Origin of the sequence: Escherichia sp. KTE52, from assembly GCF_000408325.1 — a bacterium.
GTDB lineage: Bacteria > Pseudomonadota > Gammaproteobacteria > Enterobacterales > Enterobacteriaceae > Escherichia > Escherichia marmotae.
This window is the reverse complement of sequence record NZ_KE138677.1, coordinates 670,749-728,419: the sequence shown is the minus strand read 5'-3', so window position 1 is coordinate 728,419 and position 57,671 is coordinate 670,749. Positions and strand designations below refer to the sequence as shown.

At 51.2% G+C, this 57,671-nt stretch carries 55 protein-coding genes (2 of these 55 cut by a window edge); 38 read left to right on the top strand and 17 right to left on the bottom strand.

Features of this window, described 5'->3' with window-relative positions; genetic code table 11:
- Both yfcE and yfcD read left to right on the top strand, forming a co-directional pair.
- Positions 1–8, top strand: partial view of a phosphodiesterase gene (yfcE, locus tag A1SC_RS13720; RefSeq protein ID WP_001516787.1) — the final stretch only. It extends 544 nt beyond the left edge of the window; the window shows 8 of its 552 coding nt (coding positions 545–552); its start codon lies beyond the left edge, outside the window; its stop codon occupies positions 6–8.
- A gap of 58 nt (positions 9–66) precedes the next feature.
- Entirely contained in the window at positions 67–615 is a 549-nt protein-coding gene (yfcD, locus tag A1SC_RS13725; RefSeq protein ID WP_000437936.1) for an NUDIX hydrolase YfcD, read from the top strand.
- Positions 616–621: 6 nt separating this feature from the next.
- Here the strand turns inward: yfcD and A1SC_RS13730 are convergent, their stop codons facing one another.
- Entirely contained in the window at positions 622–1,641 is a 1,020-nt protein-coding gene (locus A1SC_RS13730; RefSeq protein ID WP_001516786.1) for a LacI family DNA-binding transcriptional regulator, read from the bottom strand.
- A gap of 251 nt (positions 1,642–1,892) precedes the next feature.
- On the opposite strand from A1SC_RS13730, the gene A1SC_RS13735 reads away from it, so the two are divergent.
- From A1SC_RS13735 to A1SC_RS13755, 5 genes are all read left to right on the top strand, one after another.
- Entirely contained in the window at positions 1,893–2,336 is a 444-nt protein-coding gene (locus tag A1SC_RS13735) for a PTS sugar transporter subunit IIA (RefSeq protein ID WP_000935564.1), read from the top strand.
- A gap of 79 nt (positions 2,337–2,415) precedes the next feature.
- On the top strand, positions 2,416–2,688 hold the full coding sequence (locus A1SC_RS13740; RefSeq protein ID WP_000699821.1) for a PTS sugar transporter subunit IIB: 273 nt from the start codon (positions 2,416–2,418) through the stop codon (positions 2,686–2,688).
- 22 nt (positions 2,689–2,710) lie between these two features.
- On the top strand, positions 2,711–4,099 hold the full coding sequence (locus A1SC_RS13745; RefSeq protein ID WP_016262185.1) for a PTS ascorbate transporter subunit IIC: 1,389 nt from the start codon (positions 2,711–2,713) through the stop codon (positions 4,097–4,099).
- The gene (locus A1SC_RS13750) at positions 4,096–4,926 is read left to right on the top strand and encodes a transketolase (RefSeq protein ID WP_001101102.1); all 831 of its coding nucleotides are present in this window, start codon (positions 4,096–4,098) and stop codon (positions 4,924–4,926) included. Before A1SC_RS13745 ends, A1SC_RS13750 begins: the two co-directional genes overlap by 4 nt.
- Positions 4,919–5,872 carry a transketolase family protein gene (locus tag A1SC_RS13755; protein WP_000593041.1) on the top strand — a complete coding sequence of 318 codons (954 nt, stop codon included), beginning with the start codon at positions 4,919–4,921 and terminating at the stop codon, positions 5,870–5,872. The genes A1SC_RS13750 and A1SC_RS13755 overlap by 8 nt, the downstream gene beginning before the upstream one ends.
- Positions 5,873–5,912: 40 nt before the next feature.
- Here the strand turns inward: A1SC_RS13755 and yfcC are convergent, their stop codons facing one another.
- The 3 genes from yfcC to ackA form a co-directional block, all read right to left on the bottom strand.
- Positions 5,913–7,433: a putative basic amino acid antiporter YfcC gene (gene yfcC / locus A1SC_RS13760; RefSeq protein WP_032141354.1), complete on the bottom strand. Its 1,521-nt coding sequence runs from the start codon at positions 7,431–7,433 to the stop codon at positions 5,913–5,915.
- A 189-nt stretch (positions 7,434–7,622) separates the two neighbouring features.
- Positions 7,623–9,767, bottom strand: a complete 2,145-nt coding sequence (gene pta, locus A1SC_RS13765) for a phosphate acetyltransferase (protein ID WP_000086737.1) — start codon at positions 9,765–9,767, stop codon at positions 7,623–7,625.
- Between the two features lie 74 nt (positions 9,768–9,841).
- Positions 9,842–11,044 carry an acetate kinase gene (ackA, locus tag A1SC_RS13770; RefSeq protein ID WP_000095712.1) on the bottom strand — a complete coding sequence of 401 codons (1,203 nt, stop codon included), beginning with the start codon at positions 11,042–11,044 and terminating at the stop codon, positions 9,842–9,844.
- A gap of 337 nt (positions 11,045–11,381) precedes the next feature.
- Here ackA and yfbV point away from each other — a divergent pair, with 337 nt between their 5' ends.
- The 4 genes from yfbV to A1SC_RS13790 all read left to right on the top strand — a co-directional run bounded on the left by yfbV (position 11,382) and on the right by A1SC_RS13790 (position 14,995).
- Entirely contained in the window at positions 11,382–11,837 is a 456-nt protein-coding gene (gene yfbV, locus A1SC_RS13775; protein WP_000106629.1) for a terminus macrodomain insulation protein YfbV, read from the top strand.
- Positions 11,838–11,920: 83 nt separating this feature from the next.
- Complete coding sequence (locus tag A1SC_RS13780; protein ID WP_000426118.1) at positions 11,921–12,415, top strand: YfbU family protein; 495 nt, start codon at positions 11,921–11,923, stop codon at positions 12,413–12,415.
- Between the two features lie 10 nt (positions 12,416–12,425).
- A complete protein-coding gene (gene hxpA, locus A1SC_RS13785) occupies positions 12,426–13,076 on the top strand; it encodes a hexitol phosphatase HxpA (protein ID WP_001203379.1) in 651 nt (216 codons plus the stop codon).
- A gap of 86 nt (positions 13,077–13,162) precedes the next feature.
- Positions 13,163–14,995: an SLC13 family permease gene (locus tag A1SC_RS13790; protein ID WP_001012850.1), complete on the top strand. Its 1,833-nt coding sequence runs from the start codon at positions 13,163–13,165 to the stop codon at positions 14,993–14,995.
- A 70-nt stretch (positions 14,996–15,065) separates the two neighbouring features.
- Here A1SC_RS13790 and yfbR read toward each other — a convergent pair whose 3' ends face one another.
- Positions 15,066–15,665, bottom strand: a complete 600-nt coding sequence (gene yfbR, locus A1SC_RS13795; protein WP_000813873.1) for a 5'-deoxynucleotidase — start codon at positions 15,663–15,665, stop codon at positions 15,066–15,068.
- Positions 15,666–15,748: 83 nt separating this feature from the next.
- Positions 15,749–16,966: an alanine transaminase AlaA gene (gene alaA, locus A1SC_RS13800; protein WP_000074519.1), complete on the bottom strand. Its 1,218-nt coding sequence runs from the start codon at positions 16,964–16,966 to the stop codon at positions 15,749–15,751.
- Positions 16,967–17,888: 922 nt separating this feature from the next.
- Between alaA and lrhA the strand changes: the two genes are divergently transcribed.
- From lrhA to nuoN, 14 genes are all read left to right on the top strand, one after another.
- Positions 17,889–18,827 (top strand): transcriptional regulator LrhA, encoded by a 939-nt coding sequence (lrhA, locus tag A1SC_RS13805; RefSeq protein WP_001516780.1) that lies wholly within the window; start codon positions 17,889–17,891, stop codon positions 18,825–18,827.
- Positions 18,828–19,441: 614 nt separating this feature from the next.
- Entirely contained in the window at positions 19,442–19,885 is a 444-nt protein-coding gene (gene nuoA, locus A1SC_RS13810) for an NADH-quinone oxidoreductase subunit NuoA (RefSeq protein ID WP_000062991.1), read from the top strand.
- A gap of 15 nt (positions 19,886–19,900) precedes the next feature.
- Positions 19,901–20,563, top strand: a complete 663-nt coding sequence (nuoB, locus tag A1SC_RS13815) for an NADH-quinone oxidoreductase subunit NuoB (RefSeq protein WP_000386733.1) — start codon at positions 19,901–19,903, stop codon at positions 20,561–20,563.
- Between the two features lie 93 nt (positions 20,564–20,656).
- Complete coding sequence (gene nuoC / locus A1SC_RS13820) at positions 20,657–22,459, top strand: NADH-quinone oxidoreductase subunit C/D (protein WP_016249005.1); 1,803 nt, start codon at positions 20,657–20,659, stop codon at positions 22,457–22,459.
- Between the two features lie 2 nt (positions 22,460–22,461).
- A complete protein-coding gene (gene nuoE, locus A1SC_RS13825; protein ID WP_000545042.1) occupies positions 22,462–22,962 on the top strand; it encodes an NADH-quinone oxidoreductase subunit NuoE in 501 nt (166 codons plus the stop codon).
- Entirely contained in the window at positions 22,959–24,296 is a 1,338-nt protein-coding gene (gene nuoF, locus A1SC_RS13830) for an NADH-quinone oxidoreductase subunit NuoF (protein WP_000789507.1), read from the top strand. The genes nuoE and nuoF overlap by 4 nt, the downstream gene beginning before the upstream one ends.
- 52 nt (positions 24,297–24,348) lie before the next feature.
- Positions 24,349–27,075 carry an NADH-quinone oxidoreductase subunit NuoG gene (gene nuoG / locus A1SC_RS13835; protein ID WP_010376987.1) on the top strand — a complete coding sequence of 909 codons (2,727 nt, stop codon included), beginning with the start codon at positions 24,349–24,351 and terminating at the stop codon, positions 27,073–27,075.
- The gene (nuoH, locus tag A1SC_RS13840; RefSeq protein ID WP_000220077.1) at positions 27,072–28,049 is read left to right on the top strand and encodes an NADH-quinone oxidoreductase subunit NuoH; all 978 of its coding nucleotides are present in this window, start codon (positions 27,072–27,074) and stop codon (positions 28,047–28,049) included. Before nuoG ends, nuoH begins: the two co-directional genes overlap by 4 nt.
- Positions 28,050–28,063: 14 nt before the next feature.
- Entirely contained in the window at positions 28,064–28,606 is a 543-nt protein-coding gene (nuoI, locus tag A1SC_RS13845) for an NADH-quinone oxidoreductase subunit NuoI (RefSeq protein ID WP_000172749.1), read from the top strand.
- 11 nt (positions 28,607–28,617) lie between these two features.
- Positions 28,618–29,172 carry an NADH-quinone oxidoreductase subunit J gene (gene nuoJ / locus A1SC_RS13850; protein WP_000393511.1) on the top strand — a complete coding sequence of 185 codons (555 nt, stop codon included), beginning with the start codon at positions 28,618–28,620 and terminating at the stop codon, positions 29,170–29,172.
- A complete protein-coding gene (gene nuoK / locus A1SC_RS13855) occupies positions 29,169–29,471 on the top strand; it encodes an NADH-quinone oxidoreductase subunit NuoK (protein ID WP_000612644.1) in 303 nt (100 codons plus the stop codon). Before nuoJ ends, nuoK begins: the two co-directional genes overlap by 4 nt.
- Positions 29,468–31,309: an NADH-quinone oxidoreductase subunit L gene (gene nuoL / locus A1SC_RS13860; RefSeq protein WP_001056648.1), complete on the top strand. Its 1,842-nt coding sequence runs from the start codon at positions 29,468–29,470 to the stop codon at positions 31,307–31,309. Before nuoK ends, nuoL begins: the two co-directional genes overlap by 4 nt.
- 164 nt (positions 31,310–31,473) lie before the next feature.
- Positions 31,474–33,003, top strand: a complete 1,530-nt coding sequence (nuoM, locus tag A1SC_RS13865; RefSeq protein WP_001516777.1) for an NADH-quinone oxidoreductase subunit M — start codon at positions 31,474–31,476, stop codon at positions 33,001–33,003.
- A gap of 6 nt (positions 33,004–33,009) precedes the next feature.
- Positions 33,010–34,467 (top strand): NADH-quinone oxidoreductase subunit NuoN, encoded by a 1,458-nt coding sequence (gene nuoN / locus A1SC_RS13870; RefSeq protein WP_016262184.1) that lies wholly within the window; start codon positions 33,010–33,012, stop codon positions 34,465–34,467.
- Positions 34,468–34,534: 67 nt separating this feature from the next.
- Here nuoN and A1SC_RS13875 read toward each other — a convergent pair whose 3' ends face one another.
- The gene (locus tag A1SC_RS13875) at positions 34,535–35,038 is read right to left on the bottom strand and encodes a YfbM family protein (protein WP_000525379.1); all 504 of its coding nucleotides are present in this window, start codon (positions 35,036–35,038) and stop codon (positions 34,535–34,537) included.
- A gap of 101 nt (positions 35,039–35,139) precedes the next feature.
- Positions 35,140–36,111 (bottom strand): M28 family metallopeptidase, encoded by a 972-nt coding sequence (locus A1SC_RS13880; protein ID WP_001516775.1) that lies wholly within the window; start codon positions 36,109–36,111, stop codon positions 35,140–35,142.
- 137 nt (positions 36,112–36,248) lie between these two features.
- Between A1SC_RS13880 and A1SC_RS13885 the strand changes: the two genes are divergently transcribed.
- Positions 36,249–38,012: a vWA domain-containing protein gene (locus tag A1SC_RS13885; protein WP_016262183.1), complete on the top strand. Its 1,764-nt coding sequence runs from the start codon at positions 36,249–36,251 to the stop codon at positions 38,010–38,012.
- Between the two features lie 121 nt (positions 38,013–38,133).
- On the opposite strand, the gene rbn is transcribed toward A1SC_RS13885, so the two are convergent.
- Positions 38,134–39,051, bottom strand: a complete 918-nt coding sequence (gene rbn / locus A1SC_RS13890; protein ID WP_016262182.1) for a ribonuclease BN — start codon at positions 39,049–39,051, stop codon at positions 38,134–38,136.
- A 64-nt stretch (positions 39,052–39,115) separates the two neighbouring features.
- Here rbn and A1SC_RS13895 point away from each other — a divergent pair, with 64 nt between their 5' ends.
- From A1SC_RS13895 to pmrD, 9 genes are all read left to right on the top strand, one after another.
- Positions 39,116–39,577: a GNAT family N-acetyltransferase gene (locus A1SC_RS13895; RefSeq protein ID WP_000568147.1), complete on the top strand. Its 462-nt coding sequence runs from the start codon at positions 39,116–39,118 to the stop codon at positions 39,575–39,577.
- 54 nt (positions 39,578–39,631) lie between these two features.
- Positions 39,632–39,937, top strand: a complete 306-nt coding sequence (gene elaB / locus A1SC_RS13900) for a stress response protein ElaB (RefSeq protein ID WP_000070671.1) — start codon at positions 39,632–39,634, stop codon at positions 39,935–39,937.
- Positions 39,938–40,015: 78 nt separating this feature from the next.
- The gene (gene menF / locus A1SC_RS13905; RefSeq protein ID WP_001516773.1) at positions 40,016–41,311 is read left to right on the top strand and encodes an isochorismate synthase MenF; all 1,296 of its coding nucleotides are present in this window, start codon (positions 40,016–40,018) and stop codon (positions 41,309–41,311) included.
- Positions 41,312–41,399: 88 nt separating this feature from the next.
- Positions 41,400–43,070, top strand: a complete 1,671-nt coding sequence (gene menD / locus A1SC_RS13910) for a 2-succinyl-5-enolpyruvyl-6-hydroxy-3-cyclohexene-1-carboxylic-acid synthase (RefSeq protein ID WP_016262181.1) — start codon at positions 41,400–41,402, stop codon at positions 43,068–43,070.
- The gene (gene menH / locus A1SC_RS13915) at positions 43,067–43,825 is read left to right on the top strand and encodes a 2-succinyl-6-hydroxy-2,4-cyclohexadiene-1-carboxylate synthase (protein ID WP_016249000.1); all 759 of its coding nucleotides are present in this window, start codon (positions 43,067–43,069) and stop codon (positions 43,823–43,825) included. Before menD ends, menH begins: the two co-directional genes overlap by 4 nt.
- A 14-nt stretch (positions 43,826–43,839) precedes the next feature.
- Positions 43,840–44,697 (top strand): 1,4-dihydroxy-2-naphthoyl-CoA synthase, encoded by an 858-nt coding sequence (menB, locus tag A1SC_RS13920; protein ID WP_000640000.1) that lies wholly within the window; start codon positions 43,840–43,842, stop codon positions 44,695–44,697.
- The gene (menC, locus tag A1SC_RS13925; protein WP_001255642.1) at positions 44,697–45,659 is read left to right on the top strand and encodes an o-succinylbenzoate synthase; all 963 of its coding nucleotides are present in this window, start codon (positions 44,697–44,699) and stop codon (positions 45,657–45,659) included. The genes menB and menC overlap by 1 nt, the downstream gene beginning before the upstream one ends.
- Complete coding sequence (gene menE, locus A1SC_RS13930; protein ID WP_016248999.1) at positions 45,656–47,011, top strand: o-succinylbenzoate--CoA ligase; 1,356 nt, start codon at positions 45,656–45,658, stop codon at positions 47,009–47,011. Before menC ends, menE begins: the two co-directional genes overlap by 4 nt.
- A gap of 109 nt (positions 47,012–47,120) precedes the next feature.
- Positions 47,121–47,387, top strand: coding sequence for a signal transduction protein PmrD (pmrD, locus tag A1SC_RS13935; protein WP_010376827.1), 267 nt, complete (start codon positions 47,121–47,123; stop codon positions 47,385–47,387).
- On the opposite strand, the gene arnF is transcribed toward pmrD, so the two are convergent.
- From arnF to arnB, 7 genes are read right to left on the bottom strand one after another with little or no spacing between them, the layout of a single operon-like run.
- Complete coding sequence (gene arnF / locus A1SC_RS13940) at positions 47,381–47,767, bottom strand: 4-amino-4-deoxy-L-arabinose-phosphoundecaprenol flippase subunit ArnF (protein WP_016262180.1); 387 nt, start codon at positions 47,765–47,767, stop codon at positions 47,381–47,383. The genes pmrD and arnF overlap by 7 nt on opposite strands.
- Positions 47,767–48,102 (bottom strand): 4-amino-4-deoxy-L-arabinose-phosphoundecaprenol flippase subunit ArnE, encoded by a 336-nt coding sequence (gene arnE, locus A1SC_RS13945; protein WP_000638004.1) that lies wholly within the window; start codon positions 48,100–48,102, stop codon positions 47,767–47,769. The genes arnF and arnE overlap by 1 nt, the downstream gene beginning before the upstream one ends.
- On the bottom strand, positions 48,099–49,751 hold the full coding sequence (gene arnT, locus A1SC_RS13950) for a lipid IV(A) 4-amino-4-deoxy-L-arabinosyltransferase (RefSeq protein ID WP_001516768.1): 1,653 nt from the start codon (positions 49,749–49,751) through the stop codon (positions 48,099–48,101). Before arnT ends, arnE begins: the two co-directional genes overlap by 4 nt.
- Positions 49,748–50,641, bottom strand: a complete 894-nt coding sequence (gene arnD / locus A1SC_RS13955; protein WP_000598503.1) for a 4-deoxy-4-formamido-L-arabinose-phosphoundecaprenol deformylase — start codon at positions 50,639–50,641, stop codon at positions 49,748–49,750. Before arnD ends, arnT begins: the two co-directional genes overlap by 4 nt.
- Before the next feature lie 2 nt (positions 50,642–50,643).
- Positions 50,644–52,620 (bottom strand): bifunctional UDP-4-amino-4-deoxy-L-arabinose formyltransferase/UDP-glucuronic acid oxidase ArnA, encoded by a 1,977-nt coding sequence (gene arnA / locus A1SC_RS13960; protein WP_016262179.1) that lies wholly within the window; start codon positions 52,618–52,620, stop codon positions 50,644–50,646.
- Positions 52,620–53,588, bottom strand: coding sequence for an undecaprenyl-phosphate 4-deoxy-4-formamido-L-arabinose transferase (gene arnC / locus A1SC_RS13965; RefSeq protein ID WP_000459655.1), 969 nt, complete (start codon positions 53,586–53,588; stop codon positions 52,620–52,622). The genes arnA and arnC overlap by 1 nt, the downstream gene beginning before the upstream one ends.
- A gap of 3 nt (positions 53,589–53,591) precedes the next feature.
- A complete protein-coding gene (gene arnB, locus A1SC_RS13970) occupies positions 53,592–54,731 on the bottom strand; it encodes a UDP-4-amino-4-deoxy-L-arabinose aminotransferase (RefSeq protein WP_001516764.1) in 1,140 nt (379 codons plus the stop codon).
- 313 nt (positions 54,732–55,044) lie between these two features.
- Between arnB and ais the strand changes: the two genes are divergently transcribed.
- Positions 55,045–55,647 (top strand): lipopolysaccharide core heptose(II)-phosphate phosphatase Ais, encoded by a 603-nt coding sequence (gene ais / locus A1SC_RS13975; protein WP_016262178.1) that lies wholly within the window; start codon positions 55,045–55,047, stop codon positions 55,645–55,647.
- Positions 55,648–55,686: 39 nt separating this feature from the next.
- Here ais and nudI read toward each other — a convergent pair whose 3' ends face one another.
- Positions 55,687–56,112: a nucleoside triphosphatase NudI gene (gene nudI / locus A1SC_RS13980; protein WP_001249881.1), complete on the bottom strand. Its 426-nt coding sequence runs from the start codon at positions 56,110–56,112 to the stop codon at positions 55,687–55,689.
- A 277-nt stretch (positions 56,113–56,389) separates the two neighbouring features.
- Here nudI and A1SC_RS13985 point away from each other — a divergent pair, with 277 nt between their 5' ends.
- Positions 56,390–56,932, top strand: a complete 543-nt coding sequence (locus A1SC_RS13985) for a YfaZ family outer membrane protein (RefSeq protein ID WP_001516761.1) — start codon at positions 56,390–56,392, stop codon at positions 56,930–56,932.
- Positions 56,933–57,031: 99 nt separating this feature from the next.
- Positions 57,032–57,671 carry the 5' portion of a nicotinamide mononucleotide deamidase-related protein YfaY gene (locus tag A1SC_RS13990; RefSeq protein ID WP_016262177.1) on the top strand. Its footprint extends 563 nt past the window's final position, so the window shows 640 of its 1,203 coding nt (coding positions 1–640); its start codon is at positions 57,032–57,034; the stop codon falls past the right edge of the window.

The window sequence follows — 57,671 nt, the reverse complement described above, 5'->3', positions numbered from 1 at the left end:
ATCCGTAATTTACCCCACAACTCAAAATGCGCCGTAAGAGCGCCAGAAAAAGAAGGTTTCCTGATAATGGAACAGCGTCGTTTGGCAAGTACTGAATGGGTGGATATTGTCAATGAAGAGAACGAAGTCATTGCACAAGCCAGCCGGGAACAAATGCGGGCACAGTGTCTGCGCCATCGTGCAACTTACATCGTTGTACATGATGGTATGGGCAAAATTCTTGTGCAGCGTCGTACCGAGACAAAAGACTTTTTACCCGGCATGTTAGATGCGACCGCAGGTGGCGTGGTCCAGGCCGATGAACAACTGCTGGAATCCGCACGTCGCGAGGCGGAAGAAGAGTTGGGCATTGCCGGAGTCCCCTTTGCCGAGCACGGGCAGTTCTATTTCGAAGATAAAAATTGCCGTGTCTGGGGCGCGTTATTCAGTTGTGTCTCCCACGGTCCTTTCGCTCTCCAGGAAGATGAAGTCAGTGAGGTTTGCTGGCTGACGCCGGAAGAAATTACCGCACGTTGCGATGAGTTCACACCAGACTCGCTGAAAGCCCTGGCATTGTGGATGAAGCGCAATGCCAGGAATGAAGTAGAAACGAAAGAAGATCCAGAAGAGGCTTAATAAGTTTCAGCAGCTTTCACGTAAACACAAACTGGGAGCGATGAGTACCTGATCGCTCCAGTTACCTTCTCTAATTCGTTCCAGCAAAGCCTTTCCTGCCTCCAGACCAATTTTCCTGTGAGGAACGGCCATTGTTGTTAATGGTGGTTGGCAAACTTTACTAACGTCACTGTCACCAAATCCCACTACGGCGAGATCGTCTGGTACTTTGATGCGTCTTCGTTGACATTCATACAGAACACCGCAGGCCAACTCATCTGACACACATACCAGGGCATCCAGTTCCGGCCATGCGAGTAAAAATTCCGGTAATTGTGATGCTCCGGTGGAAAAAACCGGTGGCAGAGCAGCGTTAATAACACGGTTGGGAGACATATGATGGCGTAACATAGCTTTATACCATCCCTGTAAATGCTGCTGAAAGATCCACTGTTCCTGGTTGGCGCATAGCAAACCGATATTCTGATAACCACGTTGTACCAGCATATCCGTCAGTTCGAACATTGCTGCGACATTATCAATGCCAATGTTCATATCAATCGGATCGGTACGAATGGCACCGATTTCCATAACGGGAATCGAGGCATTTTTGAGCCAGTTACGCACGGTATTATTATGCTCAACACTGAGCAAAATCGCTGCGGCGATATTAGAAGCCAGCAGAGTTTCCAGCAGTTTTTCTTCTTGCTCCAGACGATGGCGTGACTCAGCCAGGATTATCTGATACCCCGCTGGTTGTAGTACATGTTGCAGCCCGGCAAACATTTCCGTGCATCCTGCTTCAGCCAGGTTTGGTACGACCATTGCAATCGTGTGCGAAGATGCCGATGCCAGCGCGCTTGCAGTGAGGTTGGGCATGTACCCTAATTCATTAACTGCGGCTTCAATCTTCTCCCGCAGTTTATCGGAAACTTGTTCGGGAGTGCGTAACGCTCTGGATACAGTCATTGTGCCAACTCCTGCGAGTTGCGCGACATCGGCGATAGTGACTTTACCAGTACTACGACGTTTTCGGGTTATTGCCATACAAAATCCTGCTCAGCGACTACATATGGAGATCTTTTTTTACTTATCATCAACGGCTTCCTGTTGGTAGCAGAGTATACCCCTTAATTTCTGGTAGAAGTTTGGATTTCATCAGTGAAATCCGTTTTGATAGCGCTATCACAAATATGAATGATACATACTGATAGCGCTATCTTTGTGAGATTGATCTCAGATATGCCGCCGTTGCTTGCTTAAAGTCTGCTCATTGACACGGAAAATGAGGAGGACAAGTGCTTAATACCTGGCTTTCTGATTCAACAATCGCATTACGAAAGAATGTCACAACCTGGCAGCAAGCATTAGATATTTGTGCCAGACCGTTACTGGAGGCGGAGATAATTACGACGGATTATCTCAGTGCGATAAAAACACAACATGAAAAACTGGGGCCTTATTATGTCCTGGCGCCTGGGCTGGCAATGCCCCATGCCCGACCAGAAGAAGGTGCAAAAGGATTGGGGTTATCATTATTAAAACTCGAAGAAGGTGTCAGTTTTAATGCAGAGGAATTTGATCCTGTAGATGTCATCATTTTACTTGCCGCACCAGATAAACACAGCCATATCGAAATGATATCTGCACTGGCTGAGTTATTCTCCAGTGAGAAGGATTTACAGGAATTGCATCAGGCTCGCAACCTGGAGGAAATAAAAACGATAATTTCACGATTCTAATTACATTCAAAATTCAGTCTTGTCACAACATTACGCCGTTGCGTGATGAGAACTTCTACAACTTAACATGGTGAATATAATGAAAATTATGGCTATTTGTGGCTCAGGGCTTGGTAGTAGTTTTATGGTCGAAATGAATATTAAAAAAGTTCTGAAAAAAATGGAGATAGAAGCGGAAGTGGAACATTCCGATCTCTCATCAGCAACGCCAGGGGCTGCCGATTTATTTGTGATGGCTAAAGATATTGCCGCCAGTGCCAGCGTACCGGAAAGTCAGTTGGTGGTTATCAACAACATCATTGATATTAATGAACTTGAAACGCAACTGCGTAACTGGTTCGCAAAACAATAACCTTAATTGAAGCGAGGTGGATATGTTTATCCTTGAAACGCTGAATTTTGTTGTTGATATACTCAAAGTACCCTCGGTACTGGTCGGCTTGATTGCCTTAATCGGTCTGGTTGCTCAGAAAAAAGCATTTTCAGATGTTGTTAAAGGCACAATTAAAACCATTCTCGGATTTATTGTTCTGGGCGGTGGTGCCACTGTTCTGGTTGGTTCTTTAAATCCGCTGGGTAGTATGTTTGAACATGCCTTTAATATTCAGGGTATCATTCCGAATAATGAGGCTATTGTTTCTATTGCGTTGGAAAAATATGGCGCGTCGACGGCGCTTATTATGGCATTTGGTATGGTAGCGAATATTATTGTTGCCCGCTTTACCCGCCTGAAATATATTTTTCTTACCGGACACCACACATTTTATATGGCCTGCATGATTGGTGTGATTCTGACAGTGGCTGGTTTTGAAGGTATATCACTGGTATTTACCGGTTCTCTTATTCTGGGATTAGTGATGGCGTTTTTCCCTGCGTTAGCACAACGTTACATGAGGCGTATTACCGGGAATGATGAAATCGCTTTTGGTCACTTTGGTACTTTGGGGTATGTACTCTCTGGCTGGATTGGCAGCATGTGCGGTAAAGGTTCGCGTTCCACCGAAGAGATGAATTTGCCCAAAAATCTGAGCTTCCTGCGCGATAGCTCCATCTCTATTTCCCTTACGATGATGGTGATTTATCTGATCATGGCGATCAGTGCGGGGCGCGAGTACGTTGAAAGCCAGTTTAGTGGCGGTCAAAACTACCTTGTCTACGCCATTATTATGGCCATCACCTTCGCCGCAGGCGTATTTATCATTCTGCAAGGTGTGCGTTTAATTCTTGCTGAAATTGTTCCGGCATTTACCGGATTTTCAGAAAAGCTGGTGCCGAATGCGCGTCCCGCCCTCGATTGTCCGGTTGTGTATCCGTATGCGCCAAATGCAGTGTTAGTTGGCTTCTTATTTAGCTTTCTTGGTGGTTTGGTGGGGCTATTTTTGTTGGGACAGATGAAACTGGTGCTGATTCTTCCTGGTGTCGTTCCTCACTTCTTCACCGGAGCAACTGCGGGTGTATTTGGTAATGCTACGGGTGGGCGTCGCGGCGCGATGATTGGTGCTTTTGCGAATGGTTTATTGATTACCTTCCTGCCAGTGCTGTTATTGCCAGTTCTGGGGGCGATAGGCTTTGCAAATACGACCTTTTCCGATGCGGATTTTGGTGCTGTCGGCATCGTTCTCGGAAACCTGGCACGTTATCTCTCGCCTTTTGCCATAACCGGACTTGTAGTAGCGCTATTTGTGCTGCTGGTTGCCTGGAACATTTTCTCCAATAACAAACTCGCTGCCAAAGTGCAGGAGAAGAGCGGAGCCAAATCATGAATGTTAAAGAAGTGACACAACTTGCACGGGATATTCGTATCCAGACGCTTAAATCATTAACTCATCTTGGCTTTGGTCATTATGGTGGCAGCATGTCTGTTGTGGAAACGCTGGCAGTTCTTTATGGTGCGGTGATGAAAATTGATCCTGCTGATCCCGACTGGCCTGATCGTGACTATTTTGTATTGTCAAAAGGGCATGCCGGACCTGCGCTCTACAGTACTCTGGCGCTGAAAGGTTATTTTCCACTGGAAGAATTAAGCACCTTAAATCAGAACGGAACTCGCTTACCAAGTCATCCGGATCGGCTAAAAACGCGTGGTGTTGATGCTACTACAGGATCGCTGGGGCAGGGGATATCCATTGCAGGAGGGATGGCGCTGTCGCATAAACTGGCGGGGCGCAAGAATCGGGTTTTTTGTATTGTTGGCGATGGTGAACTTAACGAAGGCCAATGTTGGGAAGCCTTCCAGTTTATTGCTCATCATCGTTTGAATAATCTCACTGTGTTTGTGGACTGGAACAAACAGCAGCTTGATGGCGAACTGGATGAAATTATTAATCCATTTGATTTAGAAGGAAAATTTCGCGCTTTCGGTTTTGATGTCGTGACAGTGAAGGGCGATGATATTGAGGGGTTGTTGAATGTAGTTAAACCTGTTCTACCAGCCGAGGCCAGACCGAGAGTAGTCATTCTCGATAGTATCAAAGGGCAGGGGGTAGCGTGTCTTGAGCAACTCAGTAATTCTCATCATTTACGCCTCACGGAAGAAATGAAGGAGATGCTAAACGAAACAATTCGCCAACTGGAGGCCATGCATGATTAAGCTCGCACCGGCAGGACAAAAAGACAGCATCGAGATGCGCAAAATTTATGCAGGCTTTATTGCGCAACAGATTGAAAACGGTAATTCTGTCATTGCCCTTGAGGCTGATTTAATGAGTTCCATGGCAATGGACAGCGTGGCGCGGGATTATCCACAGTACGTCATTAATTGCGGCATTATGGAAGCTAATGTTATCGGCACCGCTGCAGGGCTGGCCTTAACCGGGCGCAAGCCATTCGTGCATACCTTTACCGCATTTGCCAGTCGTCGCTGTTTTGATCAGCTCTTTATGTCGCTTGATTACCAGCGTGCTAATGTCAAAGTGATTGCTTCTGATGCGGGTGTTACCGCTTGCCACAATGGCGGAACACATATGTCATTTGAAGATATGGGAATTGTGCGTGGGCTGGCGCATTCGGTGGTGATGGAGATGACCGATGCGGTGATGTTTAGTGATATTTTACGCCAGCTTGTAGAGCTTGATGGGTTTTACTGGGTTCGTACGATCCGTAAGCAAGCGACAAGTATTTATTCTCCTGGGACAACCTTCTCTATTGGTAAAGGCAATGTACTGCGTGAAGGTACTGACATCACGCTGATTGCTAATGGCATTATGGTGGCTGAAGCCCTGGAGGCCGCACGTCAACTGGAACAGAGCGGTGTAAGTGCGGCAGTAATTGATATGTTTACTCTTAAACCTGTTGACCGAATGTTGATTAAAAATTATGCCGAGAAAACGGGGCGTATTGTGACCTGTGAAAACCATAGTATTCACAATGGGCTAGGGTCAGCCGTTGCGGAGGTATTAGTCGAAAGTTGCCCAATACCAATGCGTCGCGTGGGCGTGAAGGAGCGTTATGGTCAGGTTGGAACTCAGGACTTTTTACAGAGAGAGTACGGGTTAACCGCGCATGATATTGTGGCGGCAGCCAGAGAGCTATTGTAATCAGTTCCCCTTGCCAGAGACTGGCAAGGGGATTATTGACTTAATGGTAACCCATTAACTGAGCGCCTATCACCACGACGCTGGACATAATAAACAGCAGTCCAAGCAGTGTTGCACCCACTTTCAGCCAGTTACGGAAATCTACCCGGCAAACACCGAGCGTCGCCATTAACGAAGCCGAGGTCGGGTAAATGATATGGCTGAAGCCATCGCCAAACTGGAACGCCAGCACGGTAACCTGACGGTTAACGCCAACCAGATCGCCAAGCGGTGCCAGTAACGGCATGGTTAACGCTGCCTGACCAGAACCGGATGTCACAAAGAAATTGAATACCGCCTGGAAGAGCAGCATAAACCAGGCCGCGACCGCGTTATCCAGGCCGCTAATGGCATTGGCAATGCTATTGAGAATAGTATTCAGCACGCTGGCATCACCCGCTTCGCCATTGCCAACCAGCAGTAAAATCCCTTTGGCAAAACCGACCAGCAGTGCAGGAGCAATCATCATTCTCGCCCCTTCGGTAAATGACGAGGCCATGGTGTTAACGGTCATACCGTTAAGGCGGAAGGCAACGCCGATGATGCCAATCACCAGACCCATAGTGAAGAACTGGCTGGCAATCTCTGGAATAAACCAGGCGTTAACGATCACGCCCCAAATCACCCAGATCATGACGGCGGTCAGGACAATCAATACCAGCCAGTCACCGAAAGTGAACGGCCGCTGTTCAACATCAGCTTGTTTTTCGCGGAAGAAGCGATCGGAATCATGCACGCGTGACAACAAAGGATTCTTTTTCACCCGTGAGGCGTACACCATGGTAAAGATGAGGCCAATCAGAGTGGCGATAACCCACACCACAATGCGCAACCCGGAGCCGGAAAGGACAGGAACGCCAGCAATCCCCTGGGCGACAACCACGCAGAACGGGTTCATCCACGAGCTGGCAAAACCGATTTGCGTTGCGATGTAGGTTACCAGGACGGTGGTAATACTGTCGTAACCCAGGCGTACCATTAGTGGGGCAATGATGATGGCAAAGGCGACGGCCTCTTCCCCCATGCCAAATACCGCACCGCCGAGTGAAAAGAGAATAAACAGTGCCGGAATGAAAAGAATTTCATTCCCTCGAGTGTGGCGGATAAGCGCGAGAATCCCGTTATCAATGGTTCCTGTGCGCATCACGATACCAAACGCGCCGCCAATCACCAGCATAAACATGATGATGCCAACGGCTGTCCCATATTTCGAGCCAGAGGTTAGCCCTTCAAACGGGAAGTTCATCAAACCAGGGCGTTCATCTCCCGTCGTGAACAGTTGTACTCGGTGATACTCGGGTTCGCCTGCCTCGTTGGTCAGAATGCGAAATGAGTGAGGATCTACAACTTTGCGAGTCTTCGTCTGACCATCAACCTGATATTGCACTTCCTGACTGTCAAACATTCCCACCGGAACAACCCAGGTGGCGAGACTGGTTAAAATAGCAACAAAAAAGATAATCACCAACGTATCGGGCATTGCCCATCTTCTGGTTGGTTTGGATTCAGTTATTGCGGACATAGCGCAAATTTTCCCTTGCACAAGACAAAGTGGTAAGTATGCAAAGTGAGATGGCGCAATTCATTGATGCAGCGCAGTTAAGCAAGATAATCAGAAAGGAGTAATGCAAATTAAGAGAATAAAAAACCGGAAATAGTGACTATTTCCGGTTCAGATATCCGCAGCGCATGGCTGCGGATAATGACGAGATTACTGCTGCTGTGCAGACTGAATCGCGGTCAGTGCGATGGTATAGACGATATCGTCAACCAGTGCGCCACGGGACAGGTCGTTAACCGGCTTGCGCATACCCTGCAGCATCGGCCCGATGGAGATCAGGTCGGCAGAACGCTGTACCGCTTTGTAAGTGGTGTTACCGGTGTTCAGATCCGGGAAGATGAACACGGTAGCGCGACCTGCAACCGGAGAGTTCGGCGCTTTAGATTTCGCAACGTCAGCCATTACCGCAGCGTCGTACTGCAGAGGACCGTCGATCATCAGGTCAGGACGTTTTTCCTGAGCCAGACGAGTTGCTTCGCGAACTTTCTCTACGTCACTACCTGCACCAGAAGTACCGGTGGAGTAGGAGAGCATAGCCACGCGCGGTTCGATACCGAAAGCAGCGGCGGAATCAGCAGACTGAATTGCGATTTCAGCCAGTTGTTCTGCGGTCGGATCCGGGTTGATCGCGCAGTCACCGTAAACGTAAACCTGCTCCGGCAGCAGCATGAAGAACACGGAAGATACCAGAGAGCTGCCCGGTGCAGTTTTGATCAACTGCAGCGGCGGACGGATGGTGTTTGCGGTGGTGTGAACAGCACCGGAAACCAGACCATCAACTTCATCCTGTTCCAGCATCAGCGTGCCGAGAACCACGTTGTCTTCCAACTGTTCGCGTGCAACAGTTTCGGTCATGCCTTTGTTCTTACGCAGTTCGACCAGACGAGCAACATAGTTTTCGCGAACCACTTCTGGATCAACGATTTCAATGCCTGCGCCCAGTTCTACGCCCTGAGACGCTGCAACGCGGTTGATCTCTGCCGGGTTACCCAGCAGTACGCATGTTGCGATACCACGTTCGGCACAGATAGCGGCTGCTTTAACGGTACGCGGTTCGTCGCCTTCCGGCAGAACGATACGTTTGCCTGCTTTGCGTGCCAGTTCGGTCAGTTGATAACGGAACGCTGGCGGAGACAGACGACGGCTGCGTTCGGAAGTTGCAGTCAGGGAATCGATCCAGTCAGCGTTGATGTAGTTAGCAACGTATTCCTGAACTTTCTCGATGCGCTCGTGATCGTCAACCGGAACTTCCAGGTTGAAGCTTTGCAGGCTCAGAGAGGTTTGCCAGGTGTTGGTGTTCACCATGAATACCGGCAGGCCGGTAGCGAAAGCACGTTCGCACAGTTTAGAAATGCGCGCGTCCATTTCATAGCCGCCAGTCAGCAGCAGAGCACCGATTTCTACGCCGTTCATTGCAGCCAGACAAGCGGCAACCAGTACGTCAGGACGGTCTGCGGAAGTCACCAGCAGAGAGCCGGCACGGAAGTGCTCCAGCATGTGCGGAATGCTGCGTGCGCAGAAAGTCACAGATTTCACGCGGCGAGTGTTGATGTCGCCTTCGTTGATGATGGTGGCGTTCAGGTGGCGTGCCATATCGATCGCACGAGTTGCGATCAGATCAAAGCTCCACGGCACAGCGCCGAGAACCGGCAGCGGGCTGGAGTCTTGCAGCTTCGCCGGATCAACATTGTTGACTTTCGCTTTGGAAGAGTCATCGAAAATCTCAGACAGATCCGGGCGAGTACGACCCTGCTCATCAACCGGAGCATTCAGTTTGTTAACGATAACGCCAGTGATATTGGTGTTTTTTGCACCGCCGAAGCTGTTGCGAGTCAGTTCGATACGCTCTTTCAACTGCTCCGGGGTATCTGTGCCCTGAGACATAACGAAGACGATTTCCGCGTTCAGCGTTTTGGCGATTTCGTAGTTCAGAGATTGAGCAAACTGGTGCTTACGTGTTGGGACCAGACCTTCAACCAGAACCACTTCGGCATCTTTGGTGTTGGCGTGGTAGTTCGCGACGATCTCTTCCATCAGCACATCTTTCTTATTGCTGGAAAGCAGACCTTCAACGTAACTCATTTTCAGCGGTTCAGCGGCTGTCGTGGTGGAAGAACTCGCACGCACGATAGTCGTTGTCTGATCGGGCGCATCGCCACCGGTACGCGGCTGAGCGATAGGTTTAAAAACGCTCAGACGAACGCCTTTGCGTTCCATTGCACGGATCACGCCAAGACTGACGCTGGTCAGACCGACGCTGGTTCCGGTAGGGATCAGCATAATAATACGGGACACGGTTTATCCTCTTTCGTTACCGCCAGTTTGGCGGGTTACAAAACAGCACCGCCAGCAGGGCTGGCGGTGTGGAATCAGGCGGTCAGGCGGCAGGCGTCTTGCGCGATAACCAGCTCTTCGTTGGTCGGGATCACAACAGCAGGGCGGGTGCCTTCTTTGTTGATGAAACCAGATTTGCCGAAACGTGCAGCCAGGTTGCGTTCATGATCAACCTCAAAACCCAGCACGCCCAGTTTGCCCAGAGACAGTTCACGAACCATCGCGGCATTTTCACCGATACCACCGGTGAATACAACTGCGTCCAGACGACCATCCATCAGCGCAGTGTATGCACCGATGTACTTCGCCAGGCGATGGCAGTAAACGTCCATTGCGCGCTTCGCGTCTTCTTTCGTCGCGTAGTTGTCTTCAACATAGCGGCAATCGCTGGTTACTTCGGTCAGACCTAGCAGGCCAGACTCTTTGGTCAGCATTTTGTTGATTGCGTCAACGCTCATGCCGAGGGTGTCGTGCAGGTGGAAGATGATAGCCGGGTCGATATCGCCAGAGCGAGTACCCATTACCAGACCTTCCAGCGGGGTCAGACCCATAGAGGTGTCAACGCATTTGCCGTTGCGGATAGCAGAAACGGAACCACCGTTGCCCAGGTGGCAGGTGATGATGTTCAGCTCTTCTACCGGTTTGTTCAGCATTTTCGCCGCTTCCTGGGTTACATAGAAGTGGCTGGTGCCGTGTGCGCCGTAACGACGAATGCCGTGCTCTTTGTACAGGTTGTACGGCAGGGCGTAGAGGTAAGACTCTTCCGGCATAGTCTGGTGGAACGCGGTGTCGAACACAGCAACGTTTTTGTCTTTCAGTTGCGGGAAAGATTTCAGTGCTTCTTCGATACCAATCAGGTGAGCCGGGTTGTGCAGCGGTGCAAAAGAAGCTGCATCTTTGATACCCTGAATAACAGACTCATCGATCACTACGGAGCTGGTATACTTCTCGCCGCCGTGTACGATACGGTGACCGATAGCAGTCAGTTGCGCAGAAAGTTCTGGTTTTTGTGCCAGAATAGTATTAACGATAAAGTTGAGCGCTTCGCTGTGAGCGGCGCCTGCACCTAGAGCCGCTTCTTGTTTATTGCCGTCCATTTTCCATTTGATGCGTGCTTCGGGCAGGTGAAAACATTCGGCTAAACCAGAAAGGTACTCTTCACCATTTACTGCATCGATGATTGCAAATTTCAGTGAAGAACTACCGCAGTTCAGAACCAGTACTAACTTACTCGACATGGAAGTACCTATAATTGATACGTGGCTAAAAAAACGTCAGGGAGCCATAGAGCGTAGCGCATGATGACGCTGACATTTATGATTAACATCATGCACTGCAAATTTTTTTTGCATGATGGAATAAATATCTTGAGTCTATGCCATTTTGCGTAATTTTCAGCCAATGGCATAATGTATATGAATTTGACGACTCAATGAATATGTACTACTTAGGCCTTCAGGCCGCTAAAGGATACCTGATAGTGGGTATGGAAGACAAAATGTTTTGAACGTTGTCCCGCTGAGTTGTGAATTTGCACAAATTTTTGAATATTTATATGTGAAGTTGAGGTGAAGCATGTCAACGCCGGATAATCGTTCTGTTAATTTTTTTAGTTTGTTCCGCCGGGGACAGCACTACTCAAAGACGTGGCCGCTGGAAAAACGCCTTGCCCCGGTGTTTGTTGAAAATCGCGTTATTAAGATGACGCGTTATGCGATCCGCTTTATGCCGCCGATCGCCGTATTTACTCTCTGCTGGCAGATTGCGCTGGGCGGTCAGCTTGGTCCGGCAGTTGCTACAGCATTGTTCGCTCTGAGTTTACCGATGCAGGGATTGTGGTGGCTGGGCAAGCGTTCCGTTACGCCATTACCGCCAGCGATCCTGAGTTGGTTTTATGAAGTTCGCGGTAAATTGCAGGAAGCCGGGCAAGCGTTAGCACCGGTAGAAGGCAAGCCTGACTATCAGGCATTAGCTGACACGCTTAAGCGCGCCTTCAAACAACTGGATAAAACTTTCCTTGATGATTTGTAATTGATCCCTGATTACGCATATAAAAGAAGGCAGACATCGGCCTTCTTTTTTTTCACCGTAGTAAAGTGATACAGGAGTCAACAATGGAAATGACCAACGCGCAACGTCTTATTTTGTCTAACCAGTACAAAATGATGACTATGCTCGATCCGGCAAATGCTGAACGTTACCGTCGCTTGCAAACAATCATTGAGCGTGGCTATGGGTTACAGATGCGCGAGCTGGATCGCGAGTTTGGCGAGCTGAAAGAAGAAACCTGCCGCACTATCATCGACATTATGGAGATGTATCACGCGCTGCATGTTTCCTGGTCTAATTTGCAGGATCAGCAAGCTATCGATGAACGCCGTGTCACTTTCCTCGGCTTCGACGCCGCTACTGAAGCGCGTTATCTCGGTTATGTACGCTTTATGGTTAATGTCGAAGGGCGTTACACGCATTTTGACGCTGGAACTCATGGCTTTAATGCCCAGACACCAATGTGGGAGAAATATCAGCGCATGTTGAACGTCTGGCATTCCTGCCCGCGTCAGTATCATTTGAGTACCAACGAAATTAATCAAATCATTAACGCCTGAGGAGGCCTGCGTGCGGTGCAAAGGTTTTCTGTTTGATCTTGATGGTACGTTAGTGGACTCCCTGCCTGCGGTAGAGCGGGCGTGGAGCAACTGGGCGAAACGGCATGGGCTAACGCCGGAAGAGGTGCTTGCTTTTATTCACGGTAAACAGGCAATAACGTCTCTGCGTCACTTTATGGCGGGGAAAACCGAGGCAGAAATTGCCGCCGAGTTTACGCGTCTGGAACAAATCGAGGCCACGGAAACCGAAGGCATTACCGCGCTCCCGGGGGCGATAGCTTTACTCAATCATTTGAATAAAGCGGGTATTCCGTGGGCAATTGTCACTTCAGGTTCTATGCCAGTTGCGCGAGCGCGCCATAAAGTGGCCGGACTTCCTGCGCCGGAGGTGTTTGTTACCGCTGAACGGGTTAAGCGTGGAAAACCTGAGCCGGATGCGTATCTGTTAGGCGCGCAACTGCTGGGGCTTGCGCCGCAGGAATGTGTGGTAGTGGAAGATGCTCCCGCTGGCTTGCTTTCTGGTCTGGCGGCAGGTTGCCATGTTATTGCTGTTAATGCACCGGCAGACACCCCGCGTCTGAATGAGGTAGATTTGGTCCTTCATAGTCTGGAGCAAATTACCGTGACCAAACAGCCAAATGGTGACGTTATTATTGCGTGAAACGCCAGATCATGATTTAGCCCCGTCCCGACGGGGCTTTTTTGTGGCAGAATCAAACCATCCCCCTCAATTAACAAGGATACGTTGTGAACGGTGAATTGATTTGGGTTCTCTCATTGCTGGCGATTGCGATAGTCTTGTTTGCGACGGGCAGAGTGCGTATGGATGCTGTCGCTTTGTTTGTCATTGTCGCGTTTGCATTAAGCGGTACGCTGACTATCACCGAAGTCTTTTCCGGCTTTTCCGATCCTAACGTTGTGCTGATCGCCGCCCTGTTTATTATTGGCGATGGTTTAGTTCGTACAGGCGTTGCAACCGTGATGGGGACATGGCTGGTCAAAGTTGCGGGCAGCAGTGAAATCAAAATGTTGGTTTTACTGATGCTGACAGTTGCCGGTCTTGGCGCGTTTATGAGTTCAACCGGCGTCGTCGCTATCTTTATTCCTGTTGTGTTAAGTGTTGCTATGCGTATGCAGACGTCGCCGTCGCGCCTGATGATGCCATTGAGTTTTGCCGGACTGATAAGCGGCATGATGACGCTGGTGGCGACGCCGCCTAACCTGGTGGTGAACAGTGAGCTGCTACGTGAAGGCTATCATGGTTTCAGTTTCTTTAGCGTAACCCCTATCGGCCTGGTCGTATTGGTACTTGGCATTTTATACATGCTAGTGATGCGCTTTATGCTAAAAGGGGATACCCAGGCTCCGCAGCGCGAAGGCTGGACGCGTCGCACCTTCCGCGATCTCATTCGTGAATACCGTCTTACCGGGCGTGCGCGTCGTCTGGCTATTCGTCCCGGTTCACCGATGATTGGCCAACGACTGGACGATCTCAAATTGCGTGAACGTTATGGCGCAAACGTCATTGGTGTTGAACGCTGGCGGCGTTTTCGTCGCGTTATCGTGAACGTGAATGGGGTGTCTGAATTCCGCGCGCGTGACGTTTTGCTTATTGATATGTCTGCGGCTGACGTCGATCTCCGTCAATTTTGTAGTGAACAATTGCTGGAGCCGATGGTTTTGCGCGGCGAGTATTTTTCCGATCAGGCTCTTGATGTCGGTATGGCAGAAATTTCATTAATTCCCGAGTCAGAGCTTATTGGCAAATCGGTGCGTGAAATTGGCTTTCGTACCCGCTACGGACTAAATGTGGTGGGGCTGAAACGCAACGGTGTGGCGCTGGAAGGTTCGCTGGCGGATGAGCCTCTGCTGTTGGGTGACATTATTCTGGTGGTCGGTAACTGGAAGCTTATCGGTATGTTGGCAAAACAAGGCCGCGACTTTGTGGCGTTAAACTTACCGGAAGAGGTGAGTGAAGCATCGCCCGCTCACAGTCAGGCACCCCATGCCATTTTCTGTCTGGTGTTGATGGTGGCGTTAATGTTGACCGATGAAATTCCTAATCCAGTTGCGGCTATCATTGCCTGCCTGCTGATGGGCAAATTCCGCTGTATCGATGCTGAAAGCGCCTATAAGTCTATTCACTGGCCGAGCATTATTTTGATCGTTGGGATGATGCCGTTTGCTGTGGCATTGCAAAAAACCGGTGGCGTCGCGCTGGCGGTGAAAGGATTAATGGATATTGGCGGTGGTTACGGGCCGCATATGATGCTGGTCTGTTTGTTTGTCTTGTCGGCGGTTATAGGCTTGTTTATCTCTAACACTGCGACGGCGGTGTTGATGGCCCCGATTGCGCTGGCTGCTGCCAAAACTATGGGCGTATCGCCTTATCCTTTTGCCATGGTTGTGGCGATGGCAGCATCCGCTGCCTTTATGACACCAGTCTCTTCACCCGTTAACACATTGGTTTTAGGGCCTGGGAATTACAGCTTCAGTGATTTTGTGAAGCTGGGGGTTCCGTTTACCATTATTGTGATGGCGGTTTGCGTGGTGATGATCCCGATGCTGTTTCCGTTTTGACGAGCTCCTGATGTCGCCACCGACGTAGGCCTGATGCGACGCTGGCGCGTCTTATCAGGCCTACGTCGGCTTACAGCGGTGAATCCTGGCTAATCTCATCGAGAGACAGATGGAAGCTGGGAACAAACACTTCCATAAAGTAGTCCATCTCCTGACTGCGGCGCGATTCAAGCGTCGTTTCCAGCCGCGTTTTTGCCAGTAAGAACTCATTATTGCCGGCTGCGAGTTCCTCCAGGCATTTCAGATACGCACACAGCGCATCTGCCTGTTTAACCAGCGACTTTTCTTCATCGCTATACGCATGTTCATCGATTAATGGTGCAAAAATATCCCGCAACTCCTCCGGAACCATATCGACCAGTTTTTGCTGAGCGATTTTCTCAATGGCTTTATATTCTTGGGCGATTTGCGAGTTGAAGTATTTCACCGGAGTAGGAAGATCACCAGTGAGCACTTCAGAGGCATCGTGGTACATCGCCAGCAACGCGATACGTTCTTCATTAACCTGGCCGCCAAATTTGCGATTCTTGATGGCTGCCAGCGCATGGGCGACCATCGCTACCTGCAAACTGTGTTCGGACACATTTTCAGTCCGCACGTTACGCATCAACGGCCAGCGGTTAATGAGCTTCAGGCGGGAGAGGTGGGCAAAAAAATGGCTCTGTTTCATAGCGACCTTACGAGTGATGGCATCATGAGGTCATTGTGGGGGGATAACACTGCCGGATGCAATCTCCGGCAGTGAATTTAAGATTACAACTGATGATAACCAGAAAGGAAACGAGCGAACTTGCTCAAGGACAGTTCGATATCATCAACACGCGGCAGCGTGACAATGCGGAAGTGATCCGGCCACGGCCAGTTAAATGCGGTTCCCTGTACCAGCAGAACTTTTTCCTGCAACAGGAAATCCAGCACCATTTTCTGGTCGTCGTGAATATTAAAGCGTTTGGCGTCTATTTTCGGGAACATGTATAGCGCGCCGCGAGGTTTTACGCAGGAAACGCCAGGAATATCATTAATCAACTCCCACGCACGGTTACGCTGCTCGTAAAGACGCCCGCCCGGCATGATAAACTCGCTGATGCTCTGATAGCCGCCCAGCGCTGTCTGTATCGCGTGTTGCGCGGGAACGTTGGCGCACAGCCGCATTGAGGCCAGCATTTCCAGACCTTCGATATAACCTTTGGCGTGTTTTTTCGGCCCGTTCAGCACCATCCAGCCCTGGCGGAATCCCGCAACACGATACGTTTTCGACAGCCCGTTAAAGGTAATGGTCAGCAGGTCAGGAGCCAACGGCGCGATCGAGTGATGCTCGGCGTCGTCGTAGAGGATTTTATCGTAAATTTCATCAGCGAAGATAATGAGGTTATGCTGACGCGCAATCTCCACAATCTCCATTAATAGCTCTTTGGAATAAACCGCGCCTGTTGGGTTGTTCGGGTTGATAATAACAATGCCGCGCGTGCGTGGCGTAATTTTGGCGCGAATGTCATCGAGATCCGGGAACCAGTCAGAGGATTCATCGCAAAGATAGTGCACCGCTTTACCGCCTGAGAGCGAAACTGCCGCTGTCCATAGCGGGTAATCAGGTGCAGGAACCAACATCTCATCCCCACTGTTCAGCAATGCTTGCATTGCCTGAACGATAAGCTCCGATACACCATTTCCGATGTAAATATCTTCCACGGTAACATCACGCATGCCACGTGCCTGGTAATGCTGCATGATAGCCTTACGCGCAGAATAGAGGCCTTTTGAATCGCAATAACCCTGAGCTGTCGGGAGGTTGCGTATCACGTCAACCAGAATCTCATCGGGAGCGTCAAAACCGAACGGGGCTGGGTTGCCGATGTTCAGTTTCAATACCTTATTACCTTCTTCTTCCAGGCGTTTTGCTTCTTTCAGCACCGGACCACGGATGTCATAACAGACATTCTCTAATTTGCTGGATTTTTCAATGGGTGACATGAATCTTGACCTTTTTTGCTGTTATCGCCACTCCCTGCTGTGGAAGTCAGCTTAGAACAATGTACTCCCCCGAGGCGGCGTTTTGAAGTTCTGCAGAACAAGATTTTGCCAGGAGAGAAAGCGGAATTGTGCTGTTAATAACTTAATAATCGTTAAATAATAAGATGCATATACTTAATAAATGAGATTTAGTAGTGATTTATTCTGTGTATTAATTCAGGATGTGGTTTTTTTACCTGTTAGATAAATGTGTAAAATTTCTTCGGTTTAAGAAATCACGAACATAAAGCATTCATGATATTTTCGTTATAAGTGAAACATTAACAGAGTAGTGATCGCCGGTGGGGCATATAGGTGGTGACGGAGGAAATTATTGTTAAGAGGAATTAATGTATGCAGGTGGTGCTAATTAATTATTATTTAATATTCAAAAAGACTTTGTTGTGCATATTAATAATAGAAGATTACTTTGCCTAACATAACATAACTTTGCATCAGATAATTCGCAATGACCCTTATAAATAAAAGGTTTTTAGGGTAAAATGCTTGCTTTAATGACGGAACACCTGCTTTGATGCAGGCTTACTCTCGCTATTTGTTCGCGCTCATGTTCGAGCCGCACCGTTGCGAGAGAGTGGAGCAAGGACCAACATTTACATTTACACAAACTCGCGCATGTCATAAATAGAAAAGAGTGAGTAACTTAATAGATATGCGATTCCTGAAGATATATTCTGTGATCTACTTCAGGCATTATAACGGAACAATGTGAGCCACATTTTTTAGTGCAACTCATATGCATTTTTACTTTCGTCCGGGTTCCGGATGAAACTGCCAGGGAGGCACATTACAAATGGAATTGCTTGTTTGTGTGTGCACAGCATTAACCAGCTCAGTATGAGCCGCCAGTAAGTGATAATATATGATAAGTGCAAATCGTCCGATAATTAACCTCGACCTCGATCTGCTGAGAACATTTGTTGCTGTTGCCGATCTGAACACTTTTGCTGCCGCAGCTTCCGCTGTGTGTCGTACTCAGTCCGCTGTTAGTCAGCAAATGCAACGTCTGGAACAACTCGTTGGGAAAGAACTGTTCGCTCGGCATGGTCGCAACAAACTGTTGACTGAACATGGTATTCAGCTTCTTGGCTACGCCAGGAAAATCCTGCGTTTCAATGATGAGGCTTGCTCATCATTGATGTTCAGTAATCTTCAGGGCGTGTTAACTATCGGTGCTTCAGATGAATCTGCTGATACGATCTTACCTTTCCTGCTCAATCGCGTAAGCTCGGTTTATCCGAAACTTGCGCTGGATGTCCGCGTTAAGCGCAATGCCTATATGGCAGAAATGCTGAAGTCCCAGGAAGTGGATTTAATGGTTACCACTCATCGTCCTGATACCTTTAAGGCGTTGAATCTGCGTACTTCTCCAACACACTGGTATTGCGCTGCGGAATATGTATTGCAAAAAGGTGAACCGATCCCTCTTGTGCTGCTGGATGATCCTAGTCCGTTCCGTGACATGGTTCTGGCAACGCTCAATAAAGCGGATATTCCCTGGCGTCTGGCTTATGTCGCCTCTACGCTACCGGCGGTTCGTGCTGCAGTAAAAGCGGGCCTTGGTGTGACGGCAAGACCGGTTGAGATGATGAGTCCTGACCTGCGCGTTTTGAGTGCGGTAGATGGTTTACCACCACTACCAGATACCGAATATTTGCTGTGCTATGATCCGTCCTGCGACAATGAGTTGGCGCAGGTGATATACCAGGCCATGGAGAGTTATCACAACCCGTGGCAATACAACCCGTTGACTGCTCAGGAAGGGGACGATTCCCTGTTGATTGAAGGGGATTACGAATAATCTCCAGGCAATAACAATTCAGTAAAAAACGCCATTGGTGATTAATAAAACGCCAGTGGCTTTTTTTTACAATAAAACCTTACGAATGTTCCCGACAACGAACAAAAATGTTCATTTTTCAATCACCAGCCATTCCCCACGCTAACGAACAAAAAATCGCCTGAAAAAAATCTCCTGCTACAATAATGTTAAAAAATGAGTAAAATTATTGCTGTGTTTTTGTTATGGATTAACAAAAGCGTGTCACAGATCAAGAAAATACTCTCTTTTGGGGGGAGGAATCGTCACCAATTCCTGTCAAAATAGGCCCGTATTTTTTCCATTGCTTCACAACGGACACGATTCAACAACATCTAATTTTCCTGGAGTTGTCAACAATCTGGGGGTAAAGGCATTAAATGCAAAAGTTGTTGATATCATGTAAATTAATGTGAAGAAACCTTTGTTAAAGTTGACAAAAGGTTATAGAAAGGAGTAAAAGACCACATCAATTAGCTGTATAAAATAGTTTCTACAGCGATTGTAAGGTTTTTTTTATTCCTCCCCATGAATCGATGTGGCGTCCATCTGCCGTGAAGAGCAGTGAATCTGGCGCTACTTTTGATGAGTAAGCAATGAGTATGTCAACATCCACTGAAGTCATCGCTCATCACTGGGCATTCGCTATCTTTCTTATCGTTGCCATTGGCCTGTGTTGCCTGATGTTGATTGGCGGTTGGTTTTTAGGCGGTCGCGCGCGCGCGAGGTCAAAAAACGTGCCGTTTGAATCAGGTATCGACTCGGTCGGCTCCGCCCGCTTACGCCTGTCTGCCAAGTTTTATCTGGTGGCCATGTTCTTCGTTATCTTCGACGTTGAAGCGCTGTATCTGTTCGCATGGTCAACTTCCATTCGCGAAAGCGGCTGGATTGGCTTTGTAGAAGCGGCAATTTTTATTTTTGTGTTACTGGCAGGTCTGGTTTATCTGGTGCGTATTGGCGCGCTGGACTGGACGCCCGCGCGTTCACGCCGCGAGCGTGTGAACCCGGAAACGAACAGTATCGCTAATCGTCAACGCTAACCGCGAGGCATTAAGATGGATTATACGCTCACCCGCATAGATCCCAACGGTGAGAACGACCGTTACCCCCTGCAAAAGCAGGAGATCGTAACCGACCCTCTGGAGCAAGAAGTTAATAAAAACGTGTTTATGGGCAAGCTCAATGACATGGTTAACTGGGGTCGTAAAAACTCAATTTGGCCGTATAACTTCGGTCTTTCCTGCTGTTACGTTGAGATGGTGACCTCGTTTACCGCGGTTCATGACGTGGCGCGTTTTGGCGCAGAAGTATTGCGTGCTTCGCCGCGTCAGGCTGACCTGATGGTGGTGGCTGGAACCTGTTTTACCAAAATGGCGCCAGTTATTCAGCGTCTCTATGACCAGATGCTGGAGCCGAAGTGGGTTATCTCCATGGGCGCATGTGCGAACTCCGGCGGTATGTACGATATTTATTCCGTTGTGCAGGGTGTTGATAAATTCATTCCGGTTGATGTGTATATCCCGGGTTGCCCGCCGCGTCCTGAAGCGTACATGCAGGCACTGATGCTATTGCAGGAATCTATCGGCAAAGAACGTCGCCCGCTCTCCTGGGTGGTTGGCGATCAGGGCGTATATCGCGCCAATATGCAATCAGAGCGCGAACGCAAGCGCGGTGAACGCATTGCCGTTACCAACCTGCGCACACCTGACGAGATTTAATTTGCGCCTGTCGGCAAAGGCATTTTTCTTCGCTTATTCCTAAATCTATTTCGCGAAGTTAACTACGCCGACAGTCACCACGGACCATATGCAATGGTGAACAATATGACCGACTTAACCGCGCAAGAACCCGCCTGGCAGACCCGTGATCATCTTGATGATCCGGTGATTGGCGAACTGCGCAACCGTTTTGGGCCGGATGCCTTTACTGTTCAGGCGACTCGCACCGGGGTTCCCGTTGTGTGGATCAAGCGTGAACAATTACTGGAAATTGGCGATTTCTTAAAGAAACTGCCGAAACCTTACGTCATGCTGTTTGACTTACACGGCATGGACGAGCGTTTGCGCACACACCGCGAAGGGTTACCTGCCGCCGATTTTTCCGTTTTCTACCATCTGATTTCGATCGAGCGCAACCGCGACATCATGCTAAAGGTGGCGCTGGCAGAAAACGATCTACATGTGCCGACTTTTACCAAACTGTTCCCGAACGCCAACTGGTATGAGCGCGAAACCTGGGATCTGTTTGGCATTACTTTCGACGGTCACCCGAACTTGCGTCGCATCATGATGCCGCAAACCTGGAAAGGTCACCCACTGCGTAAAGATTACCCGGCGCGTGCTACCGAATTCTCGCCGTTTGAGCTGACCAAAGCCAAACAGGATCTGGAGATGGAAGCCCTGACCTTCAAACCGGAAGAGTGGGGGATGAAGCGCGGCACCGAAAACGAGGACTTCATGTTCCTCAACCTCGGTCCGAACCACCCGTCGGCGCACGGGGCTTTCCGTATCGTTCTGCAGCTCGATGGTGAAGAGATTGTCGACTGCGTACCAGACATCGGCTATCACCACCGTGGCGCGGAGAAAATGGGCGAACGCCAGTCCTGGCATAGTTACATACCGTACACCGACCGTATCGAATACCTCGGCGGTTGCGTTAACGAAATGCCATACGTGCTGGCGGTAGAAAAACTGGCCGGGATCACCGTGCCGGATCGCGTTAACGTAATCCGCGTAATGCTTTCCGAATTGTTCCGCATCAATAGCCACCTGCTGTATATCTCCACCTTTATTCAGGACGTCGGTGCAATGACGCCAGTGTTCTTTGCCTTTACCGATCGTCAGAAAATCTACGATCTGGTGGAAGCAATCACTGGTTTCCGTATGCATCCGGCGTGGTTCCGTATTGGCGGTGTGGCGCATGACCTGCCGCGAGGCTGGGATCGCTTGCTGCGTGAGTTCCTTGACTGGATGCCGAAACGTCTGGCTTCTTACGAGAAAGCCGCGCTGCGTAACACCATCCTGATTGGCCGTTCCAAAGGCGTTGCCGCCTACGGCGCGAAAGAGGCGCTGGAGTGGGGCACCACAGGTGCTGGCTTGCGTGCCACCGGGATCGACTTCGACGTGCGTAAGGCGCGTCCTTATTCTGGCTATGAAAACTTCGACTTTGAAATCCCGGTCGGTGGTGGCGTTTCTGACTGCTACACCCGCGTAATGCTGAAAGTGGAAGAGCTGCGCCAGAGTCTGCGCATTCTTGAGCAGTGCCTCAACAACATGCCGGAAGGCCCGTTCAAAGCGGATCACCCGCTGACTACGCCGCCGCCGAAAGAGCGCACGCTGCAACATATCGAAACCCTGATCACCCACTTCCTGCAAGTGTCGTGGGGGCCGGTGATGCCTGCCAATGAGTCCTTCCAGATGATTGAGGCGACCAAAGGGATCAACAGTTACTACCTGACCAGTGACGGTAGCACCATGAGTTATCGCACCCGTATCCGCACCCCGAGTTATGCGCATTTGCAGCAAATTCCGGCGGCGATCCGCGGCAGCCTGGTGTCTGACCTGATTGTTTATCTGGGCAGTATCGATTTTGTTATGTCAGATGTGGACCGCTAATTATGCACGAGAATCAACAACCACAAACCGAGGCTTTTGAGCTGAGTGCGGCAGAGCGTGAAGCGATTGAGCACGAGATGCACCACTACGAAGACCCGCGTGCGGCGTCCATTGAAGCGCTGAAAATCGTTCAGAAGCAGCGTGGCTGGGTGCCGGACGGCGCGATCCACGCGATCGCTGACGTTCTGGGTATTCCGGCAAGCGATGTTGAAGGTGTGGCAACGTTCTACAGCCAGATCTTCCGCCAGCCGGTGGGTCGCCATGTGATCCGCTATTGTGACAGCGTGGTTTGTCACATCAATGGTTACCAGGGAATTCAGGCGGCGCTGGAGAAAAAACTGAATATCAAACCAGGGCAAACGACGTTTGACGGTCGCTTTACGCTGCTGCCAACCTGCTGCCTGGGGAACTGCGACAAAGGGCCAAACATGATGATCGATGAGGACACTCACGCGCATCTGACCCCGGAAGCGATCCCTGAACTGCTGGAGCGGTATAAATGAAAAACATTATCCGTACTCCCGAAACGCATCCGCTGACCTGGCGTCTGCGCGATGACAAACAGCCGGTGTGGCTGGACGAATACCGCAGCAAAAACGGTTACGAAGGGGCGCGTAAGGCGCTGACCGGGCTTTCTCCGGACGAAATCGTCAATCAGGTCAAAGATTCCGGTCTGAAAGGGCGCGGCGGCGCGGGCTTCTCTACTGGCCTGAAGTGGAGCCTGATGCCGAAAGACGAATCCATGAACATCCGTTACCTGCTGTGTAACGCCGATGAAATGGAACCGGGCACCTATAAAGACCGTTTGCTGATGGAGCAACTGCCGCACCTGCTGGTGGAAGGTATGTTGATCTCTGCCTTTGCGCTGAAAGCGTATCGCGGCTACATCTTCCTGCGTGGCGAATATATCGAAGCGGCAGTGAATCTGCGTCGTGCCATTGCCGAAGCGACCGAAGCGGGGCTGCTCGGCAAAAACATTATGGGAACAGGTTTTGATTTCGAACTGTTCGTCCATACCGGGGCAGGACGCTACATCTGCGGTGAAGAAACTGCGTTAATCAACTCTCTGGAAGGGCGTCGCGCTAACCCGCGCTCGAAGCCGCCATTCCCGGCAACCTCAGGCGCATGGGGCAAACCGACCTGTGTTAACAACGTCGAAACCCTGTGTAACGTTCCGGCGATCCTCGCTAACGGCGTGGAGTGGTATCAGAACATCTCGAAAAGCAAAGATGCTGGCACCAAGCTGATGGGCTTCTCTGGTCGGGTGAAAAATCCGGGTCTGTGGGAACTGCCGTTCGGTACTACCGCGCGTGAAATCCTTGAAGATTACGCTGGTGGTATGCGTGACGGGCTGAAATTCAAAGCCTGGCAGCCAGGCGGCGCGGGCACTGACTTCCTGACAGAAGCGCACCTTGACCTGCCGATGGAGTTCGAAAGTATCGGTAAAGCGGGTAGCCGTCTGGGTACGGCGCTGGCGATGGCCGTTGACCACGAGATCAACATGGTGTCGCTGGTACGTAACCTGGAAGAGTTTTTCGCCCGTGAATCCTGTGGCTGGTGTACGCCGTGCCGCGATGGTCTGCCGTGGAGTGTGAAAATTCTGCGTGCACTGGAGCGTGGCGAAGGTCAGCCTGGCGATATCGAAACACTTGAGCAACTGTGTCGATTCTTAGGCCCGGGTAAAACCTTCTGTGCCCACGCACCAGGTGCAGTGGAGCCGTTACAGAGCGCCATCAAATATTTCCGTGAAGAATTTGAAGCGGGAATCAAACAGCCGTTCAGCAATACCCATTTGATTAATGGGATTCAGCCGAACCTGCTGAAAGAGCGCTGGTAACCGAATTTCGATTAACGCTCAGTCTATGACTGAGAAAACTGGAAGCATGCTAATGGCTACAATTCATGTAGACGGCAAAGAGTACGAGGTCAACGGAGCGGACAACCTGCTGGAAGCTTGTCTGTCTCTGGGCCTTGATATTCCTTACTTTTGCTGGCATCCGGCGCTGGGAAGCGTCGGTGCTTGCCGCCAGTGTGCGGTGAAGCAATACCAAAACGCGGAAGACACGCGTGGTCGCCTGGTGATGTCCTGTATGACACCGGCTTCCGATGGCACCTTTATTTCCATTGACGACGAAGAAGCGAAACAGTTCCGTGAAAGTGTGGTCGAGTGGTTAATGACCAACCACCCGCACGACTGTCCGGTCTGTGAAGAGGGTGGTAACTGCCATCTTCAGGATATGACCGTGATGACCGGGCATACCTTCCGTCGCTACCGTTTCACCAAACGTACCCACCGCAATCAGGATCTGGGGCCGTTCATCTCTCATGAAATGAACCGCTGCATCGCCTGCTACCGCTGCGTGCGTTACTACAAAGATTACGCTGACGGTACGGATCTGGGCGTTTATGGCGCGCACGACAACGTTTACTTCGGTCGCCCGGAAGACGGCACCCTGGAAAGCGAGTTCTCCGGTAACCTGGTGGAAATTTGCCCGACCGGCGTATTCACCGATAAAACGCACTCCGAGCGTTATAACCGTAAATGGGATATGCAGTTTGCGCCGAGTATCTGCCAGCAATGTTCCATCGGTTGTAACACCAGCCCGGGTGAACGTTATGGTGAACTGCGTCGTATCGAAAACCGTTACAACGGTACGGTAAACCATTACTTTCTCTGCGACCGTGGTCGTTTCGGCTACGGCTACGTCAACCTGAAGGATCGTCCACGTCAGCCGGTACAGCGTCGTGGCGATGATTTCATCACCCTCAACGCCGAGCAGGCGATGCAAGGTGCGGCAGATATTCTGCGTCAGTCGAAGAAAGTCATCGGCATCGGTTCTCCGCGTGCCAGCGTGGAAAGCAACTTTGCGCTGCGTGAACTGGTTGGCGAAGAAAACTTCTACACCGGTATCGCTCACGGTGAGCAGGAACGTCTGCAACTGGCGCTGAAAGTGCTGCGTGAAGGCGGCATTTATACTCCGGCACTGCGTGAAATCGAATCTTACGATGCAGTACTGGTGCTGGGCGAAGATGTTACACAGACCGGGGCACGCGTCGCGCTGGCGGTTCGTCAGGCAGTAAAAGGCAAAGCGCGTGAAATGGCGGCAGCACAGAAAGTGGCTGACTGGCAGATTGCGGCAATCCTCAACATTGGCCAACGTGCCAAGCACCCGCTGTTTGTTACTAACGTTGATGACACCCGCCTGGATGACATCGCGGCGTGGACTTACCGCGCACCGGTTGAAGATCAGGCGCGTTTAGGTTTTGCCATCGCCCACGCGCTGGACAACTCCGCACCAGCGGTTGACGGTATCGAGCCGGAGCTGCAAAGCAAAGTCGACGTCATCGTACAGGCACTGGCTGGTGCGAAGAAACCGTTGATTATCTCCGGCACTAACGCCGGTAGTACAGAAGTGATTCAGGCTGCAGCTAACGTAGCGAAAGCCCTGAAAGGTCGCGGCGCTGACGTAGGTATCACTATGATTGCCCGTTCCGTAAACAGTATGGGGCTGGGCATTATGGGCGGCGGTTCGCTTGAAGAAGCCCTGACCGAACTGGAAACCGGACGCGCCGATGCAGTGGTGGTGCTGGAAAACGATCTACATCGTCACGCTTCCGCGACCCGCGTGAACGCCGCGCTGGCAAAAGCGCCGCTAGTGATGGTGGTTGACCATCAGCGCACGGCGATTATGGAAAACGCCCATCTGGTGCTTTCCGCTGCCAGCTTTGCTGAAAGCGACGGTACGGTGATCAACAACGAAGGTCGTGCTCAACGTTTCTTCCAGGTTTACGATCCGTCTTACTACGACAGCAAAACGGTGATGCTGGAAAGCTGGCGCTGGTTGCACTCGCTGCACAGTACGCTGCTGAGTCGAGAAGTGGACTGGACGCAGCTCGACCATGTGATTGACGCCGTCGTGGCGAAGATCCCGGAACTTGCTGGCATCAAAGATGCCGCGCCGGATGCGACATTCCGCATTCGTGGTCAGAAACTGGCTCGTGAGCCGCACCGTTACAGTGGCCGTACCGCCATGCGCGCCAATATCAGCGTTCATGAACCGCGTCAGCCGCAGGATATCGACACCATGTTCACCTTCTCGATGGAAGGTAACAACCAGCCGACCGCGCACCGTTCGCAAGTGCCGTTTGCCTGGGCACCGGGCTGGAACTCCCCGCAGGCGTGGAACAAATTCCAGGACGAAGTGGGTGGCAAATTGCGCTTTGGCGATCCGGGCGTGCGTTTGTTTGAAGCCAGCGAAAACGGTCTGGATTACTTCACCAGCGTACCGGCACGCTTCCAGCCGCAGGAAGGGAAATGGCGTATCGCGCCGTACTACCATCTGTTTGGCAGCGATGAACTGTCACAGCGTGCTCCGGTATTCCAGAGCCGTATGCCGCAGCCGTATATCAAACTCAACCCGGCAGATGCCGCGAAGTTGGGCGTGAATGCGGGTACTCGCGTCTCCTTTAGTTACGATGGCAACACGGTCACGCTACCGGTTGAAATCGCAGAAGGGCTGACGGCAGGGCAGGTGGGCTTGCCGATGGGCATGTCCGGCATTGCTCCGGTGCTGGCTGGCGCGCATCTTGAGGATCTCAAGGAGGCACAACAATGACCTGGTTATCACCGGAACTGATTGAGATCCTGCTGACCATCCTCAAAGCGGTGGTGATCTTGCTGGTGGTTGTCACCTGCGGGGCATTCATGAGCTTTGGTGAACGTCGTCTGCTGGGGCTGTTCCAGAACCGTTACGGACCTAACCGTGTTGGCTGGGGCGGTTCGCTTCAGTTGGTCGCGGACATGATCAAAATGTTCTTTAAAGAAGACTGGATCCCGAAATTCTCGGATCGCGTCATCTTTACCCTTGCGCCGATGATCGCCTTTACCTCGTTGCTGCTGGCCTTTGCGATTGTGCCAGTCAGTCCGGGTTGGGTGGTTGCCGACCTGAACATCGGGATTTTGTTCTTCCTGATGATGGCAGGTCTGGCGGTTTACGCAGTGCTGTTTGCGGGCTGGTCAAGTAACAACAAATACTCGCTGCTGGGTGCGATGCGTGCTTCTGCGCAGACCCTAAGCTACGAAGTGTTCCTCGGGCTTTCCCTGATGGGCGTGGTGGCGCAGGCCGGTTCATTCAACATGACCGACATCGTTAACAGCCAGGCGCATGTATGGAACGTCATCCCGCAATTCTTTGGTTTTATTACCTTTGCCATCGCGGGCGTGGCGGTATGTCACCGTCACCCGTTTGACCAGCCGGAAGCCGAGCAGGAACTGGCGGATGGTTACCACATTGAATATTCCGGGATGAAATTCGGCCTGTTCTTCGTGGGTGAATACATCGGGATTGTGACCATCTCCGCACTGATGGTGACGTTGTTCTTCGGTGGCTGGCAAGGCCCGTTGTTACCGCCATTCATCTGGTTCGCGCTGAAAACTGCGTTCTTTATGATGATGTTCATTTTGATTCGTGCGTCGTTGCCGCGTCCGCGTTATGACCAGGTAATGTCCTTCGGCTGGAAAATCTGCCTGCCGCTGACGCTGATCAACTTGCTGGTAACGGCGGCTGTCATTCTCTGGCAGGCGCAATAAGGGGCACTAAGACCATGACCTTAAAAGAATTGTTAGTAGGTTTCGGCACCCAGGTTCGTAGTATCTGGATGATCGGCCTGCACGCGTTCGCCAAGCGCGAAACGCGAATGTACCCGGAAGAGCCGGTCTATCTGCCGCCCCGTTATCGTGGTCGTATCGTTCTGACCCGCGATCCGGACGGCGAAGAGCGTTGCGTAGCCTGTAACCTCTGCGCAGTAGCCTGCCCGGTCGGCTGTATCTCGCTGCAAAAAGCAGAAACCAAAGACGGTCGCTGGTATCCGGAATTTTTCCGCATCAACTTCTCACGCTGCATTTTCTGTGGTCTGTGCGAAGAAGCCTGTCCGACCACGGCGATTCAGTTAACCCCGGATTTCGAGATGGGGGAATACAAACGCCAGGATCTGGTTTACGAGAAAGAGGATCTGCTGATCTCCGGTCCGGGCAAATACCCGGAATATAACTTCTACCGGATGGCAGGTATGGCAATCGACGGCAAAGATAAGGGCGAAGCAGAGAACGAAGCCAAGCCTATCGACGTCAAGAGCCTGTTACCGTAAGGAGAGGGGCAATGGAGTTCGCTTTTTATATCTGTGGCCTGATAGCCATACTTGCGACCTTGCGAGTGATCACCCATACCAATCCGGTACACGCATTGCTGTACCTGATTATTTCGCTGCTGGCGATTTCCGGGGTGTTCTTCTCACTGGGCGCTTACTTTGCCGGTGCGCTGGAAATTATCGTCTACGCGGGTGCCATTATGGTGCTGTTCGTGTTCGTGGTGATGATGCTCAACCTGGGCGGTTCGGAAATCGAACAGGAACGCCAGTGGCTGAAACCGCAGGTGTGGATTGGTCCGGCAATTTTGTCGGCCATCATGCTGGTGGTGATTGTTTACGCCATTCTCGGTGTTAACGATCAGGGTATCGACGGTACGCCAATCAGCGCCAAAGCAGTGGGTATTACGCTGTTTGGGCCTTACGTGCTGGCGGTTGAACTGGCCTCTATGCTGCTGCTGGCCGGTCTGGTTGTGGCCTTCCACGTCGGTCGCGAAGAGCGTGCGGGTGAAGTGCTGAGCAATCGCAAAGACGACAGCGCGAAAAGAAAAACGGAGGAGCACGCATGATCCCCTTACAACATGGACTGATCCTCGCGGCAATCTTGTTCGTTCTTGGCTTAACCGGTCTGGTTATCCGTCGCAATCTGCTGTTTATGCTGATTGGTCTGGAAATCATGATTAACGCCTCCGCGCTGGCCTTTGTGGTCGCCGGGAGCTACTGGGGCCAGACCGACGGTCAGGTGATGTACATTCTTGCCATCAGCCTCGCGGCGGCGGAAGCGAGTATCGGTCTTGCGCTGCTGCTGCAACTTCACCGTCGTCGCCAGAACCTGAACATCGATTCAGTAAGTGAGATGCGCGGATGAACATGCTTGCCTTAACCATTATTTTGCCATTAGTTGGCTTCATTCTGCTGGCGTTCTCTCGCGGACGCTGGTCTGAAAATGTCTCAGCGATCGTTGGCGTTGGCTCTGTGGGCCTGGCTGCGCTGGTGACTGCTTTTATCGGCGTCGATTTCTTCGCTAACGGTGAGCAGGCTTACAGCCAGCCGCTGTGGACGTGGATGTCGGTAGGCGACTTTAACATCGGTTTCAACCTGGTGCTGGACGGCCTGTCACTGACCATGCTCTCAGTGGTCACCGGTGTGGGTTTCCTGATCCACATGTACGCCTCCTGGTATATGCGCGGTGAAGAGGGCTACTCTCGCTTCTTCGCTTACACCAACCTGTTCATTGCCAGCATGGTGGTTCTGGTTCTGGCCGACAACCTGCTGCTGATGTACCTCGGCTGGGAAGGCGTGGGCCTGTGCTCCTATCTGCTGATCGGTTTCTATTACACCGATCCGAAGAATGGTGCCGCGGCAATGAAAGCGTTTGTCGTGACCCGTGTCGGTGACGTGTTCCTCGCTTTCGCGCTGTTCATTCTCTACAACGAACTGGGCACGCTGAACTTCCGCGAAATGGTGGAACTGGCACCGGCGCACTTTGCAGACGGCAATAACATGCTGATGTGGGCGACGCTGATGCTGCTGGGTGGTGCGGTTGGTAAATCTGCGCAGTTGCCGTTGCAGACATGGCTTGCCGACGCGATGGCTGGCCCGACGCCTGTCTCTGCGCTGATCCACGCCGCAACCATGGTAACCGCAGGTGTTTACCTGATCGCCCGTACCCACGGCCTGTTCCTGATGACCCCGGAAGTTCTGCATCTGGTGGGTATTGTCGGGGCGGTTACCTTGCTGCTGGCTGGTTTTGCTGCGCTGGTACAGACCGACATCAAACGTGTTCTCGCTTACTCCACCATGAGTCAGATTGGCTACATGTTCCTCGCGCTTGGCGTGCAGGCATGGGATGCGGCGATTTTCCACTTGATGACCCACGCATTCTTTAAAGCGCTGCTGTTCCTGGCATCCGGTTCTGTCATTCTGGCCTGTCATCACGAACAGAACATCTTCAAGATGGGCGGTCTGCGTAAATCTATTCCGCTGGTTTATCTCTGCTTCCTGGTGGGCGGCGCGGCGCTGTCGGCACTGCCGCTGGTCACTGCGGGCTTCTTCAGTAAGGATGAGATCCTCGCGGGTGCGATGGCGAATGGTCATATCAATCTGATGGTGGCTGGTCTGGTCGGTGCGTTTATGACCTCGCTCTACACCTTCCGTATGATTTTCATCGTCTTCCACGGAAAAGAACAAATTCACGCTCACGCCGTGAAAGGGATCACCCACAGCCTGCCGCTGATTGTGCTGCTGATCCTTTCCACCTTCGTTGGCGCACTGATTGTACCGCCGCTGCAGGGCGTGCTTCCGCAAACCACGGAGCTGGCACACGGCAGTATGTTGACCCTGGAAATTACCTCTGGCGTGGTTGCGGTTGTTGGCATTTTGCTGGCAGCCTGGCTGTGGCTGGGTAAACGTACTCTGGTGACTTCTATCGCCAACAGTGCACCGGGTCGTCTGCTGGGAACCTGGTGGTACAACGCCTGGGGCTTTGACTGGCTGTACGACAAAGTGTTCGTCAAACCGTTCCTGGGGATCGCCTGGTTGCTGAAACGCGATCCGCTGAACTCAATGATGAACATCCCGGCGATCCTCTCGCGCTTTGCGGGTAAAGGTCTGTTGCTCAGTGAGAACGGCTACCTGCGCTGGTATGTGGCATCCATGAGCATCGGTGCGGTCGTGGTGCTGGCACTGTTGATGGTACTGCGTTGAGTTAAGGATTGTGGGATTTGCCCTCGGGCATATAAGAACGTAGGTCGGATAAGCCACTACAGCGGCGCATCCGACACTCCCCCCAATCCGAAGTGAATTTTCTGTCGTGAGAATTCGTTGAAAATCCGGTCCTGACGGGACTTTTACAAGGAATAAAGATCGCCATGTTACTACCCTGGCTAATATTAATTCCCTTTATTGGCGGCTTCCTGTGCTGGCAGACCGAACGCTTTGGCGTAAAGGTGCCGCGCTGGATCGCGCTAATCACCATGGGATTGACGCTGGCGCTGTCGCTGCAACTGTGGTTGCAGGGCGGTTATTCACTGACGCAATCCGCCGGAATTCCGCAGTGGCAGTCTGAATTCGACATGCCGTGGATCCCGCGTTTTGGAATCTCTATTCACCTCGCCATTGATGGTCTGTCGTTGCTGATGGTCGTGCTGACAGGTCTGCTCGGCGTGCTGGCGGTACTTTGCTCGTGGAATGAGATCGAAAAATATCAGGGCTTCTTCCACCTCAACCTGATGTGGATCCTGGGCGGTGTTATCGGCGTGTTCCTTGCCATCGACATGTTCCTGTTCTTCTTCTTCTGGGAAATGATGCTGGTGCCGATGTACTTCCTGATCGCACTGTGGGGGCATAAAGCTTCTGACGGTAAAACGCGTATCACGGCGGCAACCAAATTCTTCATCTACACCCAGGCGAGTGGTCTGGTGATGTTGATCGCCATCCTGGCGCTGGTCTTCGTTCACTACAATGCGACCGGTGTCTGGACCTTCAACTATGAAGAGCTGCTGAATACGCCAATGTCCAGCGGTGTGGAATATCTGTTGATGCTGGGCTTCTTCATCGCCTTTGCGGTGAAAATGCCGGTGGTTCCACTGCACGGTTGGTTGCCAGATGCCCACTCCCAGGCACCGACTGCCGGTTCCGTTGACCTCGCGGGGATCTTGCTGAAAACCGCCGCTTACGGTCTGCTGCGTTTCTCCCTGCCGTTGTTCCCGAACGCGTCGGCAGAGTTTGCGCCAATCGCGATGTGGCTGGGTGTTATCGGCATCTTCTACGGTGCGTGGATGGCCTTTGCCCAGACTGATATCAAACGTCTGATCGCCTACACCTCGGTTTCCCACATGGGCTTCGTGCTGATTGCTATCTATACCGGCAGCCAGTTGGCCTACCAGGGCGCGGTTATTCAGATGATTGCGCACGGCTTGTCGGCGGCGGGTCTGTTTATTCTCTGCGGTCAGCTCTATGAACGTATCCACACCCGTGACATGCGCATGATGGGCGGTCTGTGGAGCAAAATGAAATGGCTGCCAGCACTGTCGCTGTTCTTTGCTGTGGCAACGCTTGGGATGCCGGGCACTGGTAACTTCGTCGGTGAATTTATGATTCTGTTCGGCAGCTTCCAGGTCGTCCCGGTCATTACCGTTATCTCTACTTTTGGGCTGGTCTTTGCGTCTGTTTATTCGCTGGCAATGCTGCATCGCGCTTACTTCGGTAAGGCGAAAAGCGAGATTGCCAGCCAGGAACTGCCAGGGATGTCGCTGCGTGAGTTGTTTATGATCCTGTTGCTGGTGGTGCTGCTGGTACTGCTGGGCTTCTGGCCGCAGCCGATTCTGGATACCTCGCACTCCGCGATTGGCAATATCCAGCAGTGGTTTGTTAATTCCGTTACTACTACAAGGCCGTAAATCGCCATGACAATAACTCCACAAAACCTGATCGCACTGCTACCGTTGCTGATCGTCGGCTTGACGGTGGTGGTTGTGATGCTCTCCATTGCGTGGCGACGCAATCACTTCCTCAACGCCACGCTGTCGGTCATTGGGCTTAACGCGGCGCTGGTTTCGCTCTGGTTTGTTGGCCAGGCGGGCGCTATGGACGTCACGCCGCTGATGCGTGTTGATGGTTTCGCCATGCTCTACACCGGGCTGGTACTTCTGGCGAGCCTCGCCACCTGTACTTTTGCCTACCCGTGGCTTGAAGGTTATAACGACAATAAGGACGAGTTCTACCTGTTGGTGTTAATTGCCTCCTTGGGTGGGATCTTGCTGGCGAATGCCAACCATCTGGCGTCTCTGTTCCTCGGTATCGAACTGATCTCTCTGCCGTTGTTTGGCCTGGTCGGTTACGCTTTCCGCCAGAAACGTTCGCTGGAAGCCAGTATCAAATACACCATTCTTTCTGCCGCAGCGTCTTCTTTCTTGCTGTTCGGTATGGCGCTGGTGTACGCGCAGTCTGGCGACCTGTCGTTCGTCGCGCTGGGTAAAAACCTCGGTGATGGTATGCTCAACGAGCCGCTGTTACTGGCGGGTTTTGGCCTGATGATTGTCGGCCTCGGCTTCAAACTTTCTCTGGTGCCGTTCCACCTGTGGACACCAGACGTATACCAGGGCGCGCCTGCGCCGGTTTCCACCTTCCTGGCGACGGCGAGCAAAATCGCTATCTTCGGCGTGGTGATGCGTCTGTTCCTTTACGCACCGGTGGGCGACAGCGAAGCGATTCGCGTGGTGCTGGCGATTATCGCCTTTGCCTCCATCATCTTCGGTAACCTGATGGCGCTGAGCCAGACCAATATCAAACGTCTGCTCGGTTACTCGTCTATCTCTCACCTCGGTTATCTGCTGGTGGCACTGATTGCGCTGCAAACCGGCGAGATGTCGATGGAAGCGGTAGGGGTTTACCTCGCCGGTTATCTGTTCAGCAGCCTCGGCGCGTTCGGTGTGGTCAGCCTGATGTCCAGCCCGTATCGTGGCCCGGATGCTGATTCCCTGTTCTCTTACCGCGGACTGTTCTGGCATCGTCCGATCCTCGCGGCGGTGATGACGGTGATGATGCTGTCACTGGCCGGTATCCCGATGACGCTGGGCTTTATCGGTAAGTTCTACGTGCTGGCGGTCGGTGTTCAGGCGCACCTGTGGTGGCTGGTGGGCGCTGTGGTTGTCGGTTCGGCAATCGGCCTCTACTACTACCTGCGCGTGGCGGTGAGCCTGTACCTTCATGGTTCAGAACAGCCAAACCGTGATGCACCGTCAGACTGGCAGTACACGGCAGGCGGCATCGTGGTGCTGATCTCCGCACTGTTGGTACTGGTGCTGGGTGTATGGCCGCAACCGCTGATCAGCATTGTACGTTTGGCAATGCCGCTGATGTAAGCAGTCAGTTCGTAAGTCAGAAAGCCGCCGACATGTTCGGCGGTTTTTTATGGTGCCTTTGACACCATCACCCAACAATAACCGTCAGCGCATGATTCCCTTGTCGCAGCATACGTCGATACGCGCTAATCAACTTCTCCATATCAAGCATGATCGACGCAAAGAGTTGGCCCTCTAACTCTTCTGAAAAGGTCACTCCCGGATAAATCTCCATTTCATTGAGTCGCTTAATGGAAAACTGTTTACGCAGCTCACTTCGATCCAGAGCTTCCAGGCGGTCGATTGTCGCGGCTAACTCCTGATTCCAGGTCAATCCCAGGAAACCATCTATGCCATCTTCGAGGCTGTGTTCACCAAGCACGGCACGACTTAGCGGGTCATTCTTCGCGGGATCAAAAGCAGAGGTGCCTGTCAGGCCAAAATGTAAAAAATCCCAGCGCTTATCAATATCCAGTCGGCGTAAACCTGAAAGCGTGTCGTGAATATTGTCCATCAAAGGTTTTTCAGTAGACTCAAGCAGTTGGTTAACCTTTTCTGAATTAATTTCCGCAAAATAACCAATCATTCCCATTTGTTTTCCTCCGTTGAATTTCATTTTTCGCATCTTAAATCAGATGCCACAAAATAAAATTACAGCAGTCATTTTTCTGGAGCTGCCTCGAGAAATTTTTATTATTTACTGTTATGCAACAAACTAATAACGCCATCAATTACCTGCGCCATTTTCTGGTAATTGAGTCTGTCTGCAGTATCGCCAGACTGGTGATATTGTTTATTTCGATAAAACGCAGTGTCTGTAATCATGACGGCAGGAATATCTTGCTGCCAGTAATTGAGATGGTCGGAGAAATCGATACCGGGAATAAATCCCGGTGCGTTAATAGAATAAACAGGCAACTCTGTTGCTGATAACAACGCAGATTTTACCTGACGCACAGCGCTGATATCCTGCATTCTGCCAACCACTGCAATAAAATCACCACGGTCGGGATAAAGCCAGGACATGACAGAGTAAGGGTAATCCTGACTCCCGGATGCGGAGTCGTAATAACCAATCATCTCCAGCGCTATCATTAATTTCACCGGACGCTCAAGCGAAGCGGCGTGTACCGCGCTCCCCATTTCATCGCTACGAAAGAAGGGCGGTTCTTCCGACGCATAGGCGACTAGTTGAACGCCTGTTTTCGGCGCTTGCTGCTGTAACAAACGTGCCAGCTCCAGTAGTCCGGCGACGCCGCTGGCGTTATCATCCGCGCCTGGCGTATAGATTAATTGGTCGTTTTCATAACTGGTTGCGGAATCATAGTGCGCCCCAATAATAATCAGCGATCCATCGGCAGGACCGTAATCAGCAACAATGTTTTTGTAGGGGCCACCAGTAATGGGGACGTCCTGCACGGTAACTCTGGCACCGCTACTGACAAAGACCTCTTTTATATACTCTGCGGATCTATTCAGATTATCAATATTGTCAGCACTACGTGGATGCACAGTTTGTGTAAAGTAACGAACTGTTTTTTCTAATTGCTCGGGACTTGCGTGCCGGGGCGTTGGCGGTAATGCATTGACCCAGGGTTGATAAAAAACAATTAGAGGAAGTGAAAGCAAGAACAATATAAAAAAGGGAAAGGTTATTTTTTTCATATACAAATTATTAATAGGTTTTGTTGTTGAATTATTATTTGTTATGGGTTTCGGGATTGTATTTTATTAAGATTGGTCGGATTATACAAAGAGTCTATTTTATGTCTGGTAGCTGAGTTTATTTAAAAGGATTTTATATGCGAAATAAAAATATAATCATGTTGCTTATTAGTAGTTTGATTTTGTCAGGATGTGGGCAGGAATCTGATGATAAGGAAAGTCAGCAACAACAATCTACTACACCCACAGACCAGCAAGTACTTGCCGCGCAACAAGCGGCAACAAAAGTGGCGGAGCAAAGAGCCGCCGCCGCTAAAGCCGCTGCAGACGCGAAAGCAAAAACCTTAGCCCAGCATGAAGCGCAACAATCCTCAGACAAACAGGCTTTGCCGGGGCGATTGCAGGAAGCGCCAACATTTGAAAGAGCGGCTAAAGCAAAAGCTACACGTATCGCAAATCCAGGAACAGCTCGCTACCAGCAGTTCGATGATAATCCGGTTAAGCAGGTAGCGCAAAACCCGTTGGCGACGTTTAGCCTTGACGTCGACACTGGCAGCTATGCAAATGTACGGCGTTTCCTCAATCAAGGGCTGTTACCTCCGCCAGACTCTGTGCGGGTGGAGGAGATGGTCAATTATTTTCCGTCAGACTGGGTTATTAATGATAAAAGCAATAATAAAGAGCCTGTTCCCGCCACTAAGCCAATACCTTTCGCTATGCGCTATGAACTGGCATCTGCGCCCTGGAATGAGCAGCGAACATTGCTGAAAGTTGATATCCTGGCGAAAGATCGCAAAAGTGAAGAGTTACCAGCTTCTAATCTGGTCTTTCTTATCGACACTTCTGGTTCAATGATTTCTAGTGAACGTTTGCCACTTATTCAGTCTTCGTTGAAATTATTGGTCAAAGAACTTCGTGAGCAGGATAACATTGCCATCGTAACCTACGCTGGCGACTCCCGTATTGCGTTGCCTTCTACCTCAGGGAATCACAAGTCAGAAATTAATGCCGCGATTGATTCGCTGGATGCGGAAGGCAGTACCAATGGCGGTGCCGGGCTGGAACTGGCTTATCAGCAGGCGGCGAAGGGGTTTATTAAGGGCGGCATCAATCGCATTTTATTGGCCACTGACGGTGACTTTAACGTTGGTATTGACGATCCAAAATCGATTGAATCAATGGTCAAAAAACAGCGGGAGTCCGGTGTTACTCTTTCGACGCTTGGCGTGGGGGATGACAATTACAACGAGGCAATGATGGTGCGAATTGCCGATGTTGGTAACGGCAACTACAGCTACATTGATACTCTCTCTGAAGCGCAGAAAGTGTTGAACAGTGAAATGCGGCAGACGTTGATTACCGTAGCAAAAGATGTCAAAGCGCAAATAGAGTTTAACCCCGCGTGGGTAACGGAATACCGTCAGATTGGTTATGAAAAGCGCCAACTTCGGGCGGAGGATTTTAATAACGACAACGTTGATGCGGGGGATATTGGCGCAGGTAAACATATAACGTTGTTATTCGAATTAACGCTGAATGGGCAAAAAGCATCAATTGATAAGTTACGCTATGCCCCGGATAACAAATCAGCGAAATCAGATAAAGCGAAAGAACTGGCCTGGTTAAAGATTCGTTGGAAATACCCGCAGGGAAAAGAAAGTCAGTTAGTTGAATTCCCGTTGGCACCCACAATAAACGCACCTTCAGAAGATATGCGTTTTCGCGCAGCAGTCGCTGCGTTTGGGCAAAAATTGCGCGGTTCTGAATACCTGAATAATACATCCTGGCAGCAGATCGAACAGTGGGCGCGGCAAGCGAAAGGACCGGATCAACAAGGCTACAGAGCGGAATTTATTCGCCTGATTGGGCTGGCGGAAGGTCTGGACAATTCACAAAACTAAAAATGATAAATCTGTTTGCCGGATATCGACATCAAGCGTATTCGGCAAACAGATGAAAAATACGTCAAATAAGTGCGTTGGCATCATTAAATTAATCTGCCAACTAACCACCGCTTTCGACTTAAATGCTAAACACCGCGAAATCGCTCGCCAGTTCGGTTGCCGGGAAAATCGACCGGCATTCGTGTAACAAGTGCTGACAGCCTTTATCATCATAGCGCGAACTAACATGGGTAATGATTAGTTTACCGACACCAGCTTCACGGGCCAGTGCCGCCGCCTGGCGTGTGGAGCTGTGGCCGCGACTGTTGGCTTTGGCCTCCATCGCCATATCCAGCGTCGCTTCGTGAACCATTATGTCGACACCTTTAGCAAGGTCGATTGCGGCATCGCAAGGGCCGGTATCACCGAAAATGGCGATTGATTTACCCGGTGTAGGCGCGTCTAAATAATCAGCGCCGTTAATCTGCCGACCGTCTTCCAGCGTGACTGCTTTGCCTTTTTTCAAATCCTGAAACAACGGACCGGGTTGTACACCGGCATCTTTTAACGCCCGGGCGTTCAGCGCGCCAGGTTTATCATGTTCCTCAATACGATAGCCGTAACATTCCAGCGGATGTTCCATCGGATAAGCTGTCACTTTACGCAAGCCATCATCAAGAATTTCGCCTGCGCTAATTTCAATAATCTCCAGTGGATAATCAGTCCACGAGCCACTAATGCGTAACGCTGTCTCAACAAATTCACGGATACCTTGCGGACCATAAATGGTTAAGGGTTGCACAATGCCTGACATGGAACGACTGCATAGCAACCCGGGCAAGCCAAAAAGATGATCGCCATGTAAATGGCTTATAAAAATCCTGTCCAGTTTTCCGGGGTTAAATGCCGTGTGCAACATCTGGTGTTGTGTACCTTCACCGCAGTCAAATAACCAAAGCCCGGCTCGCGTTGGATGTTGCAGATTAAGCAATATTGCCGTGACATTCCGTGTTCGGGTCGGAACCCCCGCTGAAGTACCTAAAAAAATTAATTCCATGAGTTCATCACGCTGCTGAAAATATTCCAGCTAGTATAAAGCAAACAGCACAAAGGAGCCTTCCATGATCGACTGGCAAGATCTGCATCATTCTGATTTATCTGTTTCTCAGCTTTATGCCTTATTACAACTACGCTGCGCGGTATTTGTGGTGGAGCAAAACTGCCCTTATCAGGATATCGACGGTGATGATCTGGTAGGAGAAAATCGCCATCTTCTCGGCTGGCATCACGGGACACTGGTGGCGTATGCGAGGATACTGAAAAGTGATGATGATCTCGAACCGGTGGTGATTGGTCGGGTGATTGTCAGCGAGGCCTTACGCGGCGAAAAAATCGGTCAGCAATTGATGAGCAAGGCGCTGGAATCATGTACGCGCCACTGGCCGGACAAGGCGATTTATCTGGGGGCGCAGGCGCACTTACAAAACTTTTATGAGCAATTTGGTTTCATCCCAGTGACCGATATTTATGAGGAAGATGGTATTCCGCATATCGGGATGGCGCGCGAGGTTAATCAGGCGTGATTGATAACAGTTGTCTATAGTTAGTGGCAGGTTTTACGTAAATGGAGAACGAGAATGTCTAATCAATTTAGTGATACACGTATCGATGACGACCTGACGTTACTGAGTGAAACACTGGAAGAGGTGCTACGCTCCTCTGGCGATCCCGCCGATCAAAAATATGTTGAGCTAAAGGCGCGGGCAGAAAAGGCGCTGGATGATGTGAAAAAAAGGGTAAGTCAGGCTTCCGACAGCTATTACTATCGGGCGAAGCAGGCGGTATATCGTGCCGATGACTACGTCCATGAAAAACCCTGGCAGGGGATTGGTGTGGGCGCGGCCGTTGGACTGGTATTAGGACTGTTGCTGGCACGCCGTTAAAACCTCCCTACACTGGGGTACTGCATTTTTTGTGCAGTACCCCGTATAATGTGAGGCTTTTAACAGGGAGAGGTCCGCGTGCAATCACTTACTACGGCGCTGGGAAATCTACTGCGCCATTTGTCGCAAGAGATTCCGGCGACACCCGGCATTCGGGTTTTCGATGTTCCTTTCCCCCTTAATGACGCTTTTGATGCTTTAAGCTGGTTGGCCAGTCAGCAAACGTATCCGCAATTCTACTGGCAACAACGTAATGGTGATGAAGAGGCCGCGGTGCTGGGCGCGATTGCCAGCTTTACGTCGTTGGACCAGGCACAACGTTTTCTTCGTCAGTACCCGGAACATCCCGACTTACGCATTTGGGGGCTGAATGCGTTTGACCCGTCACAAGGTCATTTACTTTTGCCGCGTCTGGAATGGCGGCGCTGTGCGGGAAAAGCGAGCTTTCGCCTGACCCTTTTCAGCGAAACGTCCCTTCAGAATGACGCAAATCAGGCAAAAGAATTCATTACTACACTGGCGAATACCAAACCGTTGCCCGCGTTGCATTTAACCACTCCACAAGAAAACCACTGGCCAGACAAATCGGGCTGGACGCGGTTAATTAAACTGGCGACCGACACCATTGCGGAAGGTGAGCTGGATAAAGTCGTACTGGCGCGGGCGACAGATCTGCATTTTGCAAGTCCGGTCAATGCGGCGGCAATGATGGCTGCCAGCCGTCGACTGAATCTTAACTGTTACCATTTCTACATGGGCTTTGATGGCGAAAGCGCATTTCTCGGCTCAACGCCTGAGCGACTATGGCGGCGGCGTGACAAAGCGCTGCGCACTGAAGCCCTTGCCGGAACGGTGGCAAATCACCCCGACGATAAACAGGCGCAGCGGTTGGCCGAGTGGCTGATGGCGGATGATAAAAACCAACGTGAAAACATGCTGGTGGTGGAAGATATCTGCCAGCGATTACAGTCTGATACCCAGACACTGGATATTTTGCCGCCGCAGGTACTTCGCCTGCGAAAAGTACAACATCTGCGTCGCTGCATCTGGACTTCACTCAATAAAGCAGATGACGAGGTTTGCTTGCATCAGTTGCAGCCAACGGCAGCCGTAGCAGGCTTACCGCGCGATCTGGCGCGGCAGTTTATCGCGCAACACGAACCGTTTACCCGTGAATGGTACGCTGGCTCTGCGGGTTATCTTTCTCTACAACAAAGTGAATTCTGCGTTTCCCTGCGCTCGGCAAAAATCAGTGACAATGTAGTGCGTCTGTATGCCGGAGCAGGTATTGTCCGTGGCTCAGATCCCGAGCAAGAGTGGCAGGAAATCGACAACAAAGCGGCAGGACTGCGGACTTTATTACAAATGGAATAGTAATGAGTCGCATCATTATCGATTCATATCAATAATCTAATTTTGTAGCTCTCTATACTTAGCCGCAATATTGATACCGGACAAACTCATGTCAGTAAGCGCATTTAACCGACGCTGGGCGGCGGTCATTCTGGAAGCATTAACACGTCACGGCGTCAGACACGTCTGCATCGCCCCTGGCTCTCGTTCTACGCCATTAACTCTGGCGGCAGCGGAAAATTCCGCATTCATTCATCACACCCATTTTGATGAGCGTGGGCTGGGACATCTGGCGCTGGGGCTGGCGAAGGTCAGCAAACAGCCGGTGGCGGTGATTGTGACCTCCGGCACGGCGGTAGCGAATCTCTATCCGGCGCTGATTGAGGCTGGGCTAACTGGAGAAAAACTGATCCTGTTAACCGCCGATCGTCCTCCGGAACTGATTGATTGCGGTGCGAATCAGGCGATTCGCCAGCCGGGTATGTTCGCTTCTCATCCCACGCATAGCATTTCACTACCACGCCCGACCCAGGATATTCCTGCGCGTTGGCTGGTTTCCACCATCGATCACGCTTTAGGTACGCTGCATACGGGGGGAGTCCATATCAACTGCCCGTTTGCCGAACCGCTGTATGGCGAGATGGACGACACGGGGCTGGCGTGGCAACAACGCTTGGGCGACTGGTGGCAGGATGATAAACCGTGGCTGCGTGAAGCCCCTCGGCTGGAGAGCGAAAAACAGCGCGACTGGTTCTTCTGGCGGCAAAAGCGCGGCGTGGTGGTTGCGGGGCGCATGAGTGCGGAAGAGGGCAAAAAAGTTGCCCAGTGGGCGCAAACTCTTGGCTGGCCGCTGATTGGCGACGTGCTGTCGCAAACCGGGCAACCGCTGCCGTGTGCCGACTTGTGGTTAGGTAATACTAAAGCGATTGGCGAGTTACAGCAGGCGCAGATTGTGATCCAGATGGGTAGTAGCCTGACCGGAAAACGGTTACTGCAATGGCAGGCGAATTGTGAACCGGAAGAATACTGGATTGTTGATAACATCGAAGGGCGACTCGACCCGGCGCATCACCGTGGACGTCGGCTGATTGCCAATATTACTGACTGGCTGGAGTTGCATCCGGCTGAAAAACGTCAGCCCTGGTGCGTGGAGATCCCGCGTCTGGCTGAACAGGCGATGCAGGCAGTTGTTACCCGTCGCGATGCATTTGGCGAAGCGCAACTGGCGCACCGCATCAGCGAATACCTACCGGAACAGGGGCAACTGTTTGTCGGTAACAGCCTGGTGGTGCGTTTGATCGACGCACTCTCGCAACTTCCGGCAGGTTACCCGGTTTACAGCAACCGTGGAGCCAGCGGTATTGACGGTCTGATCTCGACCGCCGCTGGCGTTCAGCGGGCGAGCGGTAAACCGACACTGGCGATTGTTGGCGATCTCTCGGCGCTTTACGACCTGAACGCGCTGGCCTTGCTGCGCCAGGTTTCCGCGCCGCTGGTATTAATTGTGGTGAACAATAACGGCGGGCAAATCTTCTCGCTACTTCCCACACCAAAAAGCGAGCGTGAGCGTTTTTATTTAATGCCACAGAACGTTCATTTTGAGCACGCTGCCGCCATGTTCGAACTGAAATATCATCGCCCGCAAAACTGGGATGAGTTTGAATCGGCTCTGGCTGGCGCATGGCGCACCCCGACCACCACCGTGATTGAAATGGTCGTTAACGATACTGATGGTGCGCAAACACTCCAGCAGTTGCTGGCGCAGGTAAGCCATTTATGATCCTGCATGCGCAGGCAAAACACGGCAAGCCAGGTTTACCCTGGCTGGTTTTTCTGCACGGTTTTTCCGGAGATTGCCGCGAATGGCAGGAAGTGGGCGAGGCGTTTACGGACTACTCGCGATTGTATGTGGATCTCCCCGGACACGGCGGTTCAATGGCTATCAGCGTTGATGGTTTTGCTGATGTCACCGATGTGCTGCATAACACTCTTGTTAGTTACAACATACTAAATTACTGGCTGGTGGGATACTCCCTCGGTGGACGCGTGGCGATGATGGCGGCTTGTCAGGGGATGCCGGGGATTGGTGGGGTGATTGTCGAAGGCGGGCATCCAGGGCTGCAAAGTGCTGAACAACGTGCAGAACGTCAGCTTTCCGATCACCGCTGGGCGCAGCGTTTTCGCTCAGAACCGTTAACCGCGGTATTTACCGACTGGTATCAACAGCCTGTTTTTGCCTCGCTCAACGATGAGCAACGCCGGGAGCTGGTGGCACTGCGCAGCAACAATAACGGTGTAACTCTTGCCGCCATGCTGGAGGCTACTTCTCTCGCCGTCCAGCCTGATTTACGTGCTAACCTTAGCGCCCGCACATTTACGTTTTATTATTTATGTGGTGAACGTGACAGCAAATTCCGCGCTCTGGCAGCGGAACTGGCTGCCGACTGCCATGTCATTCCTCGCGCCGGACATAACGCGCACCGGGAAAATCCCGCTGGCGTAATCGCAAGTCTGGCGCAGATCTTGCGTTTCTGACTAAAGGACACAATATGATTTATCCTGATGAAGCAATGCTTTACGCACCGGTTGAATGGCACGACTGTTCCGAAGGTTTCGAGGACATTCGTTATGAAAAATCCACCGACGGTATCGCAAAAATCACCATTAATCGTCCGCAGGTGCGCAATGCCTTCCGTCCTCTGACGGTAAAAGAGATGATCCAGGCGCTGGCGGATGCGCGTTATGACGATAACATCGGCGTAATTATTCTGACTGGCGCAGGCGATAAAGCATTCTGCTCTGGCGGCGATCAGAAAGTGCGCGGCGACTACGGCGGCTATAAAGATGACTCCGGCGTACATCACCTGAACGTGCTGGACTTCCAGCGTCAGATCCGTACCTGTCCGAAACCGGTTGTCGCGATGGTTGCAGGTTACTCCATCGGCGGCGGTCATGTTCTACATATGATGTGCGACCTGACCATTGCGGCTGAAAACGCTATTTTCGGTCAGACTGGTCCGAAAGTTGGTTCCTTCGACGGTGGCTGGGGCGCTTCTTATATGGCTCGCATTGTCGGGCAGAAAAAAGCGCGTGAAATCTGGTTCCTGTGCCGTCAGTACGACGCCAAACAGGCGCTGGATATGGGCCTTGTGAACACCGTTGTACCGCTGGCGGATCTGGAAAAAGAAACCGTCCGCTGGTGTCGCGAAATGCTGCAAAACAGCCCAATGGCACTGCGCTGCCTGAAAGCCGCGCTGAATGCTGACTGTGATGGTCAGGCGGGGCTGCAGGAGCTGGCAGGTAACGCCACCATGCTGTTCTACATGACGGAAGAAGGTCAGGAAGGTCGTAACGCTTTCAACCAGAAACGTCAGCCTGATTTCAGCAAATTCAAACGGAATCCGTAATGCGTAGCGCGCAGGTATACCGCTGGCAGATCCCCATGGACGCGGGGGTGGTTCTGCGCGACAGGCGGTTAAAAACCCGCGACGGGCTGTATGTTTGCCTGCGTGAGGGCGAGCGTGAAGGGTGGGGAGAGATCTCCCCACTGCCGGGTTTCAGTCAGGAAACCTGGGAAGAAGCGCAGAGCGTGCTGCTTTCCTGGGTAAATAACTGGCTGGCAGGTGATTGCGAGCTACCGCAGATGCCTTCCGTCGCCTTTGGTGTGAGCTGTGCGCTGGCGGAGCTTACTGATGCGTTGCCGCAGGCAGCCAATTACCGTGCAGCGCCGCTGTGTAATGGCGATCCCGACGACCTGATCCTCAAACTTGCCGATATGCCTGGTGAGAAAGTGGCGAAGGTCAAAGTGGGATTGTACGAAGCGGTGCGCGACGGCATGGTGGTGAATCTGTTGCTGGAAGCGGTTCCGGATCTGCATTTGCGTCTTGACGCAAATCGCGCCTGGACGCCGCTGAAGGGTCAGCAGTTTGCGAAATACGTCAACCCTGATTACCGCGACCGCATCGCCTTCCTTGAAGAACCGTGCAAAACCCGTGATGATTCGCGCGCGTTTGCCCGTGAAACCGGCATCGCTATTGCCTGGGATGAAAGTCTGCGTGAGGCGGATTTTGCCTTTGTGGCAGAAGAAGGGGTTCGGGCTGTGGTTATCAAGCCCACGCTAACCGGTAGCCTGGAGAAAGTGCGTGAACAGGTGCAGGCAGCCCACGCGCTGGGGCTGACGGCGGTGATCAGTTCTTCCATCGAGTCGAGTTTAGGTTTAACGCAACTGGCGCGGGTTGCCGCCTGGTTAACGCCCGACACTATTCCGGGGCTGGATACGCTGGATCTGATGCAGGCGCAGCAGGTTCGTCGCTGGCCGGGTAGCCCGCTGCCGTTAGTGGAAGTGGATGCTCTGGAGCGGCTGCTATGATCTTCTCTGACTGGCCGTGGCGTCACTGGCGGCAAGTGCGGGGAGAAGCCATTGCCTTGCGTCTCAATAACGAGCAACTCAACTGGCGCGAGCTTTGTAGTCGCGTCGATGAGTTGGCTTCGGGTTTTGTGGCGCAGGGTGTGGTTGCAGGCAGCGGGGTGATGTTGCGGGCATGGAATACACCGCAAACGCTGCTCGTCTGGCTGGCGCTACTACAATGTGGGGCGCGAGTTCTGCCCGTAAACCCACAGCTTCCGCAACCGTTGCTTGAGGAATTGTTGCCCAATCTTACTCTGCAATTCGCGTTGGTGCCGGAAGGAGAAAACACGTTTCCGGCGTTAACTTCGCTGCAAATTCAGGTAGGAGAAGGCGCATACGTTGCCTCGTGGCAGCCGCAGCGTTTGTGCTCCATGACCTTAACTTCTGGTTCCACCGGTTTGCCGAAAGCCGCTGTCCATACCTGCCAGGCACACCTTGCCAGTGCGCAAGGTGTGTTATCGCTGATCCCCTTTGGTGAGCACGATGACTGGTTGCTCTCTTTGCCGCTGTTTCATGTTTCCGGTCAGGGGATTTTGTGGCGCTGGTTATACGCTGGCGCGCGGATGACGGTACGCGACAAACAACCGCTGGAACAAATGCTGGCAGGCTGTACTCACGCCTCGCTGGTGCCGACGCAGCTCTGGCGATTGCTGGTAAATCGCAGTTCGGTTTCCCTGAAAGCGGTGTTGCTTGGCGGCGCGGCAATTCCGGTCGAACTGACGGAGCAGGCACGCGGGCAGGGCATTCGTTGCTTTTGCGGCTATGGCCTGACAGAGTTCGCCTCTACGGTGTGTGCGAAAGAAGCCGACGGTCTGGCTGATGTCGGTTTTCCGTTGCCGGGGCGGGAAGTCAAAATCGTCAAGGATGAAGTATGGCTACGGGCTGCCAGCATGGCGGAGGGTTACTGGCGGAACGGACAACTGGTGCCGCTGGTCAATGACGAAGGCTGGTACGCTACCCGCGATCGTGGTGAGCTGCATAATGGCAAGCTGACTATTGTCGGGCGCTTAGACAACCTGTTCTTTAGCGGCGGCGAAGGTATTCAGCCTGAAGAGGTGGAGCGGGTTATTGCTGCGCATCCGGCGGTTTTGCAGGTATTTATCGTTCCCGTTGCAGACAAGGAGTTTGGTCATCGACCGGTAGCCGTTGTGGAGTATGACCAGCAAAGTGTTGATCTTAGCGAATGGGTGAAAGACAAGCTGGCGCGTTTTCAGCAACCAGTGCGTTGGCTTATGCTGCCGCCAGAGTTGAAAAACGGCGGCATTAAAATTTCACGTCAGGTGCTAAAAGAGTGGGTGCAACGTCAGGATTAAAAAATCATTAGTTTCATCTCTCATTTCCGCTATTCCATTGCCGTTGATAAAGAGTTTATCTGTTAATCTGTAAATTAATGTGAAAATTCTTATTAAACAGGATGGTGCAATGGAATGGCTGGTCAAAAAATCGTGCAGTAATAAGCAAGATAACAGACACATACTGAAGCTTTGTGATGCTGGCGGCACGATAAGAATGATTGCTGAAGTGCAAACTGACTTTAGCGTTAAATCAGGTGACCTGCTTTCTCCTCTACAGGATGCGCTTTATTGCATTAACCGGGAAAAGCAGCACACGGTGAAAGTCCTCTCGGCAAGCAGTTATAGTCCTGATGAGTGGGAACGACAGTGTAAATCTGGTGAAAAACATCAGTAACGTTGTTTTGCAATCGGCATGAAAATCAGCGTTAATCCGCACATAATACAGGCTACGCCCAGCATAGCCTTCAGCGAAAAAGTTCCTTCCCAGCCGGGAAGTATCATTGATGCAATCCATACCAGTACATAACTTACACTCAGTAAGGCGTAGGCTTTGCTGAGTGCCAGTTGATGTAACGCTTTATACCAGCAAAAAACGGAGATCAGATAACCAACCAGGCCGACAACCAGCATTCGGGCACCGAAATCAAAAGTAAAAAACGCTGCGATAAAATCCCATAATTGCGTCATCGGCGGCAGATGACTCGCCGCATAACCCAGACTTAATTGTGCAGCGGAAGCAATAATGACGCTGAATAATCCCCACATCAGGCCCATTACACCGTACTCCCCAGGATCACAATGCCGCCAATAATGAATGCCACCCCACACCAGTGGCGAAAAGACACCGGTTCGTGCCACAGTTTTATTGCTGCCAGCGTCACCCAGACAAAATTCAGGCTCAACATCGGGTAGGCAATGCCTACCGGCACGTTCTGTAATACCAGTAGCCAGAGTGCCATTGCCAGCCCGAGGCACACCAATGCCAGCGTCAGCCACAGTGCAATATGTTTGCGCCGTTTACTTACCGCCACAAAGCGAGTTGCCTGTTTCTGGCAGAGTTGCCCGGCTACGCTAAGCAGGCTGGCAAAGACTAAAATCAGCCAGATCATTTGGGGCGATACTGAATGAGCACCAGACGCCCCTGATGATCGACGGCATCTGCAGGTGGAATGGCGAGACGGTTGATATCCTCATCGTGGTCAACCGAAAGCACGAGTGTAATAATCCCCTCCTGTCGATGCTGATTTAGCCATTTGGCAAAATCATCGCCGCTGACAAATCTGCTTTTCGCATCCGGGTAATTAAGACCATATTTCAATTCACCCGTCTGGCGATACATGATGATGTCGTCGCGTTGCAGGCTCCATGCCAGACCAGCGGCAACACCGACGCTATCAGTAAGAATATAGCGGCTCGGCTGGAGTGACTCTTGCGTCATCTCAACAAAAAACTGCGGGTGTTTCCCTTCCATGACTCTGTCGGGGATCGCAAATCCCACGAGCAACGCCAGCCCCAACGGACAAAGCGCCGCAAAGGGCCAGTTTTTTTCCACATTCGTTAAGGTGTACCAACCGAAAAATGCCCACAGCGAAAAAATCGACCAGGAACAAAAGACCTTATAGATTTCGAAAGTCTGCCAGACAGGCGTGCCCATTGGTCCCCAGGGCGAAACAACAAACGTGGCAATAATGCCAGTGACGCCAAAAGCGATGTTAATCCAGCCATTAATCCGCAGCGCCAGAGGATTATTTTTTGCTGCCAGCAAAGCGTAATGCACCATCAGCATTGCCAGAGGCGCAAAGCAGGAGAGAATATAGGTCGGTAATTTACCTTTGGCGACAGAGAAAAACAGCAGCGGCATCACCGCCCAGCTCAAGAGATAGACGGTTGCGGAATGACGACGGTTTTTCCAGCTTGCGCGCAGCGCGCCGGGGAGCAATCCCAGCCACGGCAGACTACCGGCAATGATGACAGGCAAGTAGTACCAGAACGGGGCTTTATGTTGGGCATCATCCATCGCAAAGCGTTGAACATGTTCAACCCAGAAAAAGTAATGCCAGAAGTCAGGCTCCCGTTGTGCTATTGCCAGCCCCCAGGGAAGAACAGTCAGTACGCAACTGGCAACAGCCAGTCCGCCGTAAATAAGGAGATCTTTCCAGCGTTTTTGCATGGCTACCCACGGCAGCACGCTCAATACCGGTACGGCGAGGGCGAGAAAACCTTTAGTCATCACCCCCATGCCGCAGGTTAACCCCAGCAGTAAAAATCCCGCGCTTTTGCCTTTCCAGGTTTGCGCGTCCATTGCCAGCCAGAAGCTGCACATTCCCGCCATCAGCCAGAATGCAATGAATGGGTCGAGCACCGCATAAGTGCCGATGGCGTAGACAATAAACAGCGAGAGATAAACCACTGCGGCGAGTAGTGCCAGACGCTTATCGTGCCATAAACGCAGAGAAAACCAGGCCACCAGCGCGGCGGTTAACAGGGTCGCAAAGATAACGCCTGCCCGCACACCAACGTTATTCGCGCCAAACAGCCATTGCCCAATACTGTTGATCCAGTATCCGGCAATGGGTTTTTCGAAATAGCGTAGCCCTAACAGATGGGGCACAATCCAGTCGCCGGAGGCCAACATTTCCCGACTGATTTCCGCATAACGCGTTTCATCGGGTTGCCAGAGCAGACGATAATTAATCGGCAAGAGATAATAGACAGTGATAAACGCAAAGAATGCTGCGTAATAGCGAACAGATTTCATGGACGAGTTCCCGCAGCTTGTTGGCAACCGAGCCAGCCTTCACGTCCGGCAATACTTCCGCGGACAACTTGCCCGAGTGGCAAAGTCTCTGATAACAACTCGCTTAAAGGGCAAAACGTAATACCTGCACAGGCGGCACGTTTCAGAAGATCGACAAAATAATGCTGATAAGTGCAGCCTTCGACTTCTGCATGAATGGTATAAACTGGCGTCCCTTTCTCTCGCAGGATGCGGTTGAGCAGCCAGCCGTTAAAATCTTCCGCTTTCACATCCCGGCCAATGACTTCATCCCAGGTGGGTAACGTCACCGGGATTTGTGCTGTACCCGGTTTTCCTGATTCGAGCAACGGACGAAACGGCATTACTCCGCGACAATCGCTGTTGTAGCGCAAATGGAACGCTTCTTTTGCCTCAATCACCTGTTGATCGGCTCGCCAGCCAGCGGCGGCGGAACAGGTTATCGGTTGGCCAATAATCTCTTCCAGTGTGTGAAGACCACGCGCGATATCGTTCACCATCGTTTGCCGATCCCAGCTACCGCTATGGGCTTGCCAGGCGTGGTGATCCCAGGCGTGCAGGCCAACTTCGTGGTGTTTAGCCGCTTCACGAATGATGTCGGCATTGGCGTGGCCAATCTCTTTTCCTGGCCATGCAGTGCCTGCCAGCAGAATATCCCAGCCATAAAGCGACGCTGCGTTTGATCGCAACATCTTCATCAAAAACTGCGGCTTCACCAGCCGCCAGAGATGACGGCCCATATTGTCGGGGCCGACGCTGAAAAAAATGCTGGCCTGAATATTATGCTGACTCAAGATTTCCAGCAGACGCGGCACGCCTTCGCGGGTGCCGCGAAAGGTATCAACATCAATGCGTAAGCCCACTTTGATCATGATTATTTATCCGTAAGATCGACAGTGCGCAGGAAGAAATCCAGCGTCTCATCGATGGTTTCCTGCATATCAATTTTCGGTTCCCAATCCAGGCAGCGGCGGGCATTGCGGATGCCAGGCTTACGATGTGCCACGTCCTGATATCCTTTACCGTAGTAGCTGCTACTTTCGACGATGCGAAAGCCTGCAAACGGTGGGAAGTGATGGCGTAGAGGATGTTTTTCAAAGCTTGCCAGTAGCATCTGGCCCAGTTCTTCAATGCTCGCTTCGTTATCGGGGTTGCCGATATTAATAATCTCGCCATCACAGCGATTTCCCGTGTTTTCGATAATGCGAAACAGTGCTTCGATGCCGTCCCGAATATCAGTAAAGCAGCGTTTTTGTTTTCCGCCATCAATCAGCTTAATTGGCGATCCTTCTACCAGGTTTAGAATGAGTTGTGTAATGGCGCGCGAACTGCCAATTCGCGCTGCATTAAGGTTATCCAGCCGTGGCCCCATCCAGTTAAACGGCCGGAAGAGGGTAAACTGCAATCCTTCTTTTTCGCCATACGCCCAAATCACCCGGTCAAGCAATTGTTTTGATACCGAATAAATCCAGCGCGGTTTATTCACCGGCCCGACGATCAAATTAGAATGGTCTTCGTCGAAATATTTATCATTACACATCCCGTAAACTTCCGAGGTCGACGGGAAGATAATTCGCTTACGGTACTTCACGCAGTAACGGATAATGCGCAGATTCTCTTCAAAATCGAGTTCAAATACGCGCAGCGGGTTGCGGGTATACTCAATCGGTGTGGCAATCGCCACCAGCGGCAATACGACATCACATTTTTTGACGTGGTACTCAATCCATTCAGAATGAATGCTGATATCACCTTCGACAAAGTGAAAATGCGGATGATTAAGGAAACGACTAATGGCGTCGCTGCCGATATCCAACCCGTAGACTTCATAATGATCTTCGCGCAGCAGACGTTCTGTCAGATGGTTGCCAATAAAGCCATTCACCCCGAGGATCAACACCCGGGTACGGCGTCGGGCGGTGCAAACAGGTTGACTGTTAAGTCTTGAACCTTCAACCAGCCCTAGCGTCTGGGCTAATTGCGAACCTTGCATAGTAATTCCATCGCCCGCCTGTCCGGTGACAATTTCCAGCGCACCATCGCCACAGGCAATTAACAGCGGTGCAGCAGAAATCACGCTCCCCGGTTGTGCTGTGGACGCATGAGAATGCACGCGTGACGACCAGACGGTGAATTTCTGATTGCCTACATAGCTGAAGGCGCCAGGCCACGGATCGGCAACGGCACGCACCATGTTATGCAGTACGGATGCCGGTTTGTGCCACTCAAGGACGCTGTCATCTGGCGTTCTGCGACCAAAACAGGTGGCTTCGTTCTCGCGCTGGGCGATTTCCAGAATATTACCGTGTTTAATGGCGGGTAACGTCTGTTCCAGCAACTGACGCGCGGCGTAGCACAATTTATGATGCAGCGTAATGGCGATATCGTCCGGTGCAATGGCAACGCGTAGCTGGGCAACAATGGCTCCGGCATCGGCACGTTTCACCATCCGATGCAACGTAACGCCAGTTTCCGTTTCACCGTTCACCAGTACCCAGTTCAGTGGCGCGCGGCCGCGATATTTCGGTAACAGCGAACCATGCAGATTAAACGCGCCAGTGGGGGCAAGTTGCAAAATCTCGTCGCTGATCAAATGGCGATAATAAAAAGAGAAAATCACATCAGGTGACAGTTGGGCAATGCGTTCCACCCACAGAGGATGATTAACGTTATCCGGCGCGTAAACCGAAATCCCTCTTTCCGCCGCCAGGCGAGCGACCGAACCATAAAATGCTTTTTCGCCAGGATTATCGGTATGAGTAAAAATGGCGCTAATTTCGTAACCGGCAGCCAGCAAGGCTTCAATACCCAGGCAACCCATATCGTGATAGGCAAAAACGACGGCTTTCATTATTCATTTTCCTTGCTGGATGGACGGATAACTTGCTGCACAAAATAGCGGGGGCGGGCGCGGACATCGGTGTAGATCCGGCCAATATATTCACCGAGTAATCCCATGCCGATAAACTGAGCGCCAATAAAGGTAAACAGTACGGCAAACAGCATAAAGACGCCTTCTGCCGCCCACTGCGGTCCGAACGTCAGGCGTAAAATCACCAGTAGTACCGCAATGCTAAAACCACCAATCGCAATAATGCTGCCAAGCAGACTAAGCATACGTAACGGTGTGGTCGTGAGGCAGGTCACCAGGTCGTACATCAAATTAATCAGGCGCATAAAGCTGTATTTTGATTCGCCAAACTCACGCTCGGCATGGTGTACTGGAATTTCAATGGCGCGGCGGGCGAAGATATTCGCCAGAATCGGAATAAAGGTGCTGCGTTCATGGCAGTGCAACATGGCATCGACAATATGACGACGATAAGCGCGCAGCATACAGCCGTAGTCGCCCATCGCTTTGCCGGTGGTGCGCTGGATCAGTCGGTTAATCATCTTCGAGGCAGTTTTACGAAACCAGGTGTCCTGGCGGTTCTGGCGCACAGTCCCTACCACGTCGTAACCTTCATCGGCTTTTTCCACCAGGTGGGGGATCTCTTCTGGCGGATTCTGGAGATCGGCATCAAGAGTAATGATTAAGTCGCCGGTAACGTGACTGAAACCCGCCATAATTGCCGAATGTTGTCCGTAATTGCGGTTAAGCAAAATAGACACAATATGGCTGCCCTCTGCTTGTGAGGCATCGACCAGCATTTGCGCAGAATTGTCGTTACTGCCGTCATCAACCAGCAGTATTTCATACTCTTTGCCCAGCAATTCACAGGCTGCGGTGGTGCGCCTGATTAATTCCGGTAAACTTTCCTGCTCGTTATAAACGGGAATAACCACCGAGACTTTCTTAACAGGGTGGATGTCAAACATGGCTTATTGTCCTGCAAGTTGCTGAAGGGCTGTGATGACGCGGTCGGCATCGGCGGTGGTCATATCCGGGAAAAGCGGCAACGAACAGATGCGTTCGCTATTCCATTCGGTATTCGGTAACGACAGCGTGGGAAAACGCTCACGATAATATTTTTGCGTGTGAGCTGCGCGGAAATGTAACCCAGTGCCAATGCCTCTTTCTTTCAGTGCTTCCATCAACGCATCGCGGCTGATATCACAACGTTGTTCATCAACACGAATAATAAACAGATGCCAGGCGTGAACATGTGGCCATGTGGGAAGCTTCAGAGGCTGGAAGGGTAGATCCACCAGTGCTTGTTGATATTGCAGGGCAATTTCTCGACGACGGGTATTTAGTTGCTCTAATTTATTCAACTGCGTCAGAGCAATCGCGGCGTTAATATCGGTCAGATTGTACTTATAGCCTGGTGTTAATACTTCAGCCTGCGGTGCGCGACCCCATGTTTTTCGGTCGTATGCATCGACACCCAGACCATGAAATTTCAACATGCGTAACTGGCGAGCGAGATTTTCGTCATCAGTAACGACTAATCCACCTTCCGCACAGGTAATATTTTTGATGGCGTGAAATGAAAAAATAGCGGTGCCCTTCGCGCCAATATGTTGACCTTTGTAATTTGTACCGACGGCATGGGCGGCATCTTCAATGACTGCGATATCGTAGCGTTCACCAATGGCGCGAATGGCGTCAATATCTGCCGGCGCTCCGGCATAATGCACCGGGATGATCGCTTTGGTACGAGGTGTAATGGCCGCTTCGATCGCTTCAGGCGTGACCATCAGCGTATCGCGATCAACGTCCACCATCACCGGTGTTGCGCCCAACAGGGAGATCATATTGAGAGTTGAAACCCAGGTCATGGAGGGAGTAATGACTTCATCATCAACACCAACCCCCAGCGCCATCAGCGTGATGTGCATTCCGGCAGTGGCTGAACTGACTGCGATGGCATGCTGATTTCCCGTTAACAGGCAAAAGGCTTGTTCAAGTGCCTGATTCTTCGGACCGGTAGTGATCCATCCTGATTCGAGAACTTCTTTAACCGCGGCGAGTTCTTCCACACCCATTGCCGGACGTGAAAAAGGCAAAAAGTCTGACATGGTTTTTCCTTCGGTCATTGAATATCTTTCCCAGTTATTCGCTAATATTTGTCATAGGGAGCGTTATGTCTATTTTGCCATTTGGAGTGAAATTCTAAGGTTAGAATATTAATTTAACCTTAAGGAATGAATATAAGACTTAAATATTATTTTTTTGTTTTTTCATCTTATTCGGGCTTTTAATTTGACAAAATTTAAGGCATTTTGCGTGCGCCGTAATGTTTTAATTTATCCCGCCACTATTTACCGATGAAAATGATGTTTGTTTTCACGGCCAGTTAGTTGGCTACGCTTGTCTATAGGTGGAGCTTACGTGTTAGCTTTTTGTCGGGCTTCGTTGAAGTCTAAAAAATATATCTTCATTTTACTGGTGCTTGTGGCGATTGTGGGGCTGGGTACACATGCTGCCTGGAGCAGTAATGGTTTGCCACGTATCGACAATAGAACGCTGGCCAGATTAGCGCAGCAGCACCCGGTTGTGGTTCTGTTTCGCCATGCGGAACGCTGCGACCGTTCCTCCAATCACTGCTTGTCAGACAAAACAGGCATTACGGTGAAAGGTACTCAGGATGCCCGTGAACTGGGCAAAGCTTTCAGCGCGGACATCCCTAATTTCGATCTTTATTCCAGTAATACCGTTCGGACTATTCAATCAGCGAGCTGGTTTTCTGCTGGAAAAAAACTGACGGTAGATAAACGATTTCTACAATGTAGAAATGAGATTTATAGCACAATTAAGGAGTTACAAAGCAAAGCACCAGATAAAAATATCGTTATTTTCACCCATAACCATTGTCTGACCTATATCGCTAAAGATAAACGTAACGTGACATTTAAACCAGATTATCTGGATGGGCTGGTAATGCATGTGGAAAAAGGCAACGTTTTACTGGATGGTGAATTTGCTAATCGCTGATATTTTTAATATGACAGCCAATAATGGCTGTCATTACTGTTACATCAGACCTTTCAAACGTAATGTTTTTTGGGTGGCGACATTCAAATCATAGTGCGCAAGATCTTCCGGTTTTACCCATGCATAGTCCTGAAACTCTTCGTTAATTTTTACTTCACGGTTGGCAGAGACGCAGTCAAAGATTAGGTAAATCATATAAATCTCTTCCTTGCGACCATCTGCGTAGGTCTTGATGCGGATATCATCACTGAAGGTCCATGGTGTGATGTCAGTAAGAATCAGTTGTTCGCCCAGCTCTTCTCTGATTTCACGACGTAATGCTTCTTCAATACGCTCACCGGGCTCTACGCCGCCACCAGACAGCGCCCATTGTCCGGGGAAAACGCCGCGATCGTCGGCCATTTTACACAGCAGATAAGCACCATCATTTTGAATTAAGGGACAAACGATAGTCCGTTGTCGCATGGGAATATTCCTTACCATCGAAAATAAAATAAAAGAATACGGCAATGGACAAACAGGTGAAAGTAGCATTTGTCTTTTGGGTGATGATAACCACGATGATTATTTGGCTGGCAATCAATTTTTGATGGCTGCTTTTTCTGCACTTAATTATTCAAGAAGTATTTAGTTACAATAAGTTAGCAGATCGCTTTTTTCACGCATTGAATCCTCTGCGTCAGGCAGTACAATCCCGCAGCTTTGGGGACTTTTAATTATCTTCTTGCGGGAAAAGGTAAAAATGAAAAAATTGGCGCTGCCAGTTCTGGCTGGAATGCTATTGGTTTCTGCATCGGCAAATGCGATGAGTATCAGCGGTCAGGCGGGAAAAGAATATACCAATATTGGTGTTGGTTTCGGTACTGAATCGACCGGTTTGGCATTAAGCGGTAACTGGACACATAACGATGACGACGGTGACGTCGCGGGCGTTGGTCTGGGATTGAATCTGCCGCTGGGTCCGCTAATGGCAACCGTGGGTGGTAAAGGCGTTTATACCAACCCGAACGACGGTGATGAAGGTTATGCCGCGGCGGTAGGCGGTGGCTTGCAGTGGCAAATTGGCGATAGCTTCCGTCTGTTTGGCGAGTATTACTACTCTCCGGATTCGCTCTCCAGCGGTATTAAAAGTTATGAAGAAGCGAATGCTGGCGCGCGTTACACTATTATGCGTCCAGTCAGCATTGAGGCGGGCTACCGCTATCTGAATCTGTCGGGTAAAGACGGCCACCGCGACAACGCGGTGGCTGACGGCCCTTATGTCGGGGTTAACGCCAGCTTCTGATGCCTTTCGGCGCGGCGTTCTGCCGCGCCATTCAGTTTCTTTCTACGCCTTATCTCCCTTTGCGTTATAGTGATTCGATAACAAAAGCAGGAGATAACCATGTTAAAAGTGGAAATGTTATCCACAGGGGATGAAGTGTTACACGGGCAAATCGTTGACACTAACGCTGCCTGGCTGGCTGATTTTTTCTTTCATCAGGGGTTGCCATTATCTCGCCGTAATACGGTGGGCGATAACCTTGAGGATTTAGTCACCATTCTGCGTGAACGTAGCCAGCACGCCGATGTGCTGATCGTCAACGGTGGTCTGGGGCCGACCAGCGATGATTTAAGCGCACTGGCCGCTGCGACAGCAAAAGGTGAGGGATTAGTTCTTCATGAAGCCTGGCTGCAAGAGATGGAACGCTATTTCCGCGAACGTGGGCGCGTGATGGCGTCGAGTAACCGCAAACAGGCGGAGCTGCCAGCCAGTGCTGAATTTATCAATAATCCGGTTGGCACGGCCTGTGGTTTTGCTGTGCAACTTAACCGTTGCCTGATGTTCTTTACCCCAGGCGTGCCTTCGGAATTTAAAGTGATGGTGGAGCATGAAATTCTGCCGCGCCTGCGTGAGCGTTTTTCCTTACCGCAGCCACCGGTTTGCCTGCGTTTGACTACCTTTGGTCGTTCAGAAAGCGATCTGGCGCAAAGCCTGGACACGTTGCAACTGCCGCCGGGCGTAACGATGGGCTATCGCTCTT

Excerpts from the sequence above, each read along its gene's own strand:
- yfcD (WP_000437936.1), top strand. The coding sequence starts at position 67 with ATGGAACAGCGTCGTTTGGCAAGTACTGAATGGGTGGATATTGTCAAT.
- A1SC_RS13730 (WP_001516786.1), bottom strand. The coding sequence starts at position 1,641 with ATGGCAATAACCCGAAAACGTCGTAGTACTGGTAAAGTCACTATCGCC.
- A1SC_RS13740 (WP_000699821.1), top strand. The coding sequence starts at position 2,416 with ATGAAAATTATGGCTATTTGTGGCTCAGGGCTTGGTAGTAGTTTTATG.
- A1SC_RS13745 (WP_016262185.1), top strand. The coding sequence starts at position 2,711 with ATGTTTATCCTTGAAACGCTGAATTTTGTTGTTGATATACTCAAAGTA.
- A1SC_RS13750 (WP_001101102.1), top strand. The coding sequence starts at position 4,096 with ATGAATGTTAAAGAAGTGACACAACTTGCACGGGATATTCGTATCCAG.
- A1SC_RS13755 (WP_000593041.1), top strand. The coding sequence starts at position 4,919 with ATGATTAAGCTCGCACCGGCAGGACAAAAAGACAGCATCGAGATGCGC.
- yfcC (WP_032141354.1), bottom strand. The coding sequence starts at position 7,433 with ATGTCCGCAATAACTGAATCCAAACCAACCAGAAGATGGGCAATGCCC.
- ackA (WP_000095712.1), bottom strand. The coding sequence starts at position 11,044 with ATGTCGAGTAAGTTAGTACTGGTTCTGAACTGCGGTAGTTCTTCACTG.
- yfbV (WP_000106629.1), top strand. The coding sequence starts at position 11,382 with ATGTCAACGCCGGATAATCGTTCTGTTAATTTTTTTAGTTTGTTCCGC.
- A1SC_RS13780 (WP_000426118.1), top strand. The coding sequence starts at position 11,921 with ATGGAAATGACCAACGCGCAACGTCTTATTTTGTCTAACCAGTACAAA.
- yfbR (WP_000813873.1), bottom strand. The coding sequence starts at position 15,665 with ATGAAACAGAGCCATTTTTTTGCCCACCTCTCCCGCCTGAAGCTCATT.
- alaA (WP_000074519.1), bottom strand. The coding sequence starts at position 16,966 with ATGTCACCCATTGAAAAATCCAGCAAATTAGAGAATGTCTGTTATGAC.
- lrhA (WP_001516780.1), top strand. The coding sequence starts at position 17,889 with ATGATAAGTGCAAATCGTCCGATAATTAACCTCGACCTCGATCTGCTG.
- nuoA (WP_000062991.1), top strand. The coding sequence starts at position 19,442 with ATGAGTATGTCAACATCCACTGAAGTCATCGCTCATCACTGGGCATTC.
- nuoB (WP_000386733.1), top strand. The coding sequence starts at position 19,901 with ATGGATTATACGCTCACCCGCATAGATCCCAACGGTGAGAACGACCGT.
- nuoC (WP_016249005.1), top strand. The coding sequence starts at position 20,657 with ATGGTGAACAATATGACCGACTTAACCGCGCAAGAACCCGCCTGGCAG.
- nuoE (WP_000545042.1), top strand. The coding sequence starts at position 22,462 with ATGCACGAGAATCAACAACCACAAACCGAGGCTTTTGAGCTGAGTGCG.
- nuoF (WP_000789507.1), top strand. The coding sequence starts at position 22,959 with ATGAAAAACATTATCCGTACTCCCGAAACGCATCCGCTGACCTGGCGT.
- nuoG (WP_010376987.1), top strand. The coding sequence starts at position 24,349 with ATGGCTACAATTCATGTAGACGGCAAAGAGTACGAGGTCAACGGAGCG.
- nuoH (WP_000220077.1), top strand. The coding sequence starts at position 27,072 with ATGACCTGGTTATCACCGGAACTGATTGAGATCCTGCTGACCATCCTC.
- nuoI (WP_000172749.1), top strand. The coding sequence starts at position 28,064 with ATGACCTTAAAAGAATTGTTAGTAGGTTTCGGCACCCAGGTTCGTAGT.
- nuoJ (WP_000393511.1), top strand. The coding sequence starts at position 28,618 with ATGGAGTTCGCTTTTTATATCTGTGGCCTGATAGCCATACTTGCGACC.
- nuoK (WP_000612644.1), top strand. The coding sequence starts at position 29,169 with ATGATCCCCTTACAACATGGACTGATCCTCGCGGCAATCTTGTTCGTT.
- nuoL (WP_001056648.1), top strand. The coding sequence starts at position 29,468 with ATGAACATGCTTGCCTTAACCATTATTTTGCCATTAGTTGGCTTCATT.
- nuoM (WP_001516777.1), top strand. The coding sequence starts at position 31,474 with ATGTTACTACCCTGGCTAATATTAATTCCCTTTATTGGCGGCTTCCTG.
- nuoN (WP_016262184.1), top strand. The coding sequence starts at position 33,010 with ATGACAATAACTCCACAAAACCTGATCGCACTGCTACCGTTGCTGATC.
- A1SC_RS13875 (WP_000525379.1), bottom strand. The coding sequence starts at position 35,038 with ATGGGAATGATTGGTTATTTTGCGGAAATTAATTCAGAAAAGGTTAAC.
- A1SC_RS13880 (WP_001516775.1), bottom strand. The coding sequence starts at position 36,111 with ATGAAAAAAATAACCTTTCCCTTTTTTATATTGTTCTTGCTTTCACTT.
- A1SC_RS13885 (WP_016262183.1), top strand. The coding sequence starts at position 36,249 with ATGCGAAATAAAAATATAATCATGTTGCTTATTAGTAGTTTGATTTTG.
- rbn (WP_016262182.1), bottom strand. The coding sequence starts at position 39,051 with ATGGAATTAATTTTTTTAGGTACTTCAGCGGGGGTTCCGACCCGAACA.
- A1SC_RS13895 (WP_000568147.1), top strand. The coding sequence starts at position 39,116 with ATGATCGACTGGCAAGATCTGCATCATTCTGATTTATCTGTTTCTCAG.
- elaB (WP_000070671.1), top strand. The coding sequence starts at position 39,632 with ATGTCTAATCAATTTAGTGATACACGTATCGATGACGACCTGACGTTA.
- menD (WP_016262181.1), top strand. The coding sequence starts at position 41,400 with ATGTCAGTAAGCGCATTTAACCGACGCTGGGCGGCGGTCATTCTGGAA.
- menH (WP_016249000.1), top strand. The coding sequence starts at position 43,067 with ATGATCCTGCATGCGCAGGCAAAACACGGCAAGCCAGGTTTACCCTGG.
- menB (WP_000640000.1), top strand. The coding sequence starts at position 43,840 with ATGATTTATCCTGATGAAGCAATGCTTTACGCACCGGTTGAATGGCAC.
- menC (WP_001255642.1), top strand. The coding sequence starts at position 44,697 with ATGCGTAGCGCGCAGGTATACCGCTGGCAGATCCCCATGGACGCGGGG.
- menE (WP_016248999.1), top strand. The coding sequence starts at position 45,656 with ATGATCTTCTCTGACTGGCCGTGGCGTCACTGGCGGCAAGTGCGGGGA.
- pmrD (WP_010376827.1), top strand. The coding sequence starts at position 47,121 with ATGGAATGGCTGGTCAAAAAATCGTGCAGTAATAAGCAAGATAACAGA.
- arnF (WP_016262180.1), bottom strand. The coding sequence starts at position 47,767 with ATGGGCCTGATGTGGGGATTATTCAGCGTCATTATTGCTTCCGCTGCA.
- arnE (WP_000638004.1), bottom strand. The coding sequence starts at position 48,102 with ATGATCTGGCTGATTTTAGTCTTTGCCAGCCTGCTTAGCGTAGCCGGG.
- arnT (WP_001516768.1), bottom strand. The coding sequence starts at position 49,751 with ATGAAATCTGTTCGCTATTACGCAGCATTCTTTGCGTTTATCACTGTC.
- arnD (WP_000598503.1), bottom strand. The coding sequence starts at position 50,641 with ATGATCAAAGTGGGCTTACGCATTGATGTTGATACCTTTCGCGGCACC.
- arnA (WP_016262179.1), bottom strand. The coding sequence starts at position 52,620 with ATGAAAGCCGTCGTTTTTGCCTATCACGATATGGGTTGCCTGGGTATT.
- arnC (WP_000459655.1), bottom strand. The coding sequence starts at position 53,588 with ATGTTTGACATCCACCCTGTTAAGAAAGTCTCGGTGGTTATTCCCGTT.
- arnB (WP_001516764.1), bottom strand. The coding sequence starts at position 54,731 with ATGTCAGACTTTTTGCCTTTTTCACGTCCGGCAATGGGTGTGGAAGAA.
- nudI (WP_001249881.1), bottom strand. The coding sequence starts at position 56,112 with ATGCGACAACGGACTATCGTTTGTCCCTTAATTCAAAATGATGGTGCT.
- A1SC_RS13985 (WP_001516761.1), top strand. The coding sequence starts at position 56,390 with ATGAAAAAATTGGCGCTGCCAGTTCTGGCTGGAATGCTATTGGTTTCT.